Below are 57,089 nucleotides of genomic sequence, written 5' to 3' on the forward strand. Positions count from 1 at the left end.
CCGATCTTCGACCTCGCGGACTACGGCGTCGTGGGCGACCTCCACACCGTCGTCCCCCAACTCACCGACGAAATCAACACCCACAAGGGCTGAACGACGCTGCACACCGGAGCCGCACGGCCGACCAGCCGTGCGGCTCCGGCCGTTACCGGGGACCATTGACGGAGGTCAGAGCCGCCGACTAGCTTCGCCATGCGGATTGTTGATTCCGTTCGGCGGAAACGGGAGGCGTGCAGCGATGGGTCCACGGAAGCAGCCGGCAACCACCTTCGACAAGGCAGTCACGAGCGCCGTCGGCGCCGCCCTCGCGTCGGTGGACGCCGAACTCGCCCGCCGCTACCCCGGGGACCCCGGCACCCGCCAGCCCGTCCACACCGTCTACGTGCCCGGTGAGACCTTCACCGCGGACACCGTTCGCACCTGGGGTGACCGCGCGCTCGCCGCGCTCGACGAACACGCCCCGGACGCGGCATCCTTCGCCGCCGCCCTCGACCTGCCCGACCATCTCGCCGAGCCGGTGCACGGCCGGGTGCGGGCCAAGTTGGAGCGCGAGCCGATCGAGGACCTGCGCATCGACTTCGAGGACGGGTACGGCGGCCGTACGGACGAGGAGGAGGACGCCGACGCGGCCCGGGCCGCGCTGCTGGTCGCCGAGGCGTACGCGAACGGCACCGCCGCCCCGTACACGGGCATCCGAACCAAGTGCATGGAGGCGGCCGTGCGCGACCGGGGCGTACGGACCCTCGACGTCTTCCTCACCGGGCTGGTCGAGCACGGCGGGCTGCCGGACGGGCTGGTGCTCACCCTGCCCAAGGTCAGCTACCCCGAGCAGGTCACCGCGATGGTGCGGCTGTTGGAGGCGTTCGAAGAGGCGCACGGCCTCGACGCCGGCCGGATCGGCTTCGAGATCCAGATCGAGACGAGCCAGGCGATCCTCGCCTCAGACGGCACCGCGACCGTCGCCCGGCTGATCCGCGCCGCCGAAGGGCGCGCCACCGGACTGCACTACGGCACCTTCGACTACAGCGCCTGCCTCGGCGTCAGCGCGGCGCACCAGGCGAGCGACCACCCGGCCGCCGACCATGCCAAGGCGGTGATGCAGGTGGCTGCGGCAGGCACCGGCGTACGGGTGTCGGACGGCTCCACCAACGTGCTGCCCGTGGGACCCACCGCACGGGTCCACGAGGCGTGGCGGCTCCACTACGGCCTCACCCGCCGCGCGCTCGCCCGCGCCTACTACCAGGGCTGGGACATGCACCCCGGGCACATCCCCACCCGCTACGCGGCGGTGTTCGCCTTCTATCGCGAGGGCCTGGACAAGGCCGCCGCGCGGCTCGCCGCGTACGCCAGCCGGGCGGGCGGCGACGTCATGGACGAGCCCGCCACGGCGAAGGCGCTGAGCGGATTCCTGCTCCGCGGCCTGGACTGCGGCGCGCTCGACCTCGACGAGGTCACCGGGCTCAGCGGCTTCGACCGGGCGGGCCTGGAAGCCTTCACCTCCCCGCGCCGCACCGCACCGACCGAGGCGCGACTGGGCGGGTGAGACGGCGGGCGCCCGCGACCGGGGCGGGTCGCGGGCGCCGTCGTGCGTCGTCGGGGTCGATGAGGGTCAGGGGCGCCAGATGGACAGGTCGTATCCGCCGAAGGCGTTGGGCGCGCAGTCGAAGTAGGACGCGCCGGCGTTCATGACCGCCCACTGGCCCGCGTACGCGCAGGCGCCCAGGGACGAGTAGCTGCCCCATGAGACCCATCTCAGCGGCTGGACGTCGGATGCCGGTGCGGCGCTGGCCGTGCCGGTGGCCGGGGCCGCTTGGGCAGCCGGAGCGGCCATCAGTCCGGCACCGGTCAGGGCTGCGGCGACGGCCGCCGTGGCGAACATCTTGCGTAGGGACATGACGTGGAGCCCTCCCTCTTCTCGGGCCGTCGGAGCCCGCGCCCCGATGGCTGGAAGAAGATTGGTCCAGACCTATTCAGCGAGACAACGGGAAGTTCACATTCCATGGCTAATTGGCTGATACGTGAAGGATCTGGCTGATAATGTGCGCATCCCGTGAAGACGGCGTCGGGTGGCTCTCGTTGGAAGGCCCTAGCCCGGCGGGATCTCGCCCGAGCCGCGGGGGATCAGCCGGGTCGCCAGCGTCAGTTGGGTCGGCTCGTCCTCGATCCCGTCGAGCCGGCGGAAGAGACGTTCCGCCGCGGTGCGGCCGAGCAGCGCCGCGTCCTGGGCTATGACGGTGATCCCGAGGAGGTCGGCGAGTTCGATGTCGTCGAAGCCGACCAAGGCCGCCTCCGGGCGGCGCCCCGCCAGGGCCCGCACCGCGGTCACGGTGACGCGGTTGTTGCCCGCGAAGACGGCGGTGACCGGCTCCGGTCCGCTCACCATCGCGTCGACGGCGGCCCGGACCCGCTCGGGCGCGGTCGACCCCAGCGAGATCCAGGCGTCGGCGACCGCGAGTCCGGCGTCCTCCATGGCCGCGCGGTAGCCGCGGAGGCGTTCGACCGCGGTGTGGATGCGGGGCTGGTCGCCGATGAAGCCGATCCGGCGGTGGCCGTGCGCGATCAGATGGGCGACTCCGGCGCGGGCCCCGCCGAAGCTGTCGGAGAGGACCACGTCCGCCGAGATCCGGCCCGGCGGACGGTCCACGAACACGGTGGCCACGCCCGCCTTGATCTCCGGCTCCAGATAGCGGTGGTCGTGGCCGGCCGGAATCACGATCAGCCCGTCCACGCGGCGGGCGCACAGCGCGAGTGCCAACTCCTGCTCGCGGTCGGGGTCCTCGGCGCTCGAACCGTTGATCAGCAGGGCGCCGTGGGCGCGGGCCACCTCCTCCACGGCCCGGCTCAGCGGCCCGTAGAAGGGGTCGGCGAGGTCTTCGAGCACCAGGCCGACCGAGGCCGTGCGTCCCTTGCGCAGCACGCGGGCGCTGTCGTTGCGGCGGAAACCGAGGGAGTCGATGGCTTCTTGGACCCGGCGCTCGGTGTCCGGCGTCACCCCCGGCTCCCCGTTGACGACCCGTGAGACGGTCTTGAGCCCGACGCCCGCACGCGCCGCCACGTCCTTCATGGTCGGCCGATTGCCGTAGCGCCGCTCGGGAGCGCGGGGGCGGCCGGACGCAATGGAAGAACGATTGGTTTCGGCCACGGTGCGCAGTCCTGTCGTCGTACGGCGTAAGTGGAAGTGCAGCGACGAGCATAGGCCCTGGACAACGTTGTCAGGTGAATGGAGACTGGTGGCCCATCAGTAGGCACCATCAGCAGGTACGGCAAGCCACGGGGGGACCACACACCGATGCATACGGAGCTCGTCGCCGCGCTGGACATCGGCGGCACCAAGATCGCGGGCGGACTGGTGGACGGCGCCGGTCGCGTACTGCTGCGGGCGCAGAGACCGACCCCCGCCCGGGAGGACGCGGAGACCGTCATGGGCGCCGTCGACGCGGTCGTCGCCGAGTTGACGGCGGCGCCCCCGTGGCGGCGGGTGAGCGCCGTGGGCATCGGCAGCGCCGGCCCGGTCGATGCGTCGGCGGGCACTGTCAGCCCGGTCAACGTGCCCGGCTGGCGCAACTTCCCGCTCGTCGCGCGGGTCCGTCGGGCCACCGGCGGGCTGCCCGTCGCGCTCGTCGGCGACGGCGTGGCGATGGCCGCGGCCGAGCACTGGCAGGGCGCGGCGCGCGGCTACGACAACGCGCTGTGCATGGTCGTCTCCACCGGGGTCGGCGGCGGTCTCGTCATCGGCGGCCGGCTCCACCCGGGGCCCACGGGGAACGCCGGTCACATCGGTCACATCAGCGTCGACCTGGACGGCGACCTGTGTCCGTGCGGTGCGCGCGGCTGCGTCGAGCGCATCGCCAGCGGGCCCAACATCGCGCGCCGGGCGCTGGAGGGCGGCTGGCGGCCCGGCCGGGACGGGGACGCCTCGGCCGCCGCGGTGGCCGCCGCCGCCCGCGCGGGCGACCCGGTGGCCACCGCCTCCTTCGCCCGCGCCGCCCAGGCGCTCGCCGCCGGCATCGCGGCGACCGCGACCCTCGTCGAGATCGAGATCGCCGTCGTCGGCGGGGGAGTGGCGGGCGCGGGCGACGTCCTGTTCGCCCCGCTCCGGCGCAGCATGCGCGACTACGCCACGCTCTCCTTCGTCCAGGACCTCGCCGTCGCGCCCGCGCTGACCGGCGCCGATGCCGGTCTGGTGGGGGCCGCTGCGGCGGCGCTGCTCAGCAGGGCGGGCGAGACGACGGCCGCGATCGGCGGGTGATGCACGAGCCCTGCCCGAAGGCTGCGCCCGGACACCCGTCGGCGGTATTTCCGGGCCGTGTGCTACCTGGGAGTACGACGACCAGCGCTCCGACCACTCCAGGTACTGGTTGACGATGGAAAAGGTGATATGCCGTCACTCACCTTCATGGGCCTCTTCGTTGAGGTGTGTTTGACTCTGTTGAAATAGATGCGATAACGGTTGCCCGATCTCGCGCCGGAACCCTTGACGGCGCCCTTCTGGGGGAGTGAGATCCAATCCTCGCGTTCGTTTGTGTTGGGTTGGACCCCTGAGGAGGGGACATGGCGCACGCCTGGCTTGACCGGTCCCGCGGTTCATCGGTGCCCGGAAGTGTGACAAGTCATCGGATGTCACGCCGGAGCCTGTTACGCGGCGCGACGGTGGGTGCGGGAGCCGTCGCCCTGCCGTCGCTCCTGGCCGCGTGCGGCAGCGGCCCGGGCGGTGACGGCAAGACCGTCACCCTGGGCTCCAACTCCTCGGACTCCGTGCCGAAGAAGGCCTTCGCGGACGCCTTCGCCGCGTACGAGAAGCAGTCCGACGGCCGGAAGGTGAAGGTCAACACCGTCGACCACAACACCTTCCAGGAGAACATCAACCGCTACCTCCAGGGCAAGCCGGACGACGTCTTCATGTGGTTCGCGGGCTTCCGCATGCAGTTCTTCGCCAAGAAGGGCCTGCTCCACGACATCAGCGACCTGTGGGCCGGCTACGAGGGCTTCTCCGACGCACTCAAGGCACAGTCCACGGGCGAGGACGGCAAGCAGTACCTCACGCCGTACTACTTCTATCCGTGGGCCGTCTTCCACCGGAAGAGCCTCTTCCAGAAGTACGGCTACACCGCGCCGAAGACGCTCGACCAGTACCTCGCCCTCGCCCGCCAGATGAAGAAGGACAAGCTCGTCCCCATCGCCTTCTGCGACAAGGACGGCTGGCCCGCGATGGGCACCTTCGACTACATCAACATGCGGACCAACGGCTACGAGTTCCACAAGGCGCTGATGGCCGGCGAGGAAGCCTGGACCGACCGGCGCGTCAAGGACGTCTTCGACACCTGGCGCAGCCTGCTGCCGTACTGCCAACCGGGCGCCAACGGACGCACCTGGCAGGAGGCGGCGACCAGCCTGCAAAAGCGCGAGACCGGCATGGCGGTCTTCGGCCTGCCGCACCCCGGCGCCCAGTTCCCCGAGGCCGACCGGCCCGACATCGACTTCTTCCCCTTCCCCGAGATCAACCCCGAGCACGGACAGCAGGCGGTGGAGGCCCCCATCGACGGCTTCCTGATGGCGAAGAAGTCCAAGGGGCTGAAGAACGACAAGACCCTCGCATCGGCGAAGGACCTGCTGCGCTGGCTGGCCACGGGCAAGGCGGAGGACGTCTACCTGGCGAGCGACCCCAACAACATCGCCGTCAGCGACCGGGCGGACACCTCGGCGTACACCCCGCTCCAGAAGAAGGCCGTGGAACTGGTCGGCGGCGCCCGGCAGATCTCCCAGTTCCTGGACCGCGACACCCGGCCCGACTTCTCGTCGACGGTGATGGTCCCCGCGATCCAGAGCTTCATCAACGACCCCAAGGACGTGGACGGGCTCGTCAACAGCATCGAGAAGCAGAAGAAGACCATCTTCGCCAGCGATGCGTAGGGCGTGCCGGGAAGCGCACTCCCGGACACCGCAGGACCGGACGCCGGGCGCTCGGACACCGGGTGCCCGGGTCCCGTGCGTCCGGACACCAGGTGCCCGGACAGGGGGTGCCCGGACGCTCAGCAGTCCGACAGCCGGACGTGACCGACTTGGAGTCTGCCCGTGCCGCTGACGCGAACCACCGGAGGACAGCCACCGCAACCCCCGGACCCCGCGGCCCGTCGGTCGACGGATTCGCGCACCTCGGCGCGTGGCTCGGCGCGACGCAGGCGCAGCCGCCCCGCGCGCCGGGGCCCGCGCCGCTACACCCGCCGCGACGTCGCCGTCCTCGGCGTACTCCTCGGCGTGCCGATCTTCCTGGACGTCGTCATCATCTGGGGGCCCACGCTCGCCTCCGTCGTGCTCTCCTTCACCAGTTGGGACGGCATCGGCGACATCACCTGGGTCGGCACGGACAACTACGAGAACCTGCTCAGCAACTACCCGGTGTTCTGGCCCGCCGTCGGCCACAACCTCCTGTGGCTGGCCTTCCTCGGGCTCGTCGCCACCCCCTTCGGGCTGCTGCTCGCCGTACTGATCGACCGCGGGGTGCGCTTCAGCCGCTTCTACCAGTCCACGTTCTACATGCCGGTCGTGCTCTCGCTCGCCGTCGTCGGCTTCATCGCCCAACTGGTCTTCTCCCGCGACCAAGGGGCGCTCAACGCGATCATCGGCGACGAGCAGAACCCCACCGACTGGCTCGGCGACCCCGACCTCAACCTCTGGATGATCCTGCTGGCCGCGGCCTGGCGGCACACCGGCTACGTGATGATCCTCTACCTGGCCGGGCTGAAGGCCGTCGACCCCACCCTCAAGGAGGCCGCGGCCATCGACGGCGCAAGCGAGACGCAGACCTTCTTCCGGGTCGTGCTGCCCACCCTGCGCCCCGTGAACGTCCTGATCGGCGTCATCACCGTCATCGAGGCGCTGCGCGCCTTCGACATCGTGTACGCCGTCAACAAGGGCAGGAACGGCCTCGAACTGCTCTCCGTGCTCGTCACGGACAACATCGTCGGCGAAGCCAGCCGCATCGGGTTCGGCTCCGCCATCGCCGTCGTGCTGCTGCTGTTCTCGCTGGGCTTCGTGGTGACGTTCCTGGTCCAGGAGATCCGTGGGGAGAAGAACCGATGACCGCCACCGCACCCCACTCCGCCGCCCACGACACCGGCGGCGCCGCCCCTTTGCCGCCGCGCCGGCGCCGGGTGCGCCCCGGCCGTCTCGGCGTCCACGCCTTCCTGGCCACCGTGTCGCTGGCCTTCCTCGCGCCGCTGCTGCTCGCGGTGTACGCCTCCCTGCGGCCCTACGACGAGACGTCCGAACACGGCTACTTCTCCCTCCCGAAGAAGCTCTCGTTCGACTACTACCAACAGGCGTTCAGCGACTCGGGCATGACGAAGTACTTCGTCAACACCCTCCTGATCGCCGTGCCCGGGGTCGTCGTCACGCTCTTCTTCGCGTCCTTCGTCGCCTTCGCCGTGTCCCGGCTCTCGATGCGCGGCTCGATCGCGTTGCTGATGGTGTTCACCGCCGGGAACCTGCTGCCCCAGCAGGTCATCGTCACCCCGCTGTACGTGCTGTTCAACCGGATCCCGCTGCCGTACTGGATGTCCGACTCGATGACGATGTACGACTCGTACTGGGCCGTGCTCGTGGTGAACATCGGCTTCCAGATCGGGTTCTGCGTCTTCGTCCTCGCCAACTTCATGCGCACCCTGCCGCAGGAGATCCAGGAAGCGGCGGTGGTGGACGGAGCGGGGGTGTGGACGCGCTACTGGCGCATCACGCTCCCCCTGTGCCGCCCCGCCCTCGCGGCCCTCGGCACCCTCCAGTTCACCTGGATGTACAACGACTTCCTCTGGGCCCTGGTCTTCATCTCCGACGGTGACAAACTCCCCGTCACCTCCGCCCTCAACAACCTGCGCGGCCAGTTCTTCACCGACTACAACCTGCTGGCCGCCGGCTCCGTCATCGTCGCCCTGCCCACCGTCCTGGTGTTCCTGCTGCTCCAGCGGCACTTCATCGCCGGACTCACCCTCGGCTCCAGCAAGGGCTGAGCACGCCCCCCGCGCCCGGGGCACACGCTTTACGTAAGGTGAGACGCTTCACCACCCCCGCCGCCGACCGACCGGGACGGCGGCCCGGACACATGTCGACCGGTGACGGCCACGATGTTCGGGTCGGGTTACGCGGTGGGGCGTTGTGGGCAATCCACTGTGGGCGAGGGAAGAGGGGGAACCGTGATCGTCTGGATAAACGGTGCGTTCGGTTCGGGCAAGACGACCACCGCAGGCGAACTGGTGGAGCTTGTTCCGAACAGCACGCTGTACGACCCCGAGCTCACCGGCGCGGAACTGCACCGACTGTTGCCGGCCAAGCAGCTCGACGAGGTGGACGACTACCAGGACCTGCCCATCTGGCGCCGGCTCGTGGTGGACACCGCCGCAGCCATGCTGGCGCAGCTCGGCGGCGTGCTGGTGGTGCCCATGACCCTGCTGCGCCAGGAGTACCGGGACGAGATCTTCGGCGGGCTCGCGGCGCGCAGGATCCCGGTACGGCAGGTGCTGCTGAGGCCAGATGAAACGATCCTGCGGGCGCGGATCGAAGCCCGGGGAGAACCTGAAGCCAGGGGAGAACTCGAAGCCCAGGGGGAACTCGAAGGCCGAGCGGCGAACGGCGCCGACGGCGACACCGCGGAAGCACGCGGCCCCGGCGCGGGACCGGTGCGGCGCCAGTGGTCGTACGACCGCATCGAGCCCTACCGCACCGCCCTGGAGTGGATCAGCGACGACGCCTTCGTCATCGACAACGGCGCCCTCGACCCCCGGCAGACCGCGCACCGCATCGCCGAAGCCGTGCGCACCGGTGAAGCGCCCGTCTGCACCATCGTCCAGACGCCCGAACCCGTGGCCGAAACGCTCGCCGCCGGCGTCCTGCTCTTCGACGACGCGGACCGGGTGCTGCTCGTCGACCCCACCTACAAGCCGGGCTGGGAGTTCCCCGGCGGGGTGGTGGAGCCGGGGGAGGCGCCCGCCCGGGCCGGGATGCGGGAGGTCACCGAGGAGTTGGGCCTCGCGCTCGACCGGGTGCCGCGGCTGCTCGTCGTCGACTGGGAGCCGCCGAGGCCGCCCGGCTACGGCGGGCTGCGGCTGCTCTTCGACGGCGGGACGATCGGCAGCGCGGAGGCCGAACGCGTACGGCTGCCCGCCGACGAACTGCGCCGCTGGCGCTTCGTCGGCGAACGGGAGGCGGCCCGGCTGCTGCCGCCCCCACGCTACGAGCGGCTGCGCTGGGCCCTGCGGGCGCGCGAGCGCGGCGTGGTGCTCAACCTGGAAGGCGGAGTCCCCGTCGGCTGAGCCCGGCGCCCGGGCCGTACCGCCTCGTGAACCGTCGAAGCCCCGCACGCTGCGGCGCACCGACCCGCCCCGAGGCGTACGGCCCGGGCCCGCCGGCTATTTCGTCGCGAAGTTCCGCAGGAACAGCGCCTCCGTCAGCGACAGCTGCTCCAGCTCCTCGGGCGAGACGGACTCGTTCACCGCGTGGATCTGCGACGCTGGCTCGCTCAGTCCGATCAGCACGATCTCCGTCTGCGGATACAGCTCGGTGAGCGTGTTGCAGAACGGGATGGACCCGCCCATGCCGGCCACCTGCATCTCCTGCCCCGGGTACGCCACCCGCATCGCGTCCGCCATCGACGCGTACGCCGGACCCGTGGTGTCCGCCCGGAACGGCTGCCCCATGCCGACCTGCTCGATCGACACCCGGGCGCCCCACGGCGCGTGCGCACGAAGGTGCGCCGTCAGCAGCCGGGTCACCTCGTTCGCGTCCTGGCCGGGCGCCACCCGCAGGCTGACGGTCGCCCGGGCGCTCGCCTGCACCGACGGGGTGGCGCCCACCACCGGCGGGCAGTCGATGCCGATGACGGACACCGCGGGCCGCGCCCACAGCCGCTCGGCCACCGTGCCCGACCCGATCAGCTCAACGCCGTCCAGCACCTTGGCGTCCGCGCGGAAGGAGTCCTCCGGATACGCCAGCCCCTCCCACGGCTGATCGGCCGTCAACCCGTCGACGGTCGTCGAACCGTCCTCGGCACGCAGCGAGTCCAGCACCCGGATCAGCGCGGCGAGCGCGTCCGGCGCGGCCCCGCCGAACTGGCCGGAGTGCAGATTGCCCTGCAACGTGTCGATCCGCACCCGCAGCAGCGTCATCCCGCGCAGCGTCGCCACGACCGTCGGCAGGCCCGTCTGAAAGTTCCCGGAGTCGCCGATCACGATGACGTCGGCCGCCAACAGATCGGGGTGCTGCTCCGCGTAACGCTCCAGGCCGCCGGTGCCCTGTTCCTCCGACCCTTCGAGGATCACCTTCACGCCGACGGGCACTCCGCCGTTCGCCTTCAGCGCGCGCAGCGCCAGCAGGTGCATGATGAAGCCGCCCTTGCAGTCGGCCGCGCCCCGCCCGTACCACCGGCCGTCGCGCTCGGTCAGCTCGAACGGCGGCGAGACCCAGGCGTCCGCGTCCAGCGGCGGCTGGACGTCGTAGTGCGCGTACAGGAGCACGGTCGGCGCGCCCTCGGGGCCGGGCAGGAATCCGTACACCGACTCCGTGCCGTCGGGGGTGTCGAAGACGGCGACGTCCTCGAAGCCCTCGGCCCGCAGCGCGTCCGCGCACCAGCGCGCGGCGGCCTCGCACTCGCTCTTCGGGAACTGCTCCGGGTCCGCGACCGAGGGGAAGGCCACCAACTCCGCCAGCTCGGTACGGGCCCGCGGCATGAGGGAGGCAACGGCCTCCGCAATCGTACGGTCGGACATGGGCACGCTCCTCGCGGGTGCGACGTTGGGAGTGGGTGTACGGCGAACGCGCGGTCGATCCTGCCACAGCGGGACGGTGGGGCCGCGCCGTAGGATGCCGTCGGAGAGCAGCGTGTACGTGTCGGATCGGGAGCGAAACCACATCGTGAGCAGCGAGAACGGTGTCACCGGGGCAGGAGCGGAAGAGCACGGGCACAGCGAGGCGGTGTGGGATGTCGTCGTGGTCGGCGCAGGGCCGGCCGGTGCGTCCGCCGCCTACGCGGCAGCAGTGGCGGGCCGTCGCGTGCTGCTGCTGGAGAAGGCGGAGCTACCGCGCTACAAGACGTGCGGCGGCGGCATCATCGGCCCGTCCAGGGACAGTCTGCCGCCCGGATTCGAACTGCCGCTAAGGGACCGGGTGCACGCCGTCACCTTCAGTCTGAACGGCCGGCTGACGCGTACGCGTCGGTCGAAGAAGATGCTCTTCGGGCTGATCAACCGCCCGGAGTTCGACGCACAGCTGGTCGAGCACGCGGAGAAGGCGGGCGCGGTGCTGCGCACCGGGGTCACCGTCTCCCGGGTCGAGCAGCACGGCGCGGCCGTGCCGGACCGGCGCACCGTCGCGGTGGTGACGACGGCGGGCGAGACGATCCTGGCGCACGCGGTGGTGGGTGCGGACGGCAGCGCCAGCCGCATAGGCGCCCACGTGGGCGTCAAGCTCGACCAGGTCGATCTGGGCCTGGAGGCCGAGATCCCGGTGCCGGAGCCGGTGGCCGAGGACTGGGCGGGGCGCGTCCTCATCGACTGGGGCCCGATGCCCGGGAGTTACGGGTGGGTCTTCCCCAAGGGGCGGACGCTGACCGTCGGGGTGATCTCGGCGCGCGGCGAGGGCGCGGCGACCAAGCGCTACCTGGAGGACTTCATCGCCCGGCTCGGGCTCGCCGGGTTCGAACCGGCCATCTCCTCCGGTCATTTGACCCGCTGTCGCAGCGACGACTCGCCGCTGTCCCGCGGTCGGGTCCTGGTGTGCGGAGACGCCGCGGGGCTGCTGGAGCCGTGGACCCGCGAGGGGATCTCCTTCGCACTGCGGTCGGGGCGGCTCGCGGGGGAGTGGGCGGTACGGATCGCGGAGGCGCACGACGCGGTCGACGCCCGCCGCCAGGCGCTGAACTACGCCTTCGCCATCAAGGCCGGACTCGGCGTCGAGATGGGGGTGGGGCGGCGGATGCTCGCCATCTTCGAGCGCAAGCCCGGGCTGTTCCACGCGGCGCTGACCGGGCTGCGGCCGGCGTGGCGCGCGTTCACGGACATCACGCGCGGTTCGACGACGCTGGCCGGCCTCGTCCGCGGGAGCGCGGTGGCGCGCCGCGCGTTGGAGACGCTGGACCGTCGCGCGGGGCGGGCGGGAGCCCGGCCGGCAGACGCTGTCGACGCGAACGGGGGCGACGACAAGGGCGATGGCAAGGGGGAGATGGAGCCGTCGAACACGGCGTAGCGGGGATGAGCCCCGGGTGAGCCGGGTCGGCCCTGGCCGGGCGGCGGGCGCGGGGCTTGGCGGCCGTGTCGCGGTGGGCACCTTCGGGTGGCTGCTGCGGCACGGCTTTCTTCGTGCCGGGCTGCTGATGCGTGTGGGGGCTTGTCGCCTGGGGGCTCGTGTGCGCGGTCGCCCTCGTGGCCGTGGTGGTGGTGGTGGCGGTGGCCGTGGTGGTGGTGGCGTTCGTGCTCGTCGTGTCCGTGTTCGTGTCAGTGCGACTCGTCGACGGCGATGCGGAAGACCGGGTGCCGGTGGGCCGCGGCCAGCAACTCCTCGTCGGTGGAGTTCGCGTCGACGTCACCGAAGAAGCGGCCGACCTCCCAGCCCCAGCGGCGCAGGTAGTCGCGGAGCAGGGCCGGCTTCTCCTCGTCGGTCAGCTCGACGGCGGTGAAGTGCCGGGTCTTGCGGCCCAGCACGAGCCGCCCGCCGCCGGCGGCCCGGAGGTTGCGGACCCACTGGGAGTGTCCGCGGGCGGAGACGAGGTAGGTGTCGCCCTCGTAGGGGAGCGGATTGACGGGGATGCTCCGCCACTCGCCGCTGGTACGGCCGAGGACGGACAGCTCGGCCGTGCCCATCAGGCTCACACCGCGCCGTGCGAGCCAACCGACCAGCCCATTGAGGGCGGCGTCGAAGCGGCCCGGCTTGATGTAGTGGCGGTGGCCCTTGGCCTGCCGAGGCTGGGTCTGAGGCTGGGCCTGGGGTGCGGTGGGCGTGTGAGGCATGGGGGGCTCCTGTGAATTTTGGTGTGCGCTTGTACGGCGCGCACGGTTGTGGTCGCCGAGGTGATGCCCCGCGACCGTCGGGCGGGGTGGTGCAGTGCTCTCTTCAGGGAGCGGTGCTCCAAATCGAGAGCACTGCTCTCGTTTGAGATCGCCGCTCTCGAACTGACTCCAGTCTGCATCGTCTGCCGCTCCAAAGCAAGAGCACTGCTCTCGCTTTGGAGCGCCGCTCTCGAAATTGGTCAGTGCTCTGAAGCGTGGAACACTGCCGACCATGACGTCGCTCCGTGGGGCCAGGGACCGGGCCCGTGTTGAAGTCACCGCCGCGATCAAGGACGAGGCCCGCAAACAGCTCGCGGCCGACGGCGCCGCGAAGCTGTCCCTGCGCGCGGTGGCCCGGGAGCTGGGGATGGTCTCCTCCGCCCTCTACCGGTACTTCCCGAGCCGCGACGACCTGCTGACCGCGCTCATCGTCGATGCGTACGACGCCATCGGCGCCGCCGCCGAGTCCGCCCTGGCCGCCGCCCCCGCACCCTCCTCGCGGGAGCGCTCCGTCCACGTCGCCCGTTGGACCGCGGTCTGCTCGGCGGTGCGCTCCTGGGCCCTCGCGCACCCCCACGAGTACGCCCTGATCTACGGATCGCCCGTGCCCGGGTACACCGCGCCCCAGGACACCGTCGGCCCGGCCGCGAGGGTCGGCAACGCCCTGATCTCGGTCGCCCGCGACGCGTACACCACCACCGGACTCGCGCTCCCGTCCCTCGACCCGGCCGTGCGCCCGGAGGCGGAGCGGCTGGCCGCACTGCTCTCCCCCGACCTGCCGCCCGCCGCAGCGGTGGCCTTCGTGGCGGCCTGGGCGGAACTCTTCGGGCTGATCTCCTTCGAGGTGTTCGGCCAGTTCAACCGGCTCGTCGAGGAACGGGACGCCTTCTTCACCCGGGCCGCGACCCGGCTCGCCCACGAGGTCGGCCTGGCCGAGCGCCCCTGAACCGCCTGGTCCGCTGTCCCCACGACCGCCGCGTCGACTGCAGCGGTGGTTGTGGCCGTTCGAAGAGCCGACCGCTACCTGGGTGCCAGCGGCGGTCCGGGCCGTACTGCCCAGGGAGTACGGGCGATCACCACATCGGGGTGACGCGGGGCGCATCCGCCCCGGTCTAGCGTTGCGGACATGGAACAGCAGCCCGACCGCGTCTGCGGTGGTCCCCCCTGGACGAAGGAGGACGGACCACCGTGGCTGCGGTCGTGGGCGCGGCGCCGGGCCGACGCCCGGGTGCCCTGGTCTTCCACCCTGCTGGTCGCCGTGTTCGTGCTGGTGGGCACCGCGTTCGCGGCCAGAGGGCAGGAGGGGACGCGGGAGTCCGTGGACGCGCTGGCGCGGACGCTGTTGGTGACGGCGTCGGCGTGCTTGTTGCTGCGCGTGCGCTGGCCCGTCGCCGCGCTCGTCGGCACGGCCGCGCTGGCCTCGGTCTATCTGGCCGCCGGCTATCCCTACGGCCCGGTGTTCGTGCCGGTGCTCGTCGCGGCCTTCTCCGCGGTCGTCGCGGGACACCGGCGCGCCGCCTGGTGGACCGCGGGTGCCTTCTGGGCGGGCCACGTCCTGCTCGCCCACTGGTGGTACGCGTATCTGCCGCCGTCCGGGGACGGTGCGGCGCCCTGGGAGCGGGAGCTGGTCTTCGCCGCCTGGATAGCGGCCGTGCTCGCGGGCTCCGAGCTGCTGCGGATACGACGCGCCGAGTGGGTCCGCGCCCAGGTCGAGCGTGCTGCCGCCGCCCGACGTCGCGCCGAGGAGGAACGCCTGCTGATCGCCCGTGAGTTGCACGACGTGCTGGCGCACTCGATATCCGTGATCAATGTCCAGGCCGGCGTCGGCCTTGCGCTCCTCGACCAGAATCCGGAGCAGGCGAGGGCGGCCCTGACGACCATCAAGGCGGCCAGCAAGGAGGCCCTCGGGGAGGTGCGGCAGGTCCTCGACAGCCTCCGTGCCCCGGGTGAGGCGCCGCGCGCCCCGGCTCCCGGACTCGACCGGGTGCCCGAACTGGTGGAGCAGGCGCGAAGCGCGTCCCTCGCCGTCGCCGTCGAGACGCGCGGCACGCCCTTCGCCCTGCCTCCCGGCACGGACCTGGCCGCCTTCCGCATCCTCCAGGAGGCCCTGACGAACGTCGTGCGGCACTCGGGCTCGCGCACCGCCCGCGTCCTGATCTCGTACGCACCCGGTCGCCTCACCCTGCGGGTCGCGGACGACGGACCGGCCAGCGGATCCGACACGGGCGGCAGTGGCAACGGCCTGGTGGGGATGCGGGAGCGCGCGGCCGGGCTCGGCGGCACGATCCAGGCCGGTCCGCGCCACGAGGGCGGTTTCGAGGTCTGCGCGGACCTGCCGGTGCGACGGAAGGAGACGGTGTGATCCGCGTCCTGCTCGCCGACGACCAACTGCTGGTGCGCGCCGGGTTCCGGGCCCTGCTCGACGCCCAGCAGGACATCGAGGTCGCCGGGGAGGCGTCCGACGGTCAGGAGGCGGTGCGCCTGGTGGGCGAGGTGCGGCCGGACGTCGTCCTGATGGACGTGCGGATGCCCGTGCTGGACGGGCTCGCCGCCACCCGTCGGATCACCGAGGACGGTCGGTTCGAGGAGGTGAAGGTCGTCATCCTGACCACCTTCGAGTTGGACGAGTACGTCTTCGAGGCGATACGGGCGGGCGCCTCGGGCTTCTTGGTGAAGGACACCGAGCCGGACGAACTGCTCCGCGCCGTTCGCGCGGTGGTGGACGGGGACGCCCTGTTGTCGCCCGGGGTGACCCGGCGGTTGATCGCGGAGTTCGCGGCCCGCTCCCGGACCCCTGCCGACGCGGGTCGGCTCGCCGAGCTCACCGACCGGGAGCGGGAGGTGATGGCCCTGGTCGGCATGGGCCTGTCCAACGAGGAGATCGCCCGCCGGCTGGTGGTGAGCCCGCTGACCGCAAAGACGCACGTCAGCCGGACGATGGTCAAGCTCGCCGCCCGCGACCGGGCGCAATTGGTCGTGCTGGCCTACGAGTCGGGGTTGGTGCGCCCCGGCTGGCTGGGCTGACCGCGCTCGGAAGGAGCCGGACCCATCTGCCCCAGGGCCTTGCACCGGGCCTGTCCTACGGCTCTTGCCGGGGCCCGGCCGGGTGGGGCGTGGTGTCGTCGTGGGGCGGCTCGGTGACGTTGCGGGCCGCGTAGGCGATCACGGCGGCGCCGATGGCGAGCGCGGCCACCGTCGTCAGGGCGAGGGGCAGCGAGAACCAGTCCGTGAGGAAGCCGATGGCGGGCGGCCCAAGCAGCATGCCGCCGTAGCCGAGGGTGGATGCGGCGGCGACCCCGCTGGGGCCGGCGAGGGCGCCCGCCCTCGCCACCGCCACGGGAAAGATGTTCGCGAGCCCGAGTCCGGCCACGCCGAAGCCCAGCAGCACCACCCACACCGTGGGTGCCAGGGCGCCGATGAGCATCCCGGCCGCCGCGGTCGTGCCGCCGGCGACCAGGGTGCGGGTCTGGCCGAGCCGTTCCAGTAGGAAGGTGCCCGACAGTCGGCCCACGGTCATGGCCAGGGCGAACAGGGCGTAGCCGAGCGCCGCGACGCCCGGGGTCGCGCCGAGGTCCTGTTCCAGATGGAGCGCGCCCCAGTCGGCCATGGCGCCCTCCCCGTACGCGGTGCACAGTGCGATCACCCCGAGGAGGACGACGAAGTTCCGGGTGCGTCCCACCAGTCGGCGCGGGCCGCCGCGGGGCGCGTCCGCGGACGGGCGCCGGGCGGCGGGCCCGGGCGCCCGCAGCAGCACCGGCGCGGTGACTGCGGTGACCAGCAGCCCGAGGGCGGCGAGCGACAAGAGGTGCCGGGTCGGCGACAGCCCGCCCGCGATGAGCGCCCCGAGCCCGGCGCCGACCATGCCGCCGAGGCTGTACGCGGCGTGGAACGCGGGCATCACGGGGCGCCCCACGGCCGCGACGAGGTCGACCGCAGAGCTGTTCAGGGACACGCTCATGGCACCGTAGGCGGCACCGAAGACCAGCAGCACCAGCCCCAGCGCGACCACATGGGGCATCAGCGGCGGCAGGGCGACGCCGAACGACATCAGGGCTGCACTGCCGACGGTGACCCGCAGGCTGCCGAAGCGGTGGCACAGGCGCCCGGTGAGCATCATCGTCACCACGCCGCCGGCCGAGACGCCGAGCAGGGCGAGGCCCAGGGCGCTGGCGGAGGCGCCGGTCTGTTCCTTGATGGCGGGAATGCGGACGACCCACCCCGCGAACAGGAAGCCGTCGAGGACGAAGAAGACGGTGAGTGCGAAGCGGAGGCGGGCCAGGGATGAGGGTGCGGCGGTGCGTGCAGGAAGGGACACGACCGACCGTATTTTGTTCAGGTCCGGCACAAACGCAGAATAGGTGTGATATCCGTTTCGGACAAGATGGCTGAGCGTTCCCGGTCGCTCCCTCCCGGTCGCGTCGGGACGATCGCCTGGCGAGAACGGGGAGCGAAGGGGCGGCCCGCCCCGGGGAGCGCAGCTCGACGGTGCGAACGGCAGGGATCGGCCTGCGGAGCCGTACGGCACGGCTCGGGGCCCTACGGATCATGGGAGACTCACCTCCATGAACGGCAAGGCGACGAGCACCAGATCGAGGCTGGAGAGGGGCCGCAGCGCGCTCGGTCCCGCACTGGAACTCGTGCACACGGGACGTGCTCCCACCCGCGCCGTCCTCACGGCCGAACTGGGCGTCACCCGCGCCACCGCGGGCGCCGTGGCCGCCGAGTTGGAAGCGCTCGGCCTGATCCGCGTCGACTCCCGCCCCGCCGCCGCGACCGGCTCCCAGGGCCGACCGTCCCACCGACTCGCCGTCGACGACGCCGGCCCCGTCGTGCTCGCGGCCCAGGTCCACGCCGACGGCTTCCGCGCCGCGCTCGTCGGACTCGGCGGCCGGACCGTCGCCACCGCCCCCGGCTGCCTCACCGTGGCGGCGGACCCCGGCCAGGTCATCGGCGCGGTCGTCGCCGCGGGCGCCGCCCTGCTGCGCGACAGCGGTCGCCGCTGCGTGGGCGCGGGCCTCGCGGTGCCCTCGGCCGTCGCCGAACCCGACGGCACGGCCCTCAATCCGCTGCACATCGCCTGGCCCGCCGGCTCGCCCGTGCGCGACACCTTCGCCGAGCACGTCCGCGCGGCCGGCATCACCGGCCCCGCCTTCACCGGCAACGACGTCAACCTCGCCGCCCTCGCCGAGCACCGCCACGGCGCCGGTCGCGGCGCGCACCACCTGCTGTGCGTGGCCACCGGCCACCGCGGCGTCGGCGGCGCACTCGTCCTCGACGGCCGGCTGCACACCGGCAGTTCCGGACTCGCCCTGGAAGTCGGCCACCTCACAGTCAACCCGGCGGGACGGCCCTGCCACTGCGGCAGCCGCGGCTGCCTGGACGTGGAGACCGACCCGCTCGCCTTCCTCACCGCCGCCGGCCGGGTGCCCGGCCCCGAGGTCTCCCTGCTCGCACAGGCCGGCGAACTGCTGCGCACCGAGTACGGCGACCCCGCCGTACGGGCCGCCTGCGCCCAACTCATCGACCGCCTCGGCCTCGGGCTCGCCGGGCTCGTCAACATCCTCAACCCCGACCGGATCATCCTCGGCGGACTCCACCGCGAACTGCTCGCCGCCGACCCGGAGCGCCTGCGCGCCGTGGTCGCCGACCGCAGCCTGTGGGGACGCAGCGGCGGCGTTCCGATCCTCGCCTGCACCCTCGACCACAACAGCCTGGTCGGCGCCGCCGAACTGGCCTGGCAGCCGGTGCTCGACGATCCGCTGACCGCCCTGGGCTGAGGTCGCCGCCCACCACCCGACCGGAGGCATCGAGGACGGCTCGGCCCCGGCGAGCGGGTAGGCGACGAGCATGAGCCACGAGCCCCCCGGTGCACCGCCCCACGGGCATCGCCTCCAGCGACTGCACCGCAGGATCGTCTCGTCACCCGTCGGCCTCGGTTGGAACCGCGGTCGCGAGATGGAACTGCTGCACCGGGCCATGGGCTTCGCCGCGCTCGGCTTCCTCACCCTCGTGCCCCTGCTGGTGGTGGTCGCCGCTGCCGACCCCGCGAGCAGCCAGGGCTTCGCCCGCTGGCTCGGTCAGGCCCTCGGCGTCTCCGAAGCCTCCCAGGCCCAGGTCGAACAGCTCTTCGCGCCGCCGGGCACCGCCCTCCAGCGCACCACCGCCTTCGGCCTCGCCGCGCTCGCCGTCTTCGGCCTGACCTTCGGATCGGTCGTGCAGACCGGCTACGAGAAGGTGTGGGACCTGCCGACCGCCCGCTGGCACACCATGTGGCGCCACGTGATCTTCCTCGCGCTGCTGGTCTTCGCCCTGCTGGTGTTCGTCAACACCCCGGCGTTCGGCGGCTCGGGCGTCGGCACGGTCGCCACCGCCGTTCTGGACCTCGTCGGCACGTTCGTCTTCTTCCTCGTCACCCAGCGACTGCTGCTCGGCGGCCGGGTCCGCTGGGGCGCGCTGGTGCCGGGCGCGGCGGCGACGGCCCTGTTCATGCTCGGGCTGCGGGTCTTCTCCCAGCTGGTGTTCTCGCCGCTGATCGCCTCGAACGCGGTGACCTACGGCCCGTTCGGGACGGTCCTGGTCATCCAGTCCTGGCTGGTCGGCGTCGGAGTCGTGGTGTACGGCGGCGCCTTGGTGGGGCGGCTGGTGCACGAGGAACGGGTGCGTCGACGGCTGGAGCGCAGCGTCCTGACCGGTCCTGAGCGCAACCCCTTATGAGGAGTCCGGCTCCCCGACGGCGGCGAGCTGCGGTGCGGCGAGCTGCGGTGCGGTGAGCCGCGGTGCGGCGAGGGCGAACCAGACGACCTTGCCGCCCTCGCCCCGGGGCCGTACGCCCCAGGTCTCGCTCACCGCAGCTATCAATCCGAGGCCGCGGCCCGAGGTGGCGAAGGCGTCGGCCTCCCGAAGGCTCGGCAGCCGGGGGTCGTGGTCCTGCACGGAGACCACGAGCCGATCGAGCAGCAGCTCGATCTCCACGGTGCACTGCTTGTCGGGCTGGGCGTGCCGATGGACGTTCGTCAGCAACTCGGTGACGCCGAGGGCGGCCTGGTCGATCAGTGGATCGAGGTGCCAGTAGCGCAGTTGCGCCGAGATGATTCTGCGGACCTGTCCGATCCGCGACGGCAGGGCTTGGAGCTCCACCGTGCAGTGCCTGCTGGGCTGACTGATCACGGCAACGACTCCCCGAATGAGGTCCGGAGGTCCGGAGGAGGACGAGGGAAGACGAGGAACGGCGAAGAGCGCCGCTGGAAGACGACGACGGAACGCGACGACGGAATACGGTCACAGCGTCACTACTGATGCACCCTGAGTGATGTGAGACAAGCGTGAACCACCGACCGAGGTCCCGCAACTCCGCGGCCGTCGTCATGCCGCCGTACGGGCCGGGAGCAACCGCCCCCGATGCCCTCCTCCGGGCGCCGCCCCCACCGGCCGCCCGTCACCGTGCCTGAGACCGGATCAGCCCTCGCTGCCGCCCGCCCCGCGCACGGCCTTCAAGAAGCGCCCCGCCAACCTGCTCCCGTCGGCCTCCTCGTCGCGCTGACCCATCGTCAAGCGGTAGCGCTTGCCGTTCACCGTCAGCGCCGTGCTGGCCTCGTCGGAGAACCACGTCTTGCCCGCGCGGACCGCGCGGACCGGTGCGCTGTCGATCACCCTGCCGTAACTGGTGAGCAGTTGCAGCCGGCCGTCCTTGATCAGGACCTGGCCGGCCTTGGTGAGTGAGCGGGGCCAGCGCTCGATCCGTACGCCAGTGGCCCGGAACTCGGGCTCTGCCATGGCCATCGGGCCCCTCCTCCCCTGTGTGTCACGTCGTCTGAAGGAAGTTTGCAACATCCTGGGGCACGGACACCAGTGGATGGCGACGGCGCTGTGCGCATCCGGGTGGTTCCTTGGGGCGCACGGGCCACAAGCGATCCCTATGGATGCCCCAAGCGAATGTTTACGCAGGTGGGGCGCTTACTGTGACGGGAGTCAAGCACAGTCGACGAACGTGGGCACGGGCGCACCCGGGCGGATCCGGGGCACCGGCACGGCAGGCACAGGGACGGCGGGCATGAACGGCGACGGGCAGCGCATCGGTCAGCGGATCGGGCAGCGGACGACGGGCGAAGAGGCGGCGGCCGGCGACGTGGACCGCAGTGACCCCGGGTACCGCAGCTGGTTGAAGGAAGCGGTCCGCAAGGTCCAGGCCGACGCCAACCGTTCGGCGGACACGCACCTGCTCAGGTTCCCCCTGAAGGAGGAATGGGGCATCGACCTCTACCTCAAGGACGAGTCCACCCACCCCACCGGCAGCCTCAAGCACCGGCTCGCCCGCTCCCTCTTCCTCTACGGGCTCTGCAACGGCTGGATCCGCCCGGACCGCCCCGTCATCGAGGCGTCCAGCGGCTCGACCGCCGTGTCCGAGGCGTACTTCGCCAAGCTGATCGGCGTGCCGTTCGTCGCGGTGATGCCCCGCACCACCAGCCCCGAGAAGATCCGGCTCATCGAGTTCCACGGGGGCCGCTGCCACTTCGTCGACGACTCCCGCCGGATGTACGAGGAGTCCGCCGAGCTCGCGGAACGCACCGGCGGCCACTACATGGACCAGTTCACCTACGCCGAACGGGCCACCGACTGGCGCGGCAACAACAACATCGCCGAGTCCGTCTACCAACAGCTGCGCCTGGAGCGCTACCCCGAGCCCGCGTGGATCGTGGCGACCGCCGGCACCGGCGGCACGTCCGCGACCTTCGCCCGCTACATCCACTACATGCAGTACGACACCCGGGTCTGCGTGCCCGACCCGGAGAACTCCTGCTTCTTCGACGGCTGGACCCGCAACGACCCGGGCGCCACCAGCGACCACGGCTCCCGCATCGAGGGCATCGGCCGCCCCCGGATGGAACCGAGCTTCGTGCCCGGCGCCATCGACCGGATGATGAAGGTGCCCGACGCCGCGTCCGTCGCGGCCGTACGCGCCCTGGACGCCGCGATCGGACGGAAGGCCGGCGGCTCCACCGGCACCGGGCTGTGGAGCGCCTTCAAGATCGTCGCGGAGATGGTGGCGGCGGGGGACCGGGGGAGCGTGGTCACCCTGCTCTGCGACCCCGGAGAGCGCTACCTGGACAAGTACTACTCCGACGCCTGGCTGGTGGAGCAGGGCCTGGACGTCACGCCGTACGCCAACGCGATCGAACGGTTCCTCGACACCGGCCGGTGGAACGACGCCTGAACGGGCCGCAGGCGGCAGCGCCGTCAGTGCGCCGCCGAGCGGGCCAGCCGACGGTCCAGCGCCCGCATCGCCCCCCGGAAGGAGAACCGCAGGCCCGGCTTGGTCAGCCGCACGAACGCCCGTGCCGCCGGGGGGCCGTCGACGGCGAACGTCCAACGCACCCGGCTGCCGCCGGTCGGCCCCGGCAGGATCCGCCACTCCTCGGCGAACGCCGTCACCGCCGGCGCGTTGGTGCGGTCCACCCGGTACGCGTAGCGCGTGTCCGGGTCGCTGGCCAAGACGGTCTCCTCGAAGGAGACGCCCACCCGCAAGGTGACGTCCCGGCCGGCACCGCCGCGGGTCGGGGTGACGCCGGAGACCGCGTCGAACCACTCGGGCCAGCCCGACACGTCCTCGGCGAGCGCCCGGTAGACCGCCTCGGGCGGCGCTTCGAGGGCCGCGGCGAAGACCAGGCGCACCGGTGCGGTCTCGACGAAGTCGAGTTCCACCGGGCGGAGTTGGCGAGTCATGGTGCGTACCTCCCGAACTGGACGACCAGATCCGCACACGATAGGTGGCGCGGCGCGCGTTGTCCTCGGCGGGGGCGGACGGGCCGTTGCGTACGGCCCCGGGCGGGCCCGCAGGCGTCAGTCGTCGGCGGTGGGCGGAGCGAGCGGGGCCAGCGTGCCGCCCGAGGCCAGTCGCGCCGACAACCGCACCGGGGAGCCCTGGGGCACCGGCACGGCCAACGTCGTCCCCCGTTCCTCGGCCGCGACCGGGCCCGCAGCCGTGATGCCGGTGACCGCACGGCTGCCGGCGGCCAACAGGAACCACTTCCCGGACGGCGAGCGCCAGTGCGCGCCGGCGAGTACGTGCTGGCCGAACCTGCTGCACGCGGCCGTGTCCTCGGCCCGGGCCACCACCGAGCCCGCCGAGCCGGGCGCCGCCGGCGGCTGGAACTGCACCAGCACCCGACCGTGCCCCCGCCAGGTCTCCGCCCGGGTGCACACCCAAGCAGCCCGCCCCGCGTCGTCGGGCAGCTCCTGGTGCGCGTACGCCCAGTCGTTCACCGTCCGCACCCCGGCGCCCCGCAGCGCACCGAGGAGACAGGCGCTGCGGGCCCAACTCGCCAGCGCCGGCGCACCGGTGGCCTCCCGCGGCTGACGGGCGGGCGCGCCCTCGCCCGGCGGCGGGGTGTGGGTGAGGTGCACCGGCGCCAGGTCCCCGAGGTCCGTGACCAAGAACGCGTGGTCCTCCACGATCCGCTGCGAGGACCGCAACTGGAGCGCCGGCCACGACGTGCAGGCACCGCCGGCAGCCGGGGACGGCACCACCGGGGTGACCCCGCCGTCCGCCACCGCGAGCCCACGCGCCGCCGCGCCCGGCACCAGCAGGTCGCGCACCGCGGCCTCGGCGATCCACGGCGCCAACAGATGGCGCGCCCCGCGCTCGGTGCGACCGAGGACGACCGACGCCGCCGTGGTCACGTCCGCGTCGTCCGTACGCGCGAAGTCCAGGGCCGCCGCGCCCGCACCGGAGCGGGGCTCGGCGTAGCGGACCACCCGCACGCCGTCGTGGAGGAGGACGACCACCGCTTCGTCGACCACCCCCGCGTACAACAACCGGGCCGGCGCGGCGGGCCCGGTGCGTGCGGTGTCCGCCGTGGCGGAGACCCGCACCGTCGCACCGGGCGCGGCCCAGGCGTCGAGCGCCCGCCGCAGCAGCGCCGCGTCCTTCGTTCGTTCGCCGCGCGCCGGCCAGACGGAGAAGTCCAGCCGCGCCGTCCGCGCCCAGGCGTCACTCGGCGCGCGCTGGAGCAGATCCACGTCGAGCGCCCGCGCCGGCGCCGGCTGCCCCGACGCACCGGAGTGCGCGGCCCTGGACTCCCCGGCGTCCCGCGCCGACAGGTCCACCGAGGCCACCCCGGTCGCCAACAGCGCGAGGACGCCGCCGGCCGCGGCCGTACGGGAGCGCTGACGGCGCCGCAGCAGATCGCTCGGCCGGGTCTGCACCGCACAAGGATCGAACTCCGCCGCCCGCAACAGCGCCTCGGCCCGCCCGCCGCCCGACTCCCGCAGCCGGTGCGCCGTCCGCAGCGCCGCCGCCGGGTCCGCCACCCCGCACTGCCGCAGCAACTCCCTGACGTCCGCCTCGCAGAGCCCTTCGAGCACCCCGAGCGCGAACGCCGCGCGCGCCGGCGCGGACACCGACGAAAGCGCCTGGTCCAACGCCAACTCCTCCGCCCCGCCGGCGCTCGGGAACAGCCGCAGCCCCACCACCAGCGGCAGCCCGCCGCCCCGCCACCACCGCCGGCGCAGCGCACCCCGCAGGATCCGGTACCGCACCCAGCGGTACGCGTCGGCCTCCGCCCCGCCCTGCCGTTCCCCGCCCGCCTCGCCGCGGGCCGCCCGCGGCAGCACGCGCTGCACCGTGGCGTGCGCGGCGAGCACCCGTCGATGGCGCCCCAGCGACGGCGGCAGCGTCAGATAGGCGAGGCGCACGAGCCGGGGATAGCGCTCGACGATGATCGCCTCCGCCTCCCGGACCCCGGGACGAGCGCCGGACACGGTGCGCAGGGACGGTTGACGGTCTGTCGGCATCGGGCGCTGCGCCTTCCGGTACGCGCATCGCATCGCCATGCGCGGATCGCTCTCACTCGTTGCGTCAAACGAGTGGATCCCGGCTCGGTCACCCCGCCCGCCACCGTGCCCGATTCGTCCGGGCAGCGCTCCAACGAGCCCGCGGCACACGGCCCAGGGGCGTCAGCGCCCCCGCAGCACGCCGTCCAGCGCCCGCCCGAACACCACCCGGCCCACCCGCGCCACCAGGGGGTCCAGCCGCCGCGGCAGCGGGCCCAGGCGCAGGTCCTCCGTCCACACCACGCGCGAGCCCGCGGCCCCGCGCGGGTGCACCTCGATCGCCGCCCACCCCAGGACGAGTCGACCGCGCTTCTCCAGCCGGCAGCGGCCCGGGGACCCCTCGGCGGGCGGCTCCCACACGACGACCTCCATCGGGTCGTCGAAGCCGACCCGCCCCACGCCCGAGCGCACCACGAAGACCGTGCCCGGCCGCGTCGGACCGGCGGTGACGGACTTCAGGGCGGTGCACGGCACCCGGGCCGCGTGGCCGCCCCAGTCGGTGGCCCGCCGCCACGCCTCCTGCGCCGGCAGCGCCACCTCGCGCTCCAGCCGGAACGCGGTCACTCGCCCGGCTCGCGCTCTCCCGCGACCACCAGCCCGCCCGGCAGGTGCTCCTCGACCTCGGCGCGCGCGGCGGCCGGCAGGCCCGTGTCGGTGACCAGCGCGTCCACCTCGGTCAGCCGGGCGAAGGAGCTCAGCCCCACCGTCCCCCACTTGGTGTGGTCGGCCACCACGACCACCCGGCGGGCGGAGCGCACGAAGTGACGGTTCGTCTCCGCCTCCGCGAGGTTCGGCGTGGACAGACCGGCCTCCACCGAGATCCCGTGCACCCCGATGAAGAGCACGTCGAAGTGGAGCGTGCGGATCGCGGTGTCCGCCACCGGGCCCACGAGCGTGTCCGACGGGGTGCGCACGCCCCCGGTGAGGACCACCGTCGCACCGCCCGGCCGGCCGGTGGGGCCACCGGGCGGGGTGCGCTGGGCGTTGTGCAGGACGTCGGCGACCCGCACCGAGTTCGTGACCACGGTCAGGTCCGTGACGTCGACGAGCTGCTGGGCCAGCGCGTACGCGGTCGTGCCGCCGGCCAGCGCGATCGCCGTCCCCGGCGTGACCATGGCCGCCGCCGCCCTGGCGATGTCCTCCTTGGCCCGCAGCTCCAGGCCCGACTTCGCCTCGAACCCGGGCTCGTGCGTGCTCGCCTCCACGACGGGCACCGCGCCCCCGTGCACCTTCTCGACGACGCCCTGCCGGGCGAGCGCGTCCAGATCCCGCCGCACCGTCATGTCGGAGACGTTCAGTCTGCGGGTCAGTTCATTGACCCGCACCCCGCCCCGTCGGCGGACCTCGTCGAGGATCAACGCACGCCGTTGCTCCGCGAGCAGGTTCTGGTTGTCGGTCACAGCCCAGGCCGTCCTTCTGTCTCCCGCCGCTCCCGGCGCCGTCCCGCCGCCCGTGCGGCCGGGGGCGCCCATCCTCCCACGGGCCCGTCCACGCCAGGGCGTACGCACTCCGTGACCTGTCCGCCGGGAGCTGTCAGAATCCGGGACCCTGAGGCGCGGCGCCAAGGCGCGCCGGCAACCGGTCCTCCACCGAGAGAGCGAGTCACCGAAGTGTCCGCTGAAGCGCCCGCCGAACCCCCCGAGCCGTCCGCCCCGGGGCCCGCGCTCGAACTCCTCGTCCACGGCGTGGGCGGCACGACCCCCGAGGCCATGCTCGGCGACCCCCGCACGGTCCTCGTCTCGGGCGACGAGAAGGCCGCGGTCTTCAGGCGCGCGGAGGACGTGGGCGCGGAGCGCGACCCGGCGCGCGGTCGCGGCGACCCCGTGCCCGAGGCGTACTGCTGGTCCAACCTCACCTCGGGCAACGGCGCACGGGCGCTGTGGTTGCTGCTCCTGCCCTTCATGGTGGCGAACCTCGCGCACTGGATGCGCCCGCGCGCGCGGGGGCGGGTGCGCACGACCCGGGTGTACGGGGCGCTGGTGCGGCTGGTGGCGCTGAGCTTGACGGTGGTGATGACGGCCGCCGCGTGCGAGGTCGCCCTGGACCTGGTGGCCTGGCAGTGCGCCGGGAGCGCGCCGTGCACCGAAGGGCGGTCCTGGATCGGCTTCCTCGCCGCCGACCGCGACGGCTGGTGGTCCCAGCCCGGCCGTCGGCTCGCGCTCGCCTCCCTCGTCCCGATCGCCCTGGTGGTGCTGCTCTGGTACCTGTCCAACCGCACCTGGACCGCCTACGAGTCGCAGCGTCCGCCGCTCGGCGAGTACACCCCCGTCGCCGACGGCGGCCCGGGCACCCGGCACAACCCTCACCCTGAAGTCGAGGATGAGGATGAGGATGAGGGTGAGGGGGACGGAGAGGGCGAGGAGGACGAGTCCCCGTGCGGCGACGAATCCTCGTACGGCAAGGAGCGCGATCCGAACGACCCCAACGCTCCCCGTGCCCCCAAGACCGCCGTGCGCTTCGCCCTGGGCCGCCCCGGGTTCTGGTACGGCCGTCGCCACGTCGCCCGGCTGCGCGCCGCCCACACCGCGGCCGGCTTCCTCACCGTCGCCGCGGCCGTCACCGGCGCCCCGGCGCACCACGACCACGGCGGCGACAGCGCCCTGCTGGAAGCGATCGGCCTCCTGCTGGCCGGCGCGCTGGTGCTGGGGACCTGCGCCGTGGTCTGGGTGACGGTCCACCGCGGGCGCAGCGAACGCCGCTTCGACGTCCGCGTCGAACGCACCGCCGTCACCGCCCTGCCCGGCGCCTCGCTCGCGCTGCTCGCCTGCGCCGTGGTGTACGCCTCCTGGTCGCGGCCCGGTTGGCAGTCGCACGGAACCCTCCCCGGCGAGCTCACCTTCAGCGTGCTGGCCATCGCCCAGGGCGTCCTGGTGGTCGCCCTCGCCGCCGTCGCGCTCCGGCTGCACTGCCGCACCCGCCACGCCCGCAGCGTCCTCAGCGGCCTCGGTGGACCCGCGGTCGCCGTCCTCGCCTGCGCGCTGGGCTCGGTCATGACCGGCGGCACCGCCCAGCGCGTCGCCGACTGGCTGGACGGCCCCGGCACCCCCGGCATGGACGGCGACGGCTCCATCCCCGGGCCGCCCGTGCTGCTGAGCTGGCAGGCGTCCGTGATCCCCGTGCTGCTCGCCCTGCTGCTCGTGCCCGCCCTGGCCCTCGTCGTACGGACCTGGCTGACGGGCCGTCGGCTCGGCGGCGCCGTCGAGCGGGAGTACGAGCGGTGGGACGCCCGCCTCGACGGCGGCGACCGCGCCGCCCGCCGCCTGGGCGACACCGGCTGGCGCCCCGACCCCGTCCGCACCCGCCGCATCGCCGGCGCCCGCGCACGGGCCGGCCTCACCGACTCGGCGCCGCTGATAGTGGGCGTCCTGGCCGCCGCCACCCTGCTCCTGGGGGCCGGCGCCGTCTACGGCGCGTGGCGCACCGACGCCGTGCCTGGCCGGGCCTTCGAAGGCGCCTTCGCAGAGTCCGCGGCGGAGACCGCCCAGTCCGTGGGCTCCTGGTTGGTCGGCTTCGGCATCCTGCTCTTCGTCACCTGGGGCCGCCGCGCCTACCGCGACCCCTCCGCCCGGCGCACCATCGGCATCCTGTGGGACGTCGGCACCTTCTGGCCCCGGGCCGCCCACCCCTTCGCACCGCCGTGCTACGCCGAGCGCGCCGTCCCCGACCTGACGTGGCGGATGTCCACCTGGACCGCGCAGACGCGTGCCCGCGGCGGCCGGCTGGTGATCTCCGGCCACTCCCAGGGGAGCGTCCTCGCCGCCTCCGCCGTGTGGCAACTGCCCGCCGAGACCCGCGGCCGGGTGGCGCTGCTGACGTACGGCTCACCGCTGGAGCGGCTCTACGGGCGCTGGTTCCCCGCCTACTTCGGCCCCGAGGCCCTGCGCGCCCTGCGCGACGAGGTGCACTGCTGGAGCAACCTCTGGCGGCCCACCGACCCCATAGGCGGACCGGTGCGCGTGCCGTCGGGCCCCCGCCCCTCGCCCGACCGGACCGCCCTGAAGGACCCGGTGGCGTACGGCCGCTCCGAGCGGTTCCCGCTGCCCGAACCGATCCGGGGGCACTCCGACTACCAGGCCGACCCCGCCTTCGCGGACGCCCGCGCGGACCTGCTCAGCCTGATCCCCGGCGTGCCGCGCCAGGCCGGGCCCCGCCGCGGGCCGCGCAGCGGCACCAACCCCCGCACCGGGCGTCAGGGCAGCTCGGGAAGGTCGTCCGGGTAGAGGAGGGTGAGGGCGTCGGTGTCGACCTCCGCCAGTTCGGCGACCCGGCCGGCGTGCCGCTCGACCATCGACTCGAAGGTCTGGCGCGCCGTCCGGCCGTTGCCGAACGCCGGCCCCTTCGGCAGCCGGCCGAAGTACGACACCAACGCGTCGGACGTGCCGTCGGCCAGCCGGTACTCGTGCTCGTCCGCCTGCTGCTGAACGATCCGCAGCAGCTCCCCGGCGCCGTAGTCCTGGAAGGTGATGGTGCGGGAGAACCGGGAGGCGACGCCGGGGTTGACCGCGAGGAAGCGTTCCATCTCGGCGGTGTAGCCGGCGACGATGACCACGACCGCGTCCCGGTGGTCCTCCATCAGCTTCACCAGCGTGTCGATGGCCTCCTTGCCGAAGTCCCGCCCGGAGTCCTCGGGGGAGAGGGCGTACGCCTCGTCGATGAAGAGCACCCCGCCGCGCGCCCGGTCGAACGCCTCCTGGGTGCGGATCGCCGTGGAGCCGATGTGCTCGCCGACCAGGTCCACCCGGGAGACCTCGACGAGGTGCCCGCGCTCCAGCACGCCGAGGGAGGCCAGGATCTCGCCGTACAACCGGGCCACGGTCGTCTTGCCGGTGCCGGGGGAGCCGGTGAAGACCAGGTGGCGGCGGACGGACGCGGCCTTCAACCCCGCCTCCTGACGGCGCCGGCCCACCTCGATCATGTTCGTCAGCGAGCGAACCTCGCGCTTGACGCTGTCCAGCCCCACCAGCGCGTCCAACTCGCCGAGCACGTCCTCCGACGCACGGGCGGGGTCCGCGGCCACGACGGCGATCTCGGGCCGGGCCGCGGCGGACGGCGCCGTGGCGGGCGCCACCGTCAGCAGCCCGGGGGACTGGACCTCGGTGGCGGTCGCCGCCGGCTTCACCGCGGCGGTGCGCTCCGCCGACCCCACCGCGGACTCGTCGCCGGTGCACTCCTCGACCAGCAGCAGGGCGGGCTCGGCGAACTCGTAGCCGCCGCGGGCGCACCGCTCGGTGCGGCACCGGCTCAGCGTCGTGCGGCAGCCGTCCATCACGTGGAAGCCGTAGCCCCCGCTGCCCGTGACCCGACAGCCGCGGAACGTGCCGCGGCCCTCCGCCGACACGTAGAAACCGGCCTCGGCGGGCGAGGTGACCGTGCACCGCTCGATCACCGGGTCCGCGCCCTTGGTGACGATCACCCCGGTCTGCGCCGCGTCGATCGTGCAGCCGGCGAGGGTGCCGCCGCTGCCGTGGTCGCGGAACCACGCGCCGGTGGACGCCTGGCTGATGCGGCAGTCGTCGAGTTGGGCGGTGGCGCCGTCGCTCACCGACACCGCGGTGTTCCGGATCTGGGAGAGGTCGCTGTCGACGACGTCCACCCGGGAGCCGCGGTCCAGGACGAACAGCGCGTCCGGCACGTCGTGCACCCGGCAGGAGTCCAGCACGGCCGTGGCCCCGTCGCTGATCCACACGGCCGGGTAGTCGCCCGTGCTGTCGTGGATCTCGCACTGGTTGGCGTCCACCCGGGTCCCCGGGTCCCACACCGACAGTCCGTTGCGGCCGAAGCGGCGGACCGAGGAGCGGGTGAGGGTCAGCACCGAGCGGGACCGCAGGTCGATCGCGTTCTCCGGGACGTCGTGGATGTCGCAGTCGGAGAGCGTGAGCACGGCGTCCGTGTCGAGGGTGACGCCGTCGGCGGACGTGCGGTGCACGGAGCAGTCCGACAGGTGCGCCGAGGCGCGGGTGCCGACTTGGACACCCGCGCCCTTGATCTCGTACACCTCGCAGCCGACCGCCTCCAGGACGCTGCCCTCGCCGGTGGCGGCGAGACCGGCGCCCGATGCGTGGTGGACCCGGCAGCGCTCCAGCCGCGGATGCCCGCCGCCGCGCACCGATACGCCCGACTGGCCGGCGCTGACCACCTCGCACTCCTCGTACACCCCGCCGGCGCCGTCGAGCACGGCTATGCCGATGCCGGCCGGGTTGTCGACGGTGACGCGGCGTACGGTGGGCCGGGCCCCGCCGCGCACCTCCAGACCGGTCGCCGAACGGGTGGAGATCCGCAGGTCCACCAGGTCCGGGGTGCCGTCCTCGACCAACAGCGCGGGAGCGGTGGTGTCCTGGCCCTCGACGTGCAGGTCCCGCACCGTGGCAGAGGCGCGCACGACCAGCGGGACGCCGTCGACGGGCGCGATCCGCACCGATCCGACGGAGCCCTCCGGGCCGCGCAGCGTGACCGCGCGTTGGAGCACGAGGTTCTCGCGGTACGTACCCGGTGCGACGGTGAGGACGTCGCCGTCCCCGGCGGCTTCGAGCGCCGCCGCGAGGGTCGCGTACTCACCGGTGCGCCGCCGCCAGCGCGACGTGCCGGTGTGGGTCACCTGGACCGTGCCCTGTGCCATGGTGCTGCTCTGCCCCCACCTCGTGGTGTGCTGCCGTGCCGCGCCCGACGGCGCGACGCGTCCCGGACCAGTCTTCAGGACGCGGTCCGGCGCGCCGCGGGCGGCACCGGATTCCCGGTCCGCTCGGGCGGGTCGAACCACCGTATCGTGCGCGGAGGACGGCAGTTGACGCGTCGCGAGGTCAGCCGGGCGGGCGACGGCGGTGGCATGGATCACTATGGGGCGCCGCCGGGGGAACGTGCGCCGGGGCAGGCCGGCACAGATGTGGCGGAACGATGTGATGAAACGTTACTGCGGACGGTGTCGCGGCGCTGCGAAGCAGTGGGCGGCGTCGGGGCTCCCCCTTCCCCGACGCCGTGGGGTTCCGCCAGACCTCGTCACGGGGAACCCCGACACCTGCGTCCGTGACGCCGCGTCAGTACCCCTGGCCGCCCGGATAGGGACGGGCCGGCGGGACGTGGTACCCGGCGGGGCCGTGGCCCTGCGGGGGAGCGGGGCGCGGCGCCGCGGGGCGCATCGCCTCGTACCCGGCCGGCGCCGGACGCGGGGGCTGGGCCTGGGGGCCCGGGTAGCCGCGCGGGACGCCCGGCTGCTGCGGCGCGTAGGGCGCCGCCGGCTGCAGCGGCCCGGGCTGCGACAGCTGCGGCGGATGGCCGTACCCCGAGGGCGGTTGGGGGGCCGAGGGGCCCGAAGGGAGCGCGGGCAGGGCCGCGGGGAGCGCCGGCAGGTAGCCGTTGCCGTTGGTGTCGTACGCGGAGGGCACTCGGATCGGCGCGATCTGAGGCGTGCCCCGCTCTGCGACGAGGGAGTCGTAGATCGGGGTGTCGGCGAAGGACGGTGCGGAGTAGTAGCCGCCGCCGTAGGAGGCGCGGGGGGAGGTCATGGGACATAAGTTAAGCCCTGAGTTGTCGGTTGGGGAGCCCGGTAAGGGGGTTCTTTCGCCGGAGATGAGGGGGTGCGCGCCCCCAATGTGAGCGAACCCGGGAAAATCGGTCGCGCGGACGGGCAAGGATCGTGTAAAGGACGAGCTGAGAGCGGGTTACTCACGGGTCCACAGGGGTCTTCTGGGGCGCTCGGGACGTAGGTTGGGATGCGTGAGCGGTCCGGAACACCCCGGCACACCTACCCAGCGACCGCGATGGGGGCGAGCATGTCCATGAGCAAGGGAGCCAACACTTCGGTGGCGGCGCAGCAGGTCCGAGTGGAGCTGGGATGGCGAACGGGCCCCTCGGTCCCGGACGTCGACGCCTCGGCACTGCTGCTGGACTCCGCTTCGGGCAAGGTCCGCTCTGACGGGGACATGGTCTTCTACAACCAGCCGGCGCACGCGTCCGGGGCGGTGCGCCACGAGGGCAAGCGGACCGGGGCGGGCGGCGCGGTGACGGATGCGGTCGCGGTGGACCTGGCGCGCGTGGAGCCGTCCGTCGGACGCATCGTGCTGGCCGCTTCCGCCGACGGCGGGTCCTTCGGGCGGGTGCCGGGGCTGTACGTCAGCGTCGTCGACGCCGCGTCCGGTGCGGAACTCGCGCGGTACGAGAGCGCGGACGCGACCGTGGAGACGGCGTACGTGCTGGGGGAGCTGTACCGGCGTCAGGGGGCGTGGAAGTTCCGGGCGATCGGGCAGGGCTACAGCACCGGTCTGGAGGGACTGGCGACAGACTTCGGGATCGCCGTCGACGAACCACCGGCGTCCGCCCCGGTCCCGGCTCCCGCGTCCGCCCCGGTCCCGGCTCCCGCGCCTGCGACACCTCCTGCACCTCCCGCACCCGCTGCACCTCCCGTGCGTCTGACCAAGGTGACGCTGACGAAGGAGGCGCCCACCGTCTCCCTCACCAAGCAGGGCGGCACCTCCGGCGCGCTGCGGGTGAACCTCAACTGGCAGGTGCGCAAGCAGTTCAAGAGCTGGGGCGCCAAACTCGGCCGGGCCATCGCCCTGCACGCGGACCTCGACCTCGACCTGTGCGCGCTGTACGAACTCTCCGACGGCAGCAAGGGAGTCGTTCAGGCGCTCGGGAACGCCTACGGCTCCCTCGACCGACCGCCCTTCATCCACCTCGACGGCGACGACCGCACCGGCGGCACCTCCGGTGAGAACCTCACCATCAACCTCGACCACCAGCGCCACTTCCGTCGCATCGTCATCTTCGTGACCGTCTACGAGGGCGCGCGCAGCTTCGCCGACCTGGACGCCACGGTGACCCTCGTGCCGCAGCACGGCGCCCCGATCGAGTTCGCCCTCGGCGAGTGCACCGTCCCGTCCACCGTGTGCGCGCTCGCCCTGATCACCAACACCGGCTCCGAACTCGTCGTGCAGCGCGAAGCCCGCTTCCTGGTGCCGCAACGGGGGGTCAGCCCGCAGCGCACCATGGACCACGCCTACGGCTGGGGCATGAACTGGACGCCCGGCCGCAAGTGAAGCGGCACCACCCGCCGTGCCCCGCCTGCCGCCTCAGCCCTCTTCCGGCGCGGCCTGCGGGCGGGCGTAGGTGCGCCCCTTCCACGCGGCGCCCCGACCGCGGTAGTGCTGCACCGCCGAGTCCACCGTCATCAGCAGGTACAGCAGCGCGGTGAACGGCAGGAGCAGGGCGTACAGCGGCGAGCGGCCGTAGTACCGCAGGATCGGCAGATACGTACCGGCCATGATCGCCTGGGCCAGCCCGCCGGCCCACGCCGCGACCGGATCGCCCCAGGCGGCCCCGGCGACGAGCGTGCCGGCCGGCGCCAGGTACACCAGCGCCAGCCCCGCGACCGTGCCCACCAACAGTGCCGGACTGTGGCGCAGTTGGGCGTACGCGCTGCGGGCCACCATCCGCCACAGGTCCGCGAGCCGCGGATAGGGCCGTACGCTGTCGACCCGCTCGGCCAGCCCCAGCCAGATCCGTCCGCCCGAGCGCTTGACCGCCCGCGCCAGTGACACGTCGTCGATGACCGCGCCCCGGACGGAGTCCGGGATCCGGGCTCGGTCCACGGCCCGGACGTCCAGCAGCACGCAGCCGCCCGCGGCGGCGGCCGTACGGGCACCGGGCCGGTTGACCCGGCGGAAGGGGTAGAGCTGGGCGAAGAGGTACACGAACGCCGGCACGATCAGCCGCTCCCAGCCGCCGGTCACCCGCAGCCGGGCCATCTGGGACACCAGGTCGAGCCCGCCCGCCCGGGCGGACGCCACGAGCACCCGCAGGCTGTCGGGCGCATGGGCGATGTCGGCGTCCGTCAGCAGCAGATAGCGCGGATCCCGGCCGCGGGCCACCGCGATGCCGTGGCGCAGCGCCCACAGCTTGCCGGTCCAGCCGTCCGCCGGTTCGCCGGGCGCCACCACGTCCAGCGGCAGGCCGCCGTGCTCCTCGGACAGGGCGCGGGCCACGTCGGCGGTGCCGTCCGTGGAGCCGTCGTCCACCAGGACGACCGAGGCGCGACCTGGGTAGTCCTGCGCGAGCAGCGACGGCAGGCTGTCGGGCAGCACCGCGGCCTCGTCCCGCGCCGGCACCACCACGACGACGTCCGGCCACGACGGGGCGTCCGGGCCGGGGTCGGGGTGCGGCGGCAGCCGTTGGTCGGTACGCCAGAAGAACCCCTGCCCCAGCAACAGCCACACCCAGGCGAGCAACGATCCGACGGCGGTCAGGGCGAGGGCGCTCATGGCCGCAGTCTGCCCCACCTCACCGACCGTGCACGGGCGGTCGACTATGGTGACCGGGTGAAGATTGCGCTCATGGACTCCGGGATCGGCCTGCTCGCGGCGGCTGCCGCCGTACGCCGAATGCGGCCCGACGCGGATCTGGTCCTCTCCTCCGATCCCGATGGACTGCCCTGGGGCCCGCGCACCCCCGAGGACGTCACCGAGCGTGCCCTCAGCGTCGCCCGCGCCGCCGCCGCGCACGCGCCCGACGCCCTGATCGTGGCCTGCAACACCGCATCCGTGCACGCGCTGCCCGCGCTCCGAGCCGAACTGGAGCCGGCGATCCCGGTGATCGGCACCGTCCCCGCGATCAAGCCGGCCGCCGCTTCCGGCGGGCCCCTGGCGATCTGGGCCACCCCCGCCACCACCGGCAGCAGCTACCAGCGGGGGCTGATCCGCGAGTTCGCCGCCCGTGCCGCCGTGGCCGAGGTGCCCTGCCCCGGGCTCGCCGACGCCGTCCAGTACGCCGACGGCCCCGCCATCGAGCGCGCGGTCACCGCCGCCGCCGCGCTGACCCCCGACGACGTCACCGACGTCGTCCTCGGCTGCACCCACTACGAACTGGTCGCCGACCGCATCCGCGCCGCCATCGGCCGACCCGTCGCCTTCCACGGCTCCGCCGACGCCGTCGCCGCGCAGGCGCTTCGCCGGATCGGAGTAACGTCCGGCGGCGGATCGGGGACGCCCGGCGGGCCCGGTGGCGACCTCACCGTCATCCTCAGCGGACGCGAGGGCCGACTGCCCGCGCAGGCCCTGGCCTACGCCGAGGCGAAGCTGCTCAGCCCGGTGGTCCCGGTCCGCTGATCCACCGGGACGCCGGCCGTACGCCGGTGTCCGCGGCGTCCGTGATCCTTGCGACGGGACCCCTGCCAGCGGGGCCGGCGCTGGGTACGCTGCACGCATGAGGGACCATCCCCGAAAGCAGCACCCGCAGGGCGCCCAACCCCTGCGGCACCCGCACCCGGGCCACCCCGGCGCCGCGCAGCCGGTCGAGCCGGCGCCCGAGGTCTGGACCGGCCGGGCCACCAACCGCATCCAGTGGCTGCTCGCCGTCGCAGGCGCGGCCTGCCTCGCGCTCGGCATCGAGCTGGCCGTGGTCTCGAACTGGACCTCCGGCATCGTCCCGCTGGTCATGTCGGTGGTCGGCTGCGTCGCGGCCGGACTGCTGATGCTGTACGGCACCCTCGCCTTCGTCCACGTGGCGGTCACGGTCGACGGCGACGCCGTCGAGGTGCGCTGCGGCCACATCGGCGTGCCGCGCCGTCGCATCCCGCTCGCCCACGTCGTCGATGCGGAGTTCGAACCCAAGGTGAACCCACGGCAGTGGGGCGGCTGGGGCTACCGCTGGCGTCCCGAGAAGGGCACCGCAGTCGTCGTGCGCCGCGGCGAAGGCGTCGTCTTCACCCTGGGAGACGGCCGCACCTTCACCGTCACGGTCGACGACGCGGAGGCCGCGGTGCGCGCCGTCCGCGATCGGCTGCGCCCACCACCGGGCGTGACCGCGGGGACCTGACCAGCCCTTCCCCGTCTGCGGACCGTCAGCGGGTCGCGCAGTCCGCCGCCGCCGTCGACGCCGTGCGCCCCGCTGCCACGGCGCCGCCGCCCGGCCCCGTGACCCGCGCCGACGCCAGCCCCGCGAGCAGCGCGGCGCCCGCGGTCACCGGAGCGAAGCTCAGCGCGTTCCCCAACAGCGCCAATACCGCAAGCGATGCCAGCGCCGCACCCGCGCACACCACGACCGGGGTGGGCCGCGGCGAGCGCCACAGCTCGTACAGCAGCCACCCGAAGGCCATCGCCAACAGCGCCGTCCCCACCACGCCCTGGTCGACCGCCTGCTGGAACAGGGCCGAGTGCGGCTTCCCGTCCGCCCCCGCGACCTGCTGCGCGGTCACGCTGAGCTGGTCGAAGCGGTCGGGCCCGGCACCCCGTACGGGATCCTCGTGCATCAGGGCGACGGCGTCCCGCCACAGGGCCACCCGGTAATCGGTGAGCTGGCTGCGGAGCGAGGCGGCGGCGCCCTCGGGCAGGACGTCCTCGGCGACGGCCCATGTCGTCGCGGCCACCACCACCGGCACCAGTGCACAGCCGGCCAACAGCGCCGTACGACGACGGGCCCGGGCGGCGCCGACGGCGCACAGCAGCACGACGGACGAGGCCATGACCCCGGCGGGCGACGCCAGGAAGATGCCCGTGACGACGACGCCGTGCGCCAACATCCACAGCGCCAACCGCGCCCCGGGACGGCGCGCCGCCGTCGCGGCACAGCAGGCCGCGCCCGCGCTCACGGCCAACAGCGCGGCCGACGCCCCGGTGTCCCCCGGAGGCACGGCGAAGCCGGCGGTCGCCCCGGGCACCCCCTCCGGCGACGCGATCGCCAGCACCAGCGCCACGAGCGAGGCCGCGGCGGCGGCCGAGACCGGCAGCAGGGCGCCGGAGATCCGCCCGCAGGCGTACCCGGCGGCGACCGCGAACACGGCGAGCAACGCGCCCTCGGGCCGGGCGTCCCGTCCGACGGCGCTGATCAGAGCCCATGCGGCACAGGCGCCGAGCACGGCCACGCCCATGGCGTCCGCCGTCCCCCCGCGCGTCCCCGGCGCAGCCATCATCTTGCCGATCCCCCCGACCACGAGCTGTGGCAGGCACGTCTTCTGCGTCCGCTGCCGCGCTTACGGTAGTGGCGGTGCGCACCCTCGATCCAGCCCCGTCCCACCGAACCGGGTCTCAGGGCCGCCACCCTTGCCCGAAGGGCCGGGCCGTTTCCGCGCAGTTCCGCGCACTTGCCTGCGCCGCTGGACGTAGCCGCCGCAGCCCTGCGGGAACGTTGGTTCCTACCTGCCGGTGGTGGGCTTGCCGCGCAGTTCCTCCCCCTGTGCCCTACGGACACGGGGGACCCCCAGGCCCTTAGGCCGTGGGGGCGGAACTGCGCGAACAGCCACAGCGGGCAGCAGACGCCGTCACGGCACGCCGTCGCGGCGCTACCGCGTCTGCCGGGGCGGGCGGAAGGGCCGCGCGGGACTCTGCGGACACCACGGAGGGCCTGGAGACCCGCGGCGGGGGCGACGGCGGTCATACCCCCCTCCCGTAGACTCGGGCCGTGAGCGCCACCGTGACCTCCGTCGACACGTCCGCCCCCGCCCCGGCGCGACCGCACCCGTTGCTGCGGTTCGTGCGGCCGGCCGCCGCGGTGACGGCGGGGCTGATGCTGTACCTGAGCTTCCCGCCGAGGCCGCTGTGGTGGCTGGCGCCGTTCGCGTTCGCGCTGCTGGGCTGGGTGCTGCGGGGACGGCGGCTGCGGGCCGGCTTCGGCCTCGGCTACCTCGCCGGGCTCGCGTTCCTGCTGCCGCTGCTGAGCTGGACCGGTGAGGACGTCGGCCCGGTGCCGTGGATCGCGCTCGCCGCGGTCGAGGCGCTGTTCCTCGCGGCCACCGGACTCGGGATCGCGGCGGTCAGCCGACTGCCGGCGTGGCCCGTGTTCGCCGCCGCGGTGTGGATCCTCGGCGAGGCGGCCCGGGCCCGGGTGCCGTTCGGCGGCTTCCCCTGGGGCAAGGTCGCCTTCGGCCAGGCGGACGGGGTCTTCCTGCCGCTCGCCGCACTCGGCGGCACGCCCGTGCTCGGCTTCGCCGTCGTGCTCTGCGGCTTCGGGGCGTACGACGTGGTGCGCCGGGTCGTCGCCCACCGCCGCGGCGCCGGCCCGCTGCCGCGCGGCCCGCTCGCCCTCGCGCTGCTCGCCGTGATCGTGCCGGTGACGGCCGCGTTCGCCTCGCGCGGCCTGGTGGACACCGCCGCCGAGGACGGCACGGCCACCGTCGCCGCGGTCCAGGGCAACGTGCCCCGCCTCGGCCTCGACTTCAACGCCCAGCGCCGTGCCGTGCTCGACAACCACGCCCGGCGCACCGAGCAGTTGGCGAAGGACGTCGCCGAGGGCAAGGAGCCCCAGCCGGACTTCGTGCTGTGGCCGGAGAACTCCTCGGACATCGACCCGTACGCCAACGCCGACGCCCGGCAGGTCATCGACCGCGCCGTGCAGGCGATCGGCGTGCCGACCGTCGTCGGCGCGGTCCTCACCCCCGAGACCGGGAAGCTGCGCAACACCCTCATCGAGTGGGACCCGAAGGACGGCCCGGTCGCCACCTACGACAAGCGGCACGTGCAGCCGTTCGGCGAGTACATCCCGATGCGCTCCTTCGTGCGGCTGTTCAGCTCCGACGTGGACCGGGTGCGCCGGGACTTCGGCCCCGGCGACGAGGTCGGCGTCTTCGACCTCGCCGGCACCAAGGTCGGCCTGGTCACCTGCTTCGAGGCGGCGTTCGACGACATGGCCAGGGACACCGTCACGGCCGGCGCCCAGATGATCTCCGTGCCGAGCAACAACGCGACCTTCGGCCGCAGCCAGATGACGTACCAGCAACTGGCGATGGACCGGGTCCGGGCCGTGGAGCACAGCCGTTCCGTGGTCGTGCCGGTCACCAGCGGCGTCAGCGCCGTGATCATGCCGGACGGCGAGGTCGTGCAGGAGACGGAGCTGTTCACTCCGGACGCGCTGGTGGCCGAGGTCCCGCTGCGCTCCTCGCTGACGCCCGCGACCCGCATGGGCGCCTGGCCCGAGCTGCTGCTGGCCCTCGCCGCGGCCGGCGGTCTCGGCTGGGCCTCCACCGCCGCGATCCGCGCCCGCCGCGCGGGCCGGCCCGAGGGCGAGGACGAGAGCGGGAGCAGCAGCGCCGCGTCCGCGTAACCGCCTTCCACCAGCGGAAACCCCCGCCCGGCACATCTGGTGCGGGCGGGGGTTCTGCAGTCGTCGAACGCTACGGGGACCACCTCACTTCGCGCTCCCCACCGGCTGCTGCTCCGCCGTCGCCCCTGCCGCGGAGGGGGCGGAGCGCATGAAGACCGCGGTGAGGACCCCACCGGCCGCCGCGATCGCCGCAGCTCCGACGAAGGCGGCGCTGAAGCCGTCGGTCAGGGCGGGCAGGTCGCCCAGCTCCCCGGCGCCCTGCGAGGTGGCGACCGCGGTCAGGGCGGCGAGGCCCAGGGCGGAGCCGACCTGGTAGGTGGTGTTCACGATGCCGGAGGCGAGGCCGGCCTCCTCCTGGCGCACCCCGGAGATCGCGGACATCATCGCCGGGATGTACGCGAGGGACATGCCCGTCGCGGCGACCAGCGACGCCGGCAGGACGTCCACCAGGAAGGTGCCCGTCGGCTCGACCGCGGCGAGCCACGCCAGGCCCGCGGCCAGCACCAGCAGACCTCCGGAGATCAGCGGCTTGGCGCCGAAGCGGCCCAGCAGCCGGGCGGTGATGAGCGTCATGAAGAGCATGAGGAGACCGGTCATCGGCAGGAGGGCCGCGCCGCTGGCGAACGCCCCGTAGCCGAGCACCTGCTGAAGGTAGAGGTTGAGGAAGTACCACATCGGGATCCAGGCCGCACCGAGCAGCGTCATCGCCAGGTTGGAGATGCCGAGGCCGGGGGTGCGCCACACGCCGAGCGGCATCAGGGGTGCCTTGACGGACTTCTGGAGGACGAGGAACAGGCCCAGGAGGACGGCCGCGCCGAGCAGTTGCAGCACGGTCCCGGTGGCGCCCCAGCCGATCTCCGGCGCCCGGACGACGGCGAAGACCGCGAGGGCGAGACCGGCGGTGACGGCCGCGGCGCCCAGTACGTCGACGGCTCCGCGCCGGGAGGCGGCGGCGGGCAGCAGTCCGGTCGCGGCCAGGGTGGCGATGCCGATCGGTACGTAGATGATGAAGATCCACGGCCAGCTCGCCCACTCGGTGAAGACGCCGCCGAGGAAGACGCCCGCGGTGCCGCCGGCCGGTGCCGCGGCGCCGTAGAGCGCGAGGGCCTTGCCGAGTTCCTTCGGGTCGTGGCTGAAGAGCATCATCAGCAGCGTCATCGACGCCGGGGCGATCAACGCGCCGCCCACGCCCTGCACGGCGCGGCCGACGACCTCGACCCAGGCCGTGGTCGCCGCGGCGGCGACCACCGATCCGGCGATGAGGACCACCCAGCCGGTGACGAAGATCCGCCGGGCTCCGAGCAGGTCCGACAGCCGGCCGCCGAGGAGCAGCAGCCCGCCGAAGGCGATGACGTAGGCGTTGAACACCCACTGCAGGTCTTCCGGTGCGAAGCCGAGGTCGCGCTGCATTTCCGGGAGCGCCACGCCGATGATCGAGGTGTCCATGATGACCATGAACTGAGCGGTGGCCAGCACCAGAAGTGCCCACCAGCGCCGTGGGTTGACGGTTGGCATTGCCGTTTCCTCCCCTAAGAGCTTGATACCCCTGGGGGGTATCTTTCGAAGCTGAGGGGACTATACCCATGGGGGGTATCCAGTGCAAGGGGTGATCATGGTGAATCGCCCGGGCTGAGGGCTGCGTTCGGATCGCGCGGCCGGCGATGGGCTCAAGGCGGGCTCGCGGCGGGGCGCAGAAAACGTGGCGGCCCCGGCCCAGGGGTAGGCCGGGACCGCCAGGGTTGGGCATCCGTAGGGGTCGGAGGCCCGAACGGAACACCGTGAAGGTGACGCGAGGAGGGAGCGTCACGTGCCGGTGCCCGAGATCTGGGTGGCGCGCGGGGTCTCATGATCCCTTGATCTCGGCGGGAAGTAAATATATATACCGTCCAGTGAATGGGGGTATGAAAAAATTCATGCATGCTGGCGCATGAATGCCCCTGTTCTTCACATCGGACTGAGGCGCCGCATCTCCCCCTCAAGGAGGGCCCGCAAGGAGCGCGGGGGGCGACCGGTCAGGCGCTGGACGGTGTCGGTGGTGCGGTCCTCCGCCCCTTCGGCGATGGTGCGGTCCATGTCGGCCAACATCGCCGCGAACTCCACCGGCACCTGCGCCGCGAGGCGATCGCGCAACTGCTCGTGGGACAGTCGGCGGTGGACCACGGGACGGCCGGTGACCTCGGTGACGAGCGCGGCGACGTCGTCGTGGCTGAGCGCCTCGGGTCCGGTGAGGACGAGATCGGCGTTGGGAGCCTCCCTGTCGGTCAGGGACCGGACGGCGACGGCCGCGATGTCCTCGGCGTCGACGAAGCCGACCCGGCCGCCTTCGGCGGCGGTCCAGACGGTGCCGTCGTCGCGGATGCTGCGGGCGTGCGCGTGCGTGCCGGTGAAGTTCTGCATGAACCACGAGGGCCGCAGCACCGCCCACTGCTCGAAGAGGTCGGGCAGGGCCCGGTGCACCGCTCCCACTGCCGGGCCGCCTTCGGGGACGGCCGAGGAGCTGAGCAGCACCGCGCGGTGCACGCCGGCGGTGCGGGCCTGTTGGAGGAACGGCAGCATGACCGCCGCGGGGTCGTGGTCGCCCACGGGCGGTACGAGGTAGACGTGGTCGACGCCGTCGACGGCGGCTGCATGGGTGGCGGGGTCGTGCCAGTCGAAGCGGACCGGCTCGGCGCCGGCGATGGGGGTGGCCCGACGGCTGGCGGCTTTGACGCGGCGGCCCGCGGCCGTCAACTGCGCGGCGGTACGGCTTCCGGTGGTGCCGGTGGCGCCGATGACCAAAGTGGTGCCGGCGGTGGTCATCGGCCGCTCCCGGTGAAGTCGGCGCCGGGCTCCTGGGCGGCGAGGGGGTTCCAGTAGTCGCGGTAGGAGGTGAAGTGCCCGTCCCGAACGGTCACGACGGCGATGTAGGTCATGTCGAAGGGGGCGCCGCTCGCCACCAGGCGGCCGACGCCGCGCATCTCGACCACGACGGTCCGCGGATCGGTGGTGTGGTGGATCTGCAGTTCGGGGAAGTCGTGCAGGTCGATGGTTTCGGGGTAGCGGCGCATGTAGGCGGCGATGGCCTCCTTGCCCTCAAGCTCCCGGGGCCAGCCGTCGGGGGCGAAGGGGAACTGCATGAGGCCGTCCTCGGCCCACAGGTCGACCCATGCGGGAATGTCCTTGTCGAGCAGCAGTCGCAGGCTGTGGCGGTAGAGATCCGCCGGGGAGGTCGGTGCGGACATGGGTGTCCTCCAGTCGTAGAATCCGGACCACGGGTCCGTTTCAACTATATGGACCGCGGGTCCGTTTTTACAGGTGGAAGGAGCGGCATGTCCGAACGCCAGTCGTCCCGCAAGGACGCCGTCCGCAATCGAGAGGCCGTGCTCGCGGCTGCCGACGCCCTCTTCGCCCGCCGCGAGAGCCCGGAGGACGTCACCATGGCCGACGTCGCGGCAGCGGCCGGCGTCGGCAAGGGCACGCTCTTCCGGGCCTTCGGCGATCGCGCCGGGCTGCTCCGCGCGCTCTACGGGGCACGGCTCGAACCGATCGGGCGGGCCGTCGAGTCCGGCCCGCCGCCGCTGGGACCCGCGACGCCGCCGCGAGATCGCGTACCCGCCCTGCTCGATGCCGTCCTGTGCTTCAAACTCGACAACCGGCGCCTCGCGCTGGCCCTGGAGGAAGGCGGGGGTGGAGGCGGCGGCAGCCCGTACCGGGCGGAGCATTACGAACGGTGGCACGGCCTGCTCCGAGCCGTACTGGAGCAGCTCCCCGGCCTGGCCGACAGCGACTTCACCGCCCACGCCCTGCTCGCCGCCACGCGGGCCGACCTCGTCGAGCACCTGGCCGGAGAAGAGCGCGTTCCGCGGGAGGAGATGCGGCGGCAACTGGCGAACTTCGTCGCCGCGGTCCTGGCCTCCGGCCCACTGTCGCCAGGGCCGACCGCCGAGGAGTGATCGAGGGTCAGGCGAATTCTTGAGCGGCGGGGCCGCTCGGTGGGTGGGCGAAGAGAAGGTCAGTCGTCGAGGAAGAAGTCATGCTGCTCGGCGGCGTGTTCGTAGCTTTCGAGCCGGATCTGCGTGCGCTGCGGATCGGCGTCCGCCATGGCCTGGAGGAGGGCGGCCGAGAGCACCCCGGGCGCCGCGTACGAGTCGAAGACCAGCCGTGATCCGGTGGAGGCCACCAGCGTCTCGTCGGCCTCCTCGGTCAGCGGGCCGAGCGCCACGTCGGTGATCAGGGCGACCTTGAGGCCGGCGGAGCGGGCCGCGCGGATGGCGCCCAGGGTCTCGTTGGCGTGCCGCGGCATGGCGAAGGCGAGCACCCAGGTGCCGCCGGCCGCCCGCGACTGGAGCAGGGCGTCGTACGCCACGCTCCCGCCGCGCGTCACGGTGCGCACGTCGGGGTGGATGCGCCGCGCCGCGTAGGCGAAGTACTCCGCGAGGGACGCCGAGATCCGCAGGCCGAGGATGGTCAGCGGCACCGAGCGGGCCAACTCGCGGCCGATGTCCAGCACTTGGTCGGTGTCGGCGAGCAGTCGTCTGAGGTGCTCCAGGTTGGAGATCTCCGCGTCCACCGCCGCCTGGAGTTCGTTGCGCCTGATCTCCTCGCGGGCCTCCGGCATGCCCGCGATGGCGCTCAGGGCGATGGGTTGGAGGGCTTCCCGCAGGGCCGGGTAGCCGCTGAAGCCCACCGAGGAGGCGAAGCGGGTCACCGATGGCTGACTGACCCCGACCCGGTCGGCGAGATCCGTGATCGACAGGAACGCCGCCTCGGTGAGGTGGTCGGCGATGTACTGCGCGATGCGCCGCTGACCCGGTGAGAGGCGGTGGCCGCCGAAGAGCGCGAGGACCCTGTCCGTGGGGGCGGGCCCGGCTTCGGAACCCGGCCCTCCCGGCGTGATCGCAGACGCCTGTGCGCGTGCCTGCTGATCTGATGGCACCGGTGTCACTCCTTCTCGTCCCACTCCCGCTCAACATAGCCCAGACGGCGCGGCGCGCAGAGGGTGCGGGCGTCCGTCGAGGCGACGCATCTCAGATACCGGACGGTACGTGGACGCCCCGGAGGGCACGAACCGTCGAGGCCGGGGCGGTGTTTGCGTGAGAACGCTCGTTCTCGTACGCTGTGGAGACGTGAAGAGAACGATCGTTCTCTCCGCTTCACCCTGTCTCGCCACGAGGAGAGCCATGTCCACGAAGCCACCGCTGCCGCCCTTCACCCACGAGTCCGCCGTCCGGAAGGCCCGCCTCGCCGAGGACGCCTGGAACAGCCGCACCCCCGAGACGGTCGCCCTCGCCTACACCCCCGAATCGCGCTGGCGCAACCGCTCCGATTTCGTCACCGGCCGCGCGCAGATCGTGGCCTTCCTGACCCGCAAGTGGGCCAGGGAACTCGACTACCGACTGATCAAGGAAGTCTGGGCGTACGACGGCAACCGCATCGCCGTGCGCTTCGTCTACGAGTGGCGCGACGAAACCGGCGCCTGGTACCGCTCCCACGGCAACGAGAACTGGGAGTTCGACGCCGACGGCCTGATGAGCGCCCGCCACGCCAGCATCAACGACGTGCCCATCGAGGAGTCCGACCGCCTCTTCCACTGGCCGATCGGCCGTCGCCCCGACGACCACCCCGGGCTGACCGACCTCGGGCTCTGACCCGGCCCGTCACCCGACTGCGATGAGATGCGCCGCGCCGGCGCCGGGGCAATGCTGATTGTGTGACCTGGTACGGGGCGACCGGGGGCACCCCGCCGCTGCGGCGCCGGGCTGCCCCCGGCACACCGAGGGGCGGCGGCAGCGGGCCGGGCCGACTGGAACTCGAACTCGCCCAGGCGGCCGTCGCGGCCGTCGAGGCGGTCGGCGGCCACGCCGCCGCGGTCTATCTGCGCTCGTCGACGCCCGACCTGCTCAGGCTCGCCGTCCTCGCGGGCCTGCCGAGCACCCTCTTCCGTCCCTGGTGGCGGGCGCAGGTGAACCGGCCCCTGCCCGTGTCCGAGGTCCACCGGTCGGGACGGGCCATCCACTTCGCGGACGCGGAGGAGGCGATGCGACGCTTCCCCCAGCTCATGGCCGGTCTGCCGTTCCCTTTCGGGGCGATGTACGCGCCGCTCGCCGTCCGGGCGCAGAAGTTCGGGGTGCTGACGGTGCTGCGCCGGGCCACCCCCGGGCGCCCGGTCACCGTCGACGACCGGCACCGGATCCGCACCGCGGCACACCGGCTCGCCGCCGCCCTCGGCGCCCTCGCGGACGAGGGGGTGCCCGTGGAGTGGGAGGGCGAGCCGCTGTCCGTGCAACTCCCCGCGCTCAACGCGCCGCCCGTGCGCACCGGTCGCTGCGGCTGGGACCTGGACGGCGGGGAGTTCACCGCCGACGAGGGGATGCGCGCCGTCCTCGGCCCGGTGCGCGCGGACTCGGCGGGCACCCTCGCGGAGCTGACCGACCGGCTGTCGCCCGAGGACGCCCTCGGGCTGTGGGCGCTGGCCCGGCAGGTCGCCGCGCTGGAGCGCCCCGTACCCCGTCGGATCCGGCTGCGCGGCCCCGAAGGGTTGGCCCACCTGGTCGAGGTCTCCGCCGTCGACACCCGGCTCGACGGATCCCTGGTCGACCTCACCGGCGGCCCGCCGGTGACCGAGGCGAGCGACCGACTGCCGTACGGAGTCCTCTCGCTCGACCGCCTGTGCCGCATCACCTACCTCAACACCAGCGCCGAGACCCTGGTGGGCCGCGCGCGGCCGGACCTGATGGGCCGCGTCCTGTGGGAAGCGCTGCCCTGGCTCGCCCCCGGCTCCCACGAGGACCACTACCGGGCCGCGCTGATCTCCGAGACCGACGCGTCCTTCGTGGCCCGCCGCGCGGAGGGGGAGTGGCTGGAGGTCCGGTTGCACCCCGCCCACGACGGGATGACCGCCACGCTCGCCCCGGCGAAGAGCCCGGACGCCGCGCCGCCCGCGCCGGCCGTCCTCGACCCCGTCGCCCCCGGAGCCCTGTCCGAGCGCTCCAGCGCCCTGTACCGACCGGTCGCCCTCGCCATCGCCCTCACCGAGGCGGTCACGGCCCGGCAGGTCTCCGCCGTGGTGACCGAGGAACTGCTACCGGCCTTCGGCGGCCGTCAGTTGGCGATCTACCTGCTGCACGAGCGGCACCTCTTCCTGGCCTGGGAGACCGGGTTCCCGCACGGCTTCCTCGACCGCTTCGACGGGGTGGGCCTGGACGCCCGGCTGCCCGGCGTCGAGACCCTGACCTCCGGGCGCCCGATCTTCTTCGAGTCCATGGAGCACCTGGCCGCCGCGTACCCCGGCATCCCGCTGGACGCCCACGTCGGCGCCCGGGCCTTCCTGCCCCTGATCGCCTCCGGCCGGCCCGTCGGCTCCTGCATCCTCGGCTTCGACCAGCCGCGCACCTTCAGCTCCGAAGAGCGGACCGTCCTGACCGCCCTCGCCGGGCTGATCGCCCAGGCGCTGGAGCGGGCCCGGCGCTACGACACCGAGGCCGCCGTCGCCCGCGGCCTCCAGGACGTCCTGCTGCCGCACCGACTGCCCACCCTCGACACGGCCGGCACCGTCGGGCGCTACCTTCCGGGCACCCAGGGCATGGAGGTCGGAGGCGACTGGTACGACGTGGTGGAGACCGGTGACCGGATCGCGCTGGTCATCGGGGACGTCCAGGGGCACGGCGTGGCCGCAGCCGCCACCATGGGGCAAGTGCGCAGCGCGGTGCGGGCCTTCGCGCTCAGCGGCCACGACCCCGAGCAGGTGGTCAGCGGCACCAACCGGCTGCTGATCGACCTCGATCCGGGCCAGTTCGCCAGTTGCTGCTACGTCGTCCTCGATCCGGCGACCGGTCGGACCCAGGCCGTACGCGCCGGGCACCCCCAGCCGCTGCTGCGCCACCCGGACGGCCGTACCGAGGTCCTCGACCTGGCCGGCGGGGTCGTCCTCGGCGTCGACCCCGCCGCCGCGTACCCCGTCACCGAGACGGTGCTGGACGCGGGCGCGGTCCTCGCCCTGTACACCGACGGCCTGGTGGAGCGGCCGGGCCAGGACATCGACTCGGGCGTCGAGACCCTGCGCCGTGCCCTCGCCGACTGCGGGGACGGCCCGCTGCACCAGACCGCGGACCTGCTGATCCGCGAGGCACGGCGGAGCGCGGACCGCCCCGACGACATCGCGCTGCTGCTGGCGACGCGTTGGGCGTGAGGGCCCGCCGTGGCTCAAGTGCGGCGGGCGAGGTTCGGAAGTGATCGTTCCGGCGGTCTTGACGCCGTGCGGCGCGCCCTTGCAGGGTCGGCTGCGTGTCTGACAACGCTGTCACGCAACTCTCCACCCGGGAGCCCTCATGCATGACGACCGCACCCTCGTCGAGGCCCGTCTGCGGCGGGTCCTGGACGAACGCGTCCGGCCCGCGATCCACCCCGCGTCCGTACCGCTGGACGTGGCGGTGTGGCACGCCCCCGGTGAACCCGTGCCGGTCCACGAGGGGCTCACGGCCCCGGTCCGGCCCGTCGCGGTGGGCGAGTGGTGGGGCGCCCCCTGGGGGACCAGTTGGTTCCGGGTGACCGGGACCGTCCCCGAAGCCTGGGCGGGCCGCACCGTCGAGGCGCTCCTCGACCTCGGCTTCGACGCCGACCTGCCCGGCTTCCAGTGCGAGGGCCTGGTGTACCGGCCCGACGGGGGCCCCGTGAAGGGGCTCAATCCGCGCAATGCGTGGGTGCGCGTCGGATCGCCCGCGGTCGGCGGGGAGGACGTGCGGCTGCACGTCGAGGCCGCGGCCAATCCGGTGATCCTCGGCGACCGGCCGTTCGCGTTCGCGCCCACCCCGCTCGGCGATCCGCGGACCGCCGGCCACGCACCGCAGTACCGGCTGGGCCGCATGGACCTCGCCGTGTTCGACGAGACCGTGTGGCACCTGGCCATGGACCTGGAGGTGCTCGACGAGCTGATGCGGGAGCTGCCCGTGGACGGCGAACGCCGCCACGAGGTCCTGCGGGCGCTCTCGCGCGCGCTGGACGCCCTCGACCTCCAGGACGTGAACGGCACCGCCGACGCCGCCCGGAGCTTCCTGCGGGGCGTGCTCGGCTCACCCGCCGTGGCGTCCGCCCACCGGATCAGCGCCGTGGGGCACGCCCACATCGACTCCGCCTGGCTGTGGCCGCTGCGGGAGACCGTGCGCAAGGTGGCCCGTACCGCGGCGAACATGACCGCACTGATCGAGGCCACCGCGGACGACGCAGCCACCACAGGTGACGCAGATGACGACGCCGGCGGCCGTTTCGTCTTCGCCATGTCCCAGGCCCAGCAGTTCGCCTGGCTCAAGGAGCACCGGCCCGAGGTGTACGCGAAGGTCACCGCGGCTGTCGCGGACGGTCGCTTCGTGCCCGTCGGCGGCATGTGGGTGGAGTCCGACACGAACATGCCCGGCGCCGAGGCCATGGTCCGTCAGTTCGTCCACGGCCAGCGCTTCTTCCTCGCCGAGTTCGGCGTGGAGTGCACCGAAGCGTGGCTCCCCGACACCTTCGGGTTCGCCGCCGGACTGCCGCAGATCCTGCGGGCCGCGGGCGTCACCCGGCTGCTGACCCAGAAGATCTCCTGGTCCCGGACGAACTCCTTCCCCCACCACACCTTCCAGTGGGAGGGCATCGACGGCACCCGGATCTTCACCCACTTCCCCCCGGTCGACACCTACACCTGTGCCCTCACGGGCGCCGAGGTCGCCCACGCGGCGCGCTCCTTCAAGGAGAAGGGCGCGGCGCGCCACTCCCTGGCCCCCACCGGTTGGGGCGACGGCGGGGGCGGCACCACCCGGGAGATGGTCGCCAAGGCCGCCCGGCTGCGCAGCCTGGAGGGCTCGCCGACGGTCAGGTGGGAGCGCCCCGCCGACTTCTTCGACCGGGCCGAGGCCGAGTACGTCGAACCTCCGGTGTGGGTCGGCGAGTTGTACCTGGAGCTGCACCGCGCCACCCTGACCAGCCAGGCCCGCACCAAGCAGGGCAACCGCCGCAGTGAACACCTGTTGCGGGAGGCCGAGTTGTGGGCCGCGACCGCCGCCGTGCGGACCGGGTTCCGCTATCCGTGCGAGGCCCTGGACCGGCTGTGGAAGACGGTGCTGCTGCACCAGTTCCACGACATCCTGCCCGGCTCCTCGATCGCCTGGGTCCACCAGGAGGCCGAGGCGCAGTACGCGGCGGTGGCGGCCGAACTCGACGCCGTGGTGACCGCTGCCCAGCGCGCCCTCGCGGGCGACGCCGCGGCCGGGGTGCCGCTGGTGTTCAACGCGGCCCCGCACGAGCGCCACGGGGTGCCCGCCGGCGCCGCCGCCCCGGCCACCACCGGCGGCGGCACCCGGCTGACCGCCCGCGACGGCGGCGGATACGTGCTCGACAACGGCCTGTTGGAGGTGGCGATCGACGGCCGGGGCCTTGCCGTCTCCGTCTACGACATCGGCGCCGAGCGCGAGACGGTGGCGCCCGGCGCGGCCGTCGGACTGCTCCAACTCCACCCCGACGCACCCGTGATGTGGGACGCGTGGGACGTGGACGCGTACTACCGCAACACCGTCACCGACCTGACGGGCTTCGACGAGGTGACGCCCGTCATCGAGGGCCTGTCGGCGGGGGTGCGGGTGGTCCGGAGCTTCGGCGAATCCCGCGTCACCCAAACCCTGACGCTGAGCGCGGGCGCCAAGCGCCTCGACGTGGCGACCGAGGTGGACTGGCGGGAGACGGAGAAGATCCTGAAGCTGGCGTTCCCGCTGGACGTGCACGCCGAGCGGTACGCCGCCGAGACCCAGTTCGGCCACGTGTACCGCCCCACCCACACCAACACCAGTTGGGAGGCGGCGAAGTTCGAGGCGTGCAACCACCGCTTCGTCCACCTGGAGGAGGGCGGCTGGGGCGCGGCGGTGGTGAACGACGCCACGTACGGCCATGACGTCAGCCGTACCGTGCGCGCCGGCGAGCGGGGCACGGCGACCGTGGTGCGGGCCTCCCTGCTGCGGGCGCCGCGCTTTCCCGACCCGACGACGGACCGGGGCGTCCACCGCTTCCGACATGCCCTGGTGCCGGGGGCGACGATCACCGACGCGGTGCGCGAGGGCTTTCGCATCAACCTGCCGGAGCGGGTGGTCGTCGGCACCGGACCGGTGGCGCCGCTGGTGACCGTGGACCGGGACGGTGTGGTCCTCAGCGCGGTGAAGCTCGCGGACGACGGCAGCGGCGACGTGGTCGTACGGCTCTACGAGGCGCGCGGCGGGCGGGCCCGGGCCGCGGTCGCCCTGGGCTTCGACGCCGCCGACGTACGGGCGGCCGACGCCTTGGAACGCCCGTTGGCGAACCGGGGCCCGGTGGAGCGCACGGGGCGCGACGTGACGGTGGAGCTGCGCCCCTTCGAGTTCGTCACCCTGCGGTGCGTACGGGAGCCGGCGCAGGGCGCGGACGGCTGACGGGCTCGACGCCGCGCCCCCGCACTGCTGCGAGGCGGTGCGGGGGCGCGGGGCGGATCCTCAGCGGCGCAGCGTCAACGCGTTCTCCCCGTAGGTGATGACGTGGGGGATGGGCAGTCCGCGGGAGAGGTCCAGCTCGACCATGGCGGCCTCGCCGCGCGCAGCGCCGGGGACGAAGGCGCCGGAGTTCGCACGTCCGCTGCTGGTCCAGGAGTGCACGCGGTCGTCGCAGGTCGCGATGGTGCCGTCGGTGTCGGCCCGGGTGCCGGCCTGGAGCGCCTTGACGCCGATCAGGACGGGTCCGGAGCGGAGCGAGGAACAGCGGTAGGTGCCGGTGAGGGTGACGGCGCCGTCCTTCGCGAGGCGTGCGACGGGGTCGACGGTGATGGTGTCGGGGGCGAACTGCGCGCTGGCGGTGCCGGGCGTCAGCCCGGTCGCGAGGGCGGCGGCGAGGGTGAGCGACGTCAGGAGTGCGCCGCGTCGAGCGTTGATCATGCCGACCCAACGAGCCGGATCACACGCGGTGTCGAAGCCCCGAGCAGCCGGGTGAATCGTTTGATCATCGCTCGGTTGTTGCATTCGAGGCCGGTCTCGATGCTTCTCGGTGCTTCTTGATGGCCGGGTCAAGAAATGAACAAGCCAAGTGGGGGTGACGGAAAATCATGCAGAGGATCCCCTTCGGGTGATTAACTTCCTTTCGCTCTTGGTAATCCTGGGCGGGGCGTGGTAAAGGCTCATCGGGGGTGCCCCCATGGCATATGCCAGCGGCTGTTGAGTTTCGACGTCCTCCGGGGGCGACGGACTCGTGCGTAACCCGGATGAGTGTTTTCTCCCCCACTTGTTGATGAGTAGGGTGTGGTCCCGCCGCCAGTGATCCACAGGGATCCGGTCGCATTCCGCCGGGCCGTGACCAGGCCCGGAATGCACGGAAGGACGGCGGCATCCGGGGGAACGGGGGAGGAGAACGTGCCTGCTGGCTCATTCGGCGGACAGTACGTGTGGCACCCGGCGGCCGACGACCACGAGCTCGCCCGCGCCTGCATCGACGTCAAGGCCGGGCGCTACCTGGGCGCCCAACGCGTGCTCCAGGACGCCCGCGACGACTTCGGCACCCGTGCCCACCGCTCCCTCGTCCTCGCCTCCGAAGCCGCCGACTCGGACCTGGCCGAGCGCTGGCTCGCCGAGGAGCCCGGCCCCGAGTCCGCGCTGCTGTGGGCCAGGGTCGCCATGCTCAGGGCGCTGCGGGCGGCCGACGCCGGCGACGCCCACACCGGCACCCTGCTGGGCATCGCCGAATCCGCCTGCGAACGCGCCGCCCGGCTGTACCCGCGCGACCCCACGCCCTGGGTCTCCCAGTTGGCCCTCGCCCGCATCCGGCGGTCCCACCACCCCGCGCCCCCAGGACTGCTCACCGCGCCCCCGGGTCCCTGGCCGCAGTTCGCCCGCGTCCTGCGGCTCGACCGCTTCCACCGCGAAGCCCACCACCGCTTCCTGGCCCACTTCTTCGCCCGGCACGGCGGCACCGCCAGCGCGCGCTGGGACGTGGCCTCCTACCTCAGCCACCGGGCGCCGGTCACCTCGCCGCTGCGACTGCTGCCGCTGGTCACCCTCGTCGAGGAGTACGACCCCGCGTCCCTCCTCGCGTACCGCACCTGGCGACAGCCCCAGTGGGTCTCCGCCGCGCTGCACGGCTACCGCAACTGGCTGCCCGAGGTGCCCCGTTATCCCTTCACCCCGGTGCTGGACCTGTCCTACCTGGCGCACGCCCTCTACATGTCGAGACGGGAGGCGGAGGCGCGCGAGGTGCTGGGGGCGATGGGGCCGTACGCCGCACGGATGCCGTGGAGCGCCTTCGGCGACCCCGCGGAGCAGTTGACCAAGGCGAGGCGTGCGCTCGGGCTCGCCGTCCCCGCCTCATGACCAGCAGCCCCACCCGCGGAAGGGAGCGGAGCGTGTCCGGAGGTACGACGTCCGTCGGGTCGAAGCGCCGTCACCGGGGCGACGGGACCGTCACCCTCGACGACGACGCGACGCTGCACGCGATGGGATATCCGCGAAAACTCACCCGACGGTTTCGCGCCTTCGACAATTTCGCCATCTCCTTCACCATCATCAACGTCATTTCGGGCATTTTCTCCGCCTTCGGGTTCGGAATGGTGGCGGGCGGCCCGCTGGTTCTGGTGTTCGGCTGGATCGGAGTGTCGATCATGGTGCTCTTCGTCGGCGCCGCGATGGCCGAGATCGCCTCCGCGTACCCCACCAGCGGGGCGCTGTATTTCGCCGCCGGAAAACTCGCCAAACGCCACCGCGGCGCCTGGTCCTGGTACACCGGATGGCTGAACTTCGTCGGCCAGGTCGGCGGCACCGCCGCCACCGCCTACGCCGCCGCCACCTTCATCCAGGCGTTCGTCGTCATGCAGTGGCCGCCCTACCAGGTCACCGGAGCGCGCACGGTCGCCATCACCGCGCTGATCCTGCTCCTCCAGGCGCTCGCCAACACCTACACCGTGCGGCTGGTCGCCACCGTCAACCGCATCTCGGTCTGGTGGCTGGTCGGCGGAGTCGCCGTCATCGTCGGCTGCCTCGCCTTCATCCCCGCGCACCACCGACCGGTGTCGTTCTCCGCCCACTTCATGAACGGCACCGGATTCACCAGCGCCGTCTACGCGGGCATGCTCGGCCTGCTGGTGACCAGTTGGACCTTCACCGGCTTCGACGGCAGCTTCCACATGTCGGAGGAGACCGTGCACGCCACCCGCAGCACGCCCCGCGGCATCATGCGGGCCATCGGCTGCTCCGCCGTGGCCGGACTGGTCCTCATGCTCGCCCTGGTGCACTCGATCCGGGACTACTCCGCCGCCGCGAACTCCTCAGCGCCCCCCGTGCACGTCCTCGTCGACGCCCTCGGAATGGGCGTCGCGAAACTGCTGCTCCTGGTCGTCATCGGGGCCATGCTCTTCTGCGGACTCGCCAACATGACCAGCAACGCCCGACAGATCTTCGCCTTCTCCCGCGACGGGGCCATGCCCGGATCCCGGCACTGGCACAGCGTCAACCCCCGCACCCGCACCCCCGTCAAAGCGGTCTGGCTGGCCGCCGGCTGCTCACTGACGCTCACCGTGCCCGGCTGGTGGTCCCACACCGTCTTCGCCGCCATCGTCAGCGTCAACGTCGTCGGCATGTACCTCGCCTACGGCGTGCCCATCTTCCTCAGGCTTCGCCTCGGCGACGAGTTCCGGCCGGGCCCCTGGAACCTGGGCCGCTGGGGGCGGCCGGTCGCCGCGATCGCGGTGGTGTGGATCGCGCTCAGCAGCCTGTTGTTCGTGCTGCCGCACAGCTCGCCCATCACCCCCACCACCTTCAACTACGCACCGATCGCACTGGCCGTGGTGCTGCTGATAGCCACCGTGTGGTGGCTGGCCACCGCACGAAGACGCTTCCAGGGCCCCGTCAGCTACGGCAGCCCCGACGAGGTGGCCGCCATGGACCTCATCTGACTCCGGGCCCCGCATCCCGCAGCACCCCGGCCGCGACCGCGGCGCCCCTCCGACGCCCCCGTGACGTCCCCTTTAGCGTCTTTCAGCGTTTTTAGCGTTTTTGAACATCCTTTAACGTCCTTTAACGTCCGAAAGGAACCGCTTGCCATGACGAACCCGATCTCCCGGGTCCAGGAGGACACCGGCCTCACCGTCACCAGCGCCACGCAGGAGGAGTGGCAGCAGATCGCCGAATGGGCCGCCGCCGAGGGCTGGAACCCCGGCAACGACGACGTCGCCTGCTTCCACGCCACCGACCCCGCGGGCTTCTTCCTCGGCCGCATCGACGGACAGCCGGTCTCCGCCGTCTCCATCGTCACCTACTCGCAGTCCTTCGCCTTCCTCGGCTTCTACCTCGTGCGGCCCGACCACCGCGGCCGGGGCATCGGCCTCGCGACCTGGCGCGCCGCCCTCCCGCACGCCGGGACGCGGCTGATCGGCCTCGACGCCGTCCCCGCCCAACAGGACAACTACCGGCGCTCCGGCTTCACCGCCTCCTACAGCACCGTGCGGTACGGCGGCAGCCCGTTGCGCACCGGGAGCATCGCCCCCGGCGTCGTCCCCGTCACCCCCGAACTGCTGGACGCGATCGCCGCGTACGACCGGGACTGCTTCCCCGCCGAGCGCCGCGACTTCCTCGCCCGCTGGCTCACGGCGCCCGGGCACACGGCGTACGCCCGGCTGCGGGACGGGCGGATCACCGGCTACGGCGCGATCCGGCCCGGCCGCGACGCCCACCGGATCGGCCCGCTGTTCGCGGACGGCCGGGAGGACGCCGAGGCGCTGTTCGACAGCCTCACCGCGCACCTCGCGGCGGAGGAGCCGGTCGCGGTCGACATGCCCGAGGCGCTCCAGGACGCCGCGGCGCTGGCGAGCGCACGCGGTCTGACGCCCCAGTTCCCGACCGTCCGCATGTACACCGGGCCCGCGCCCGCCGTCCGTACCGACCGGGTCTTCGGCGTCACCACCCTCGAACTGGGCTGACCGCCCACCCCTGACCCCTGCCTCCGCCCCCGCCGCCGGCCGTCACCGGGCCGCCGGCGCGGGTGCGGAGGCCGGCGCCCCGTAAGGCGCCGGGGTCTGCCCGGGAGTCGGGGGCGTCTGCTGCTGCGGCGGGGAGACCGGCGGCGGAGTCGTCGTCGGAGGCTGCTCGCCGGGCGTCGTCGGCGGGGTGGTGGGCGGTGACGCCGGCGGCGTCGTGGGCGACTCGCCGGGCGGCGTCGACGGCGGTGCGGAGACGCAGTTCGGCGGCGTCGCCTGCCCGGAACCCGTGGGACACGTCGACGGCAGACTCTGCGCCGGCGGAGACGTCTTCTGGTCCTTCCCGCCGTCCGAACCGGTCGGCCGGGTGAACCAACTGTTGCCGTCCTCGTCGTAGACGACGAGCTCGCCCAGCGGCTGCGGAGCCGGCTCCACGACCACGACCATCTTCGCGTCGTACCCCGGCCAGGCGCCGCCCGTGGTCTTGGGCGACTTCTGCGCGACCGGCGGGGTGAGCGGATTGCCGCAGGCACAGCGCACCCGCGGCACGCCCCGGTCGTCCACCAGCACGGCCGTACCCGCCTGGAGCACCGCCTGGTAGGAGGTGGCCGAGCCGTTGCGCCACCCGTGGTTGGTCACCCGGGTGTCCATGCGCAACTGCACCGGCGTCAGCGCCCGCAGATAGTCGGGCACCTTGTCCGGCGCGATGCCCTGCACGGACGCGAACGCCTTGTTCTTGTCCTGGTTGGCCGTCAGATAGTTGATCTGCTGCTCCACGTCGCAACTCGACACGTCCTGCGTGCCCCCGTACAGCCCCGGCGTCCCGCCCTGCACCGCGCTGACGGTGTTGCCGCCCTGGGGCGGAGCGCTGGGCTGCGCGGTGGACGTCGGGGGAGTGCTCTGCTTCGCGGTCGACTGGGTGTACGGATCGGGGCCGGTGTCCCCCGCGGCCTGGAGGAACACCTCGCTCTGCCCGCCGCCGCCCGAGTTCCCCTGGAGGGTGAGGACCAACGTCAGGGCGATCACCGCGAGCAGACCCACGATGAGCAGGACGAGCCGCGGGGTGGAACGCCACCACGGCCGGCTGCCGTCCCCCGACCCTCCGCCGCCCGTCCCGCCGCCGTCGAACGAGCCTCCGCCACCAGAACCTCCGCCACCAGAACCGCCCCCTCCGGGGGGTTCGGACGGCGGAGTCGACCCCCGGCCGCCCTCCGAGTCGGAGAGCGGTCCGGACGGCGGACCGGTGGGACGTTCGGACGTCGGAGGTTCGGCGCTCACGGGCT

Annotated in this window: 47 protein-coding genes; 26 read left to right on the forward strand and 21 right to left on the reverse strand. The window is 73.1% G+C overall.

The features are described 5' to 3' along the window. Together ABZ842_RS19620 and ABZ842_RS19625 are read left to right on the forward strand one after the other, a co-directional pair. On the forward strand, positions 1-93 hold a 93-nt coding region (locus ABZ842_RS19620), incomplete at its 5' end, for an electron transfer flavoprotein subunit alpha (RefSeq protein WP_361538296.1). Positions 94-238: 145 nt separating this feature from the next. Continuing rightward, positions 239-1,543, forward strand: coding sequence for an aldolase/citrate lyase family protein (locus ABZ842_RS19625; protein ID WP_361538041.1), 1,305 nt, complete (start codon positions 239-241; stop codon positions 1,541-1,543). A gap of 66 nt (positions 1,544-1,609) precedes the next feature. Here ABZ842_RS19625 and ABZ842_RS19630 read toward each other — a convergent pair whose 3' ends face one another. Further along, positions 1,610-1,894 carry a hypothetical protein gene (locus tag ABZ842_RS19630; RefSeq protein ID WP_361538043.1) on the reverse strand — a complete coding sequence of 95 codons (285 nt, stop codon included), beginning with the start codon at positions 1,892-1,894 and terminating at the stop codon, positions 1,610-1,612. Positions 1,895-2,086: 192 nt separating this feature from the next. Beyond that, positions 2,087-3,064, reverse strand: coding sequence for a LacI family DNA-binding transcriptional regulator (locus ABZ842_RS19635; RefSeq protein ID WP_361538298.1), 978 nt, complete (start codon positions 3,062-3,064; stop codon positions 2,087-2,089). 225 nt (positions 3,065-3,289) lie between these two features. On the opposite strand from ABZ842_RS19635, the gene ABZ842_RS19640 reads away from it, so the two are divergent. The 5 genes from ABZ842_RS19640 to ABZ842_RS19660 all read left to right on the forward strand — a co-directional run bounded on the left by ABZ842_RS19640 (position 3,290) and on the right by ABZ842_RS19660 (position 9,302). After that, complete coding sequence (locus ABZ842_RS19640; RefSeq protein ID WP_361538045.1) at positions 3,290-4,249, forward strand: ROK family protein; 960 nt, start codon at positions 3,290-3,292, stop codon at positions 4,247-4,249. A 368-nt stretch (positions 4,250-4,617) separates the two neighbouring features. Beyond that, positions 4,618-5,910, forward strand: coding sequence for an ABC transporter substrate-binding protein (locus tag ABZ842_RS19645; protein ID WP_361538047.1), 1,293 nt, complete (start codon positions 4,618-4,620; stop codon positions 5,908-5,910). A 162-nt stretch (positions 5,911-6,072) separates the two neighbouring features. Then, positions 6,073-7,080 (forward strand): sugar ABC transporter permease, encoded by a 1,008-nt coding sequence (locus ABZ842_RS19650; RefSeq protein WP_361538049.1) that lies wholly within the window; start codon positions 6,073-6,075, stop codon positions 7,078-7,080. Beyond that, the gene (locus tag ABZ842_RS19655) at positions 7,077-8,003 is read left to right on the forward strand and encodes a carbohydrate ABC transporter permease (RefSeq protein WP_361538051.1); all 927 of its coding nucleotides are present in this window, start codon (positions 7,077-7,079) and stop codon (positions 8,001-8,003) included. The genes ABZ842_RS19650 and ABZ842_RS19655 overlap by 4 nt, the downstream gene beginning before the upstream one ends. A gap of 183 nt (positions 8,004-8,186) precedes the next feature. Further along, on the forward strand, positions 8,187-9,302 hold the full coding sequence (locus ABZ842_RS19660; protein ID WP_361538053.1) for an NUDIX hydrolase: 1,116 nt from the start codon (positions 8,187-8,189) through the stop codon (positions 9,300-9,302). A gap of 96 nt (positions 9,303-9,398) precedes the next feature. On the opposite strand, the gene ABZ842_RS19665 is transcribed toward ABZ842_RS19660, so the two are convergent. Next, positions 9,399-10,754 carry a dipeptidase gene (locus tag ABZ842_RS19665; RefSeq protein WP_361538055.1) on the reverse strand — a complete coding sequence of 452 codons (1,356 nt, stop codon included), beginning with the start codon at positions 10,752-10,754 and terminating at the stop codon, positions 9,399-9,401. 94 nt (positions 10,755-10,848) lie between these two features. Here ABZ842_RS19665 and ABZ842_RS19670 point away from each other — a divergent pair, with 94 nt between their 5' ends. Next, entirely contained in the window at positions 10,849-12,228 is a 1,380-nt protein-coding gene (locus tag ABZ842_RS19670) for a geranylgeranyl reductase family protein (RefSeq protein ID WP_361538056.1), read from the forward strand. A gap of 248 nt (positions 12,229-12,476) precedes the next feature. Here ABZ842_RS19670 and ABZ842_RS19675 read toward each other — a convergent pair whose 3' ends face one another. Further along, positions 12,477-12,989, reverse strand: coding sequence for a nitroreductase family deazaflavin-dependent oxidoreductase (locus ABZ842_RS19675; protein ID WP_361538058.1), 513 nt, complete (start codon positions 12,987-12,989; stop codon positions 12,477-12,479). A 271-nt stretch (positions 12,990-13,260) separates the two neighbouring features. On the opposite strand from ABZ842_RS19675, the gene ABZ842_RS19680 reads away from it, so the two are divergent. The 3 genes from ABZ842_RS19680 (at position 13,261) to ABZ842_RS19690 (ending at position 16,052) form a co-directional block, all read left to right on the forward strand. Then, positions 13,261-13,974 carry a TetR/AcrR family transcriptional regulator gene (locus ABZ842_RS19680; protein ID WP_361538060.1) on the forward strand — a complete coding sequence of 238 codons (714 nt, stop codon included), beginning with the start codon at positions 13,261-13,263 and terminating at the stop codon, positions 13,972-13,974. 180 nt (positions 13,975-14,154) lie between these two features. Further along, positions 14,155-15,390, forward strand: a complete 1,236-nt coding sequence (locus ABZ842_RS19685) for a sensor histidine kinase (protein ID WP_361538062.1) — start codon at positions 14,155-14,157, stop codon at positions 15,388-15,390. Continuing rightward, positions 15,387-16,052 carry a response regulator transcription factor gene (locus ABZ842_RS19690; RefSeq protein WP_361538064.1) on the forward strand — a complete coding sequence of 222 codons (666 nt, stop codon included), beginning with the start codon at positions 15,387-15,389 and terminating at the stop codon, positions 16,050-16,052. The genes ABZ842_RS19685 and ABZ842_RS19690 overlap by 4 nt, the downstream gene beginning before the upstream one ends. 55 nt (positions 16,053-16,107) lie before the next feature. Here the strand turns inward: ABZ842_RS19690 and ABZ842_RS19695 are convergent, their stop codons facing one another. Continuing rightward, positions 16,108-17,373, reverse strand: coding sequence for an MFS transporter (locus ABZ842_RS19695; RefSeq protein WP_361538065.1), 1,266 nt, complete (start codon positions 17,371-17,373; stop codon positions 16,108-16,110). A 217-nt stretch (positions 17,374-17,590) separates the two neighbouring features. On the opposite strand from ABZ842_RS19695, the gene ABZ842_RS19700 reads away from it, so the two are divergent. Both ABZ842_RS19700 and ABZ842_RS19705 read left to right on the forward strand, forming a co-directional pair. Then, positions 17,591-18,805: an ROK family protein gene (locus ABZ842_RS19700; protein WP_361538067.1), complete on the forward strand. Its 1,215-nt coding sequence runs from the start codon at positions 17,591-17,593 to the stop codon at positions 18,803-18,805. A 70-nt stretch (positions 18,806-18,875) separates the two neighbouring features. Further along, positions 18,876-19,742, forward strand: a complete 867-nt coding sequence (locus ABZ842_RS19705; protein WP_361538069.1) for a YhjD/YihY/BrkB family envelope integrity protein — start codon at positions 18,876-18,878, stop codon at positions 19,740-19,742. On the opposite strand, the gene ABZ842_RS19710 is transcribed toward ABZ842_RS19705, so the two are convergent. Both ABZ842_RS19710 and ABZ842_RS19715 read right to left on the reverse strand, forming a co-directional pair. Beyond that, positions 19,737-20,195, reverse strand: coding sequence for an ATP-binding protein (locus ABZ842_RS19710; protein WP_361538071.1), 459 nt, complete (start codon positions 20,193-20,195; stop codon positions 19,737-19,739). The two genes, ABZ842_RS19705 and ABZ842_RS19710, sit on opposite strands and share 6 nt — an antisense overlap. A 288-nt stretch (positions 20,196-20,483) precedes the next feature. Then, positions 20,484-20,807: a hypothetical protein gene (locus ABZ842_RS19715; protein WP_361538073.1), complete on the reverse strand. Its 324-nt coding sequence runs from the start codon at positions 20,805-20,807 to the stop codon at positions 20,484-20,486. A gap of 271 nt (positions 20,808-21,078) precedes the next feature. On the opposite strand from ABZ842_RS19715, the gene ABZ842_RS19720 reads away from it, so the two are divergent. Then, positions 21,079-22,239, forward strand: coding sequence for a PLP-dependent cysteine synthase family protein (locus ABZ842_RS19720; RefSeq protein WP_361538075.1), 1,161 nt, complete (start codon positions 21,079-21,081; stop codon positions 22,237-22,239). A gap of 23 nt (positions 22,240-22,262) precedes the next feature. Here ABZ842_RS19720 and ABZ842_RS19725 read toward each other — a convergent pair whose 3' ends face one another. The 4 genes from ABZ842_RS19725 to ABZ842_RS19740 form a co-directional block, all read right to left on the reverse strand. Then, the gene (locus ABZ842_RS19725) at positions 22,263-22,748 is read right to left on the reverse strand and encodes an SRPBCC family protein (protein WP_361538077.1); all 486 of its coding nucleotides are present in this window, start codon (positions 22,746-22,748) and stop codon (positions 22,263-22,265) included. A 117-nt stretch (positions 22,749-22,865) separates the two neighbouring features. After that, positions 22,866-24,818 (reverse strand): hypothetical protein, encoded by a 1,953-nt coding sequence (locus ABZ842_RS19730; RefSeq protein WP_361538079.1) that lies wholly within the window; start codon positions 24,816-24,818, stop codon positions 22,866-22,868. Positions 24,819-24,980: 162 nt separating this feature from the next. Continuing rightward, positions 24,981-25,421 (reverse strand): SRPBCC family protein, encoded by a 441-nt coding sequence (locus ABZ842_RS19735; protein WP_361538081.1) that lies wholly within the window; start codon positions 25,419-25,421, stop codon positions 24,981-24,983. Further along, the gene (locus ABZ842_RS19740) at positions 25,418-26,257 is read right to left on the reverse strand and encodes a DeoR/GlpR family DNA-binding transcription regulator (RefSeq protein ID WP_361538083.1); all 840 of its coding nucleotides are present in this window, start codon (positions 26,255-26,257) and stop codon (positions 25,418-25,420) included. The genes ABZ842_RS19735 and ABZ842_RS19740 overlap by 4 nt, the downstream gene beginning before the upstream one ends. Before the next feature lie 210 nt (positions 26,258-26,467). Between ABZ842_RS19740 and ABZ842_RS19745 the strand changes: the two genes are divergently transcribed. Continuing rightward, on the forward strand, positions 26,468-29,077 hold the full coding sequence (locus tag ABZ842_RS19745) for a hypothetical protein (protein ID WP_361538085.1): 2,610 nt from the start codon (positions 26,468-26,470) through the stop codon (positions 29,075-29,077). Here the strand turns inward: ABZ842_RS19745 and ABZ842_RS19750 are convergent. Both ABZ842_RS19750 and ABZ842_RS19755 read right to left on the reverse strand, forming a co-directional pair. Continuing rightward, entirely contained in the window at positions 29,047-31,473 is a 2,427-nt protein-coding gene (locus tag ABZ842_RS19750; RefSeq protein WP_361538087.1) for a right-handed parallel beta-helix repeat-containing protein, read from the reverse strand. The two genes, ABZ842_RS19745 and ABZ842_RS19750, sit on opposite strands and share 31 nt — an antisense overlap. A gap of 415 nt (positions 31,474-31,888) precedes the next feature. Then, positions 31,889-32,356 (reverse strand): DUF6643 family protein, encoded by a 468-nt coding sequence (locus ABZ842_RS19755; protein ID WP_361538089.1) that lies wholly within the window; start codon positions 32,354-32,356, stop codon positions 31,889-31,891. A gap of 267 nt (positions 32,357-32,623) precedes the next feature. Between ABZ842_RS19755 and ABZ842_RS19760 the strand changes: the two genes are divergently transcribed. Beyond that, positions 32,624-33,889 carry a TerD family protein gene (locus tag ABZ842_RS19760; protein WP_361538091.1) on the forward strand — a complete coding sequence of 422 codons (1,266 nt, stop codon included), beginning with the start codon at positions 32,624-32,626 and terminating at the stop codon, positions 33,887-33,889. A gap of 33 nt (positions 33,890-33,922) precedes the next feature. On the opposite strand, the gene ABZ842_RS19765 is transcribed toward ABZ842_RS19760, so the two are convergent. Beyond that, positions 33,923-35,110 carry a glycosyltransferase gene (locus tag ABZ842_RS19765; RefSeq protein ID WP_361538093.1) on the reverse strand — a complete coding sequence of 396 codons (1,188 nt, stop codon included), beginning with the start codon at positions 35,108-35,110 and terminating at the stop codon, positions 33,923-33,925. A 57-nt stretch (positions 35,111-35,167) separates the two neighbouring features. Here ABZ842_RS19765 and ABZ842_RS19770 point away from each other — a divergent pair, with 57 nt between their 5' ends. Both ABZ842_RS19770 and ABZ842_RS19775 read left to right on the forward strand, forming a co-directional pair. After that, the gene (locus tag ABZ842_RS19770; RefSeq protein ID WP_361538095.1) at positions 35,168-35,953 is read left to right on the forward strand and encodes an aspartate/glutamate racemase family protein; all 786 of its coding nucleotides are present in this window, start codon (positions 35,168-35,170) and stop codon (positions 35,951-35,953) included. A 97-nt stretch (positions 35,954-36,050) separates the two neighbouring features. Further along, a complete protein-coding gene (locus ABZ842_RS19775) occupies positions 36,051-36,662 on the forward strand; it encodes a hypothetical protein (RefSeq protein WP_361538097.1) in 612 nt (203 codons plus the stop codon). A 25-nt stretch (positions 36,663-36,687) separates the two neighbouring features. Here ABZ842_RS19775 and ABZ842_RS19780 read toward each other — a convergent pair whose 3' ends face one another. Continuing rightward, on the reverse strand, positions 36,688-37,755 hold the full coding sequence (locus tag ABZ842_RS19780) for an O-antigen ligase family protein (protein ID WP_361538099.1): 1,068 nt from the start codon (positions 37,753-37,755) through the stop codon (positions 36,688-36,690). Between the two features lie 488 nt (positions 37,756-38,243). Between ABZ842_RS19780 and lnt the strand changes: the two genes are divergently transcribed. Then, positions 38,244-39,881, forward strand: coding sequence for an apolipoprotein N-acyltransferase (lnt, locus tag ABZ842_RS19785; RefSeq protein ID WP_361538101.1), 1,638 nt, complete (start codon positions 38,244-38,246; stop codon positions 39,879-39,881). Positions 39,882-39,965: 84 nt separating this feature from the next. Here the strand turns inward: lnt and ABZ842_RS19790 are convergent, their stop codons facing one another. From ABZ842_RS19790 to ABZ842_RS19800, 3 genes are all read right to left on the reverse strand, one after another. Then, positions 39,966-41,396, reverse strand: coding sequence for an MFS transporter (locus ABZ842_RS19790; protein ID WP_361538103.1), 1,431 nt, complete (start codon positions 41,394-41,396; stop codon positions 39,966-39,968). Positions 41,397-41,825: 429 nt separating this feature from the next. Then, the gene (locus ABZ842_RS19795) at positions 41,826-42,680 is read right to left on the reverse strand and encodes an NAD(P)H-binding protein (RefSeq protein ID WP_361538105.1); all 855 of its coding nucleotides are present in this window, start codon (positions 42,678-42,680) and stop codon (positions 41,826-41,828) included. Further along, positions 42,677-43,102 (reverse strand): nuclear transport factor 2 family protein, encoded by a 426-nt coding sequence (locus ABZ842_RS19800; protein ID WP_361538107.1) that lies wholly within the window; start codon positions 43,100-43,102, stop codon positions 42,677-42,679. The genes ABZ842_RS19795 and ABZ842_RS19800 overlap by 4 nt, the downstream gene beginning before the upstream one ends. 87 nt (positions 43,103-43,189) lie before the next feature. Between ABZ842_RS19800 and ABZ842_RS19805 the strand changes: the two genes are divergently transcribed. Beyond that, entirely contained in the window at positions 43,190-43,813 is a 624-nt protein-coding gene (locus ABZ842_RS19805; RefSeq protein WP_361538109.1) for a TetR family transcriptional regulator, read from the forward strand. Positions 43,814-43,872: 59 nt separating this feature from the next. On the opposite strand, the gene ABZ842_RS19810 is transcribed toward ABZ842_RS19805, so the two are convergent. After that, the gene (locus tag ABZ842_RS19810; RefSeq protein WP_361538111.1) at positions 43,873-44,796 is read right to left on the reverse strand and encodes a MurR/RpiR family transcriptional regulator; all 924 of its coding nucleotides are present in this window, start codon (positions 44,794-44,796) and stop codon (positions 43,873-43,875) included. 244 nt (positions 44,797-45,040) lie between these two features. On the opposite strand from ABZ842_RS19810, the gene ABZ842_RS19815 reads away from it, so the two are divergent. The 3 genes from ABZ842_RS19815 (at position 45,041) to ABZ842_RS19825 (ending at position 51,289) form a co-directional block, all read left to right on the forward strand. Then, positions 45,041-45,508 (forward strand): nuclear transport factor 2 family protein, encoded by a 468-nt coding sequence (locus ABZ842_RS19815; RefSeq protein ID WP_361538113.1) that lies wholly within the window; start codon positions 45,041-45,043, stop codon positions 45,506-45,508. A 98-nt stretch (positions 45,509-45,606) separates the two neighbouring features. Continuing rightward, positions 45,607-48,048, forward strand: a complete 2,442-nt coding sequence (locus ABZ842_RS19820) for a SpoIIE family protein phosphatase (RefSeq protein ID WP_361538300.1) — start codon at positions 45,607-45,609, stop codon at positions 48,046-48,048. A gap of 139 nt (positions 48,049-48,187) precedes the next feature. Continuing rightward, entirely contained in the window at positions 48,188-51,289 is a 3,102-nt protein-coding gene (locus tag ABZ842_RS19825; RefSeq protein ID WP_361538115.1) for a glycoside hydrolase family 38 C-terminal domain-containing protein, read from the forward strand. A gap of 60 nt (positions 51,290-51,349) precedes the next feature. Here the strand turns inward: ABZ842_RS19825 and ABZ842_RS19830 are convergent, their stop codons facing one another. Beyond that, complete coding sequence (locus tag ABZ842_RS19830; RefSeq protein ID WP_361538117.1) at positions 51,350-51,784, reverse strand: DUF6299 family protein; 435 nt, start codon at positions 51,782-51,784, stop codon at positions 51,350-51,352. Between the two features lie 471 nt (positions 51,785-52,255). Between ABZ842_RS19830 and ABZ842_RS19835 the strand changes: the two genes are divergently transcribed. From ABZ842_RS19835 to ABZ842_RS19845, 3 genes are all read left to right on the forward strand, one after another. After that, positions 52,256-53,209, forward strand: coding sequence for a hypothetical protein (locus ABZ842_RS19835; RefSeq protein WP_361538119.1), 954 nt, complete (start codon positions 52,256-52,258; stop codon positions 53,207-53,209). Positions 53,210-53,331: 122 nt separating this feature from the next. Next, the gene (locus ABZ842_RS19840) at positions 53,332-54,786 is read left to right on the forward strand and encodes an amino acid permease (protein WP_361538302.1); all 1,455 of its coding nucleotides are present in this window, start codon (positions 53,332-53,334) and stop codon (positions 54,784-54,786) included. 147 nt (positions 54,787-54,933) lie between these two features. Then, entirely contained in the window at positions 54,934-55,809 is an 876-nt protein-coding gene (locus ABZ842_RS19845) for a GNAT family N-acetyltransferase (protein WP_361538121.1), read from the forward strand. Between the two features lie 42 nt (positions 55,810-55,851). Here ABZ842_RS19845 and ABZ842_RS19850 read toward each other — a convergent pair whose 3' ends face one another. Further along, positions 55,852-57,084: a DUF6777 domain-containing protein gene (locus ABZ842_RS19850; protein WP_361538123.1), complete on the reverse strand. Its 1,233-nt coding sequence runs from the start codon at positions 57,082-57,084 to the stop codon at positions 55,852-55,854. Between the last annotated feature and the right edge of the window lie 5 nt (positions 57,085-57,089).

Source organism: Streptomyces sp. NPDC047315 (assembly GCF_040643215.1).
Taxonomy (GTDB): domain Bacteria; phylum Actinomycetota; class Actinomycetes; order Streptomycetales; family Streptomycetaceae; genus Streptomyces.

Excerpts from the sequence above, each read along its gene's own strand:
- ABZ842_RS19815 (WP_361538113.1), top strand. The coding sequence starts at position 45,041 with ATGTCCACGAAGCCACCGCTGCCGCCCTTCACCCACGAGTCCGCCGTC.
- ABZ842_RS19715 (WP_361538073.1), bottom strand. The coding sequence starts at position 20,807 with ATGGCCATGGCAGAGCCCGAGTTCCGGGCCACTGGCGTACGGATCGAG.
- ABZ842_RS19720 (WP_361538075.1), top strand. The coding sequence starts at position 21,079 with ATGAACGGCGACGGGCAGCGCATCGGTCAGCGGATCGGGCAGCGGACG.
- ABZ842_RS19645 (WP_361538047.1), top strand. The coding sequence starts at position 4,618 with ATGTCACGCCGGAGCCTGTTACGCGGCGCGACGGTGGGTGCGGGAGCC.
- ABZ842_RS19685 (WP_361538062.1), top strand. The coding sequence starts at position 14,155 with ATGGAACAGCAGCCCGACCGCGTCTGCGGTGGTCCCCCCTGGACGAAG.
- ABZ842_RS19630 (WP_361538043.1), bottom strand. The coding sequence starts at position 1,894 with ATGTCCCTACGCAAGATGTTCGCCACGGCGGCCGTCGCCGCAGCCCTG.
- ABZ842_RS19805 (WP_361538109.1), top strand. The coding sequence starts at position 43,190 with ATGTCCGAACGCCAGTCGTCCCGCAAGGACGCCGTCCGCAATCGAGAG.
- ABZ842_RS19800 (WP_361538107.1), bottom strand. The coding sequence starts at position 43,102 with ATGTCCGCACCGACCTCCCCGGCGGATCTCTACCGCCACAGCCTGCGA.
- ABZ842_RS19790 (WP_361538103.1), bottom strand. The coding sequence starts at position 41,396 with ATGCCAACCGTCAACCCACGGCGCTGGTGGGCACTTCTGGTGCTGGCC.
- ABZ842_RS19765 (WP_361538093.1), bottom strand. The coding sequence starts at position 35,110 with ATGAGCGCCCTCGCCCTGACCGCCGTCGGATCGTTGCTCGCCTGGGTG.
- ABZ842_RS19830 (WP_361538117.1), bottom strand. The coding sequence starts at position 51,784 with ATGATCAACGCTCGACGCGGCGCACTCCTGACGTCGCTCACCCTCGCC.
- ABZ842_RS19825 (WP_361538115.1), top strand. The coding sequence starts at position 48,188 with ATGCATGACGACCGCACCCTCGTCGAGGCCCGTCTGCGGCGGGTCCTG.
- ABZ842_RS19730 (WP_361538079.1), bottom strand. The coding sequence starts at position 24,818 with ATGCCGACAGACCGTCAACCGTCCCTGCGCACCGTGTCCGGCGCTCGT.
- ABZ842_RS19640 (WP_361538045.1), top strand. The coding sequence starts at position 3,290 with ATGCATACGGAGCTCGTCGCCGCGCTGGACATCGGCGGCACCAAGATC.
- ABZ842_RS19780 (WP_361538099.1), bottom strand. The coding sequence starts at position 37,755 with ATGATGGCTGCGCCGGGGACGCGCGGGGGGACGGCGGACGCCATGGGC.
- ABZ842_RS19665 (WP_361538055.1), bottom strand. The coding sequence starts at position 10,754 with ATGTCCGACCGTACGATTGCGGAGGCCGTTGCCTCCCTCATGCCGCGG.
- ABZ842_RS19655 (WP_361538051.1), top strand. The coding sequence starts at position 7,077 with ATGACCGCCACCGCACCCCACTCCGCCGCCCACGACACCGGCGGCGCC.
- ABZ842_RS19795 (WP_361538105.1), bottom strand. The coding sequence starts at position 42,680 with ATGACCACCGCCGGCACCACTTTGGTCATCGGCGCCACCGGCACCACC.
- ABZ842_RS19700 (WP_361538067.1), top strand. The coding sequence starts at position 17,591 with ATGAACGGCAAGGCGACGAGCACCAGATCGAGGCTGGAGAGGGGCCGC.
- ABZ842_RS19845 (WP_361538121.1), top strand. The coding sequence starts at position 54,934 with ATGACGAACCCGATCTCCCGGGTCCAGGAGGACACCGGCCTCACCGTC.
- ABZ842_RS19775 (WP_361538097.1), top strand. The coding sequence starts at position 36,051 with ATGAGGGACCATCCCCGAAAGCAGCACCCGCAGGGCGCCCAACCCCTG.
- ABZ842_RS19750 (WP_361538087.1), bottom strand. The coding sequence starts at position 31,473 with ATGGCACAGGGCACGGTCCAGGTGACCCACACCGGCACGTCGCGCTGG.
- ABZ842_RS19755 (WP_361538089.1), bottom strand. The coding sequence starts at position 32,356 with ATGACCTCCCCCCGCGCCTCCTACGGCGGCGGCTACTACTCCGCACCG.
- ABZ842_RS19625 (WP_361538041.1), top strand. The coding sequence starts at position 239 with ATGGGTCCACGGAAGCAGCCGGCAACCACCTTCGACAAGGCAGTCACG.
- ABZ842_RS19670 (WP_361538056.1), top strand. The coding sequence starts at position 10,849 with ATGCCGTCGGAGAGCAGCGTGTACGTGTCGGATCGGGAGCGAAACCAC.
- ABZ842_RS19760 (WP_361538091.1), top strand. The coding sequence starts at position 32,624 with ATGTCCATGAGCAAGGGAGCCAACACTTCGGTGGCGGCGCAGCAGGTC.
- ABZ842_RS19680 (WP_361538060.1), top strand. The coding sequence starts at position 13,261 with ATGACGTCGCTCCGTGGGGCCAGGGACCGGGCCCGTGTTGAAGTCACC.
- ABZ842_RS19675 (WP_361538058.1), bottom strand. The coding sequence starts at position 12,989 with ATGCCTCACACGCCCACCGCACCCCAGGCCCAGCCTCAGACCCAGCCT.
- ABZ842_RS19705 (WP_361538069.1), top strand. The coding sequence starts at position 18,876 with ATGAGCCACGAGCCCCCCGGTGCACCGCCCCACGGGCATCGCCTCCAG.
- ABZ842_RS19635 (WP_361538298.1), bottom strand. The coding sequence starts at position 3,064 with ATGAAGGACGTGGCGGCGCGTGCGGGCGTCGGGCTCAAGACCGTCTCA.
- ABZ842_RS19725 (WP_361538077.1), bottom strand. The coding sequence starts at position 22,748 with ATGACTCGCCAACTCCGCCCGGTGGAACTCGACTTCGTCGAGACCGCA.
- ABZ842_RS19840 (WP_361538302.1), top strand. The coding sequence starts at position 53,332 with ATGGGATATCCGCGAAAACTCACCCGACGGTTTCGCGCCTTCGACAAT.